This is a genomic window from Corynebacterium sp. ACRPS, assembly GCF_022346005.1.
Taxonomy (GTDB): Bacteria; Actinomycetota; Actinomycetes; order Mycobacteriales; family Mycobacteriaceae; genus Corynebacterium.
Genome location: NZ_JAKRMY010000005.1, coordinates 1 through 56169 on the forward strand (window position 1 = coordinate 1; position 56169 = coordinate 56169).

The following is a 56169-nucleotide window of genomic DNA, read 5'->3' on the forward strand; positions in this document are numbered from 1 at the left end:
ATGGAAGGAGCCCGAGTTTCCGGCTGGAAACAAGCCATTAACCAAATGGCCGTGGCCTACCCCGACAGCTTCGACAAATACCTATAAACCTAGCCCCACACACAAACAACTTGACACCCTCTTACCGCTCACCGAACGCCTTCGAAGACGCCGGGTTAGCTACACTTACTATCGCATCGTGATTAAATCCCCGTGTCCACTTTCCGGGGTTCGGGCCCCCGTCGTGCGACCGCTGCAGCAGCGACCCCTGCGCCGATAACAGCAATTCGGGTCGTCATCACGCATCCTTTCCGGGGGCAACAGTAAACAGATCACCATGGGCGTCGAAAGACTCAAGAGATTGAAGATCGGTCTCAACAGCAGCACGGTCAGAAGAGCCAAGAAAAACCATGCCAAACGCACCAGTTGTTACGCGATTCGACTTATCGATATAAGTGCCGATCTTTGGTCGCCGCGAGATTCTCTGAACGGTCGGGCGAGTTTGGACAAGATCCCAGTGGCACTGTTGAAGCACACCGTTTGACTGCGGGGTAGGCATGAGCCAGGCGACACACCCGTCAAGATTTCCGGCGAGTACTTCCTGTTCGGCAGCTTGTAAACCATCCACTAGCATCGTGGCGAGAACACTGATCTGGCTGAAACCGCGAGTCGGGAGATAGACCTCGTCGGGTACTTCGGGGCCCATACAGCGACCGTTGTATTCAATAAGTACCCACTGCCCCTTAGACCACCTCAGTTCCACGTGGGAGGCTCCGAAGTTTACTTCCAGAGCGTCAAGGAGCGATAAGGTATATTCCACGGCACCGGAATAGTGGTTGTCCTCCGGTCCTACTGTGATAGCTGAATATATGTGGGGAGCTCCAGATTCCTCCGTAAGTCCGTATCGGAAAACTTCGGTCACAATATGACGCCCTTCGGCTGTCACCGTGTTCACAAAATATTGAGGTCCGTCTACGTACTCCTGAAGAACCACGGAGGGTGATTTTTCTCCTAGCAAAGTCGTAGAATTTTGAATGGTAGTAATCGCTTGAAGAGTCTCGGGTTCTGTTTTGCAGAAATAGACATGGTCACTGCCCCGCTTCCCACAGGCTTGACAACACAATCCTTGACCAGGGACGGGTCTAGATAAAGGCTGTCTTGTGCAGAAGCGGGGGATAGGGTAACAGACCTTGGGGCACGCAGTCCATATTGGTGAGCAACATCAATCATTCCTTGCTTATGGCGACGGTGGCAGATCTTCTCTCTACCGTTATGCGGTAGTCCTAACTCAGCTGAAACCCACTCAGCTATGGATACTCCTGATTCGCTTCCCGGCACAACAAGGTCAAATTTTTCTTGGCTACATTCCCGGAGTAGGGGGCCAGGGCCCATGGATCGGAAATGCTCCCGTCTTCGTTAGCTGAGATGGCATACGGCGGGTTAGCAGTAGCAACCTCTACGTCCCTTTTTGGCGCAGGGTTGCCACCAGATCGGCGCTACTTGAAGAATCATCAACTACTAATATTTTCTTTTTCCGTGTTCCCCACATTGCTTGGCTTATGGTTATTGCCACAATGAGCATCAACAAAGTTAACTGAATTGGTTCGACTTGAGAGCCCAATGCCACCTCGGTAGCCATCACCACGGCCGGAAGGGCCGCGATGATCAGTGCCGAGATGAAAGGCGACGCTAAGGTAATTCCCCACTGCAAGAGCAGGATAGGAAAAGTAATGCACATCACCGATAGCAGGACGATTGACAGGGTAGAGCCTCGAAGCATCTCCGCTTCCACGGAAAAGAAAGCCACGAGACCGCTAATAATCCAAGCTAAGTGAAACCTCACTGCTGCAATCGTGAGAACGCTGTTCCCTTGTTCAGTAGCCCAGCGCGAGGAGTAAAGCACTCCTACCGCAGAAATTCCTGCGCCTACAGCTAGAGCGAAACCCAGATAAGACTGGGGTGAACTGCTTCCCGTTCCTAGGAAGAAAAAACATAGAGCCAGAACCACTACTGCAGTTGTGGACACCAATGAACTGCTGAGCCTTCTGGCCGACCAAGTCATTATTACTGCGACAATAAAAGGGCCGACTCCTGTTTCGATGACACTTGCTGCAGTGGGCTGCATCAAAGTAGTGGAAACATAGAATAAGCAGAAAGCGCCCGCAGTAAACAGATTGAGGCTTGCTGCAGTTGTCATTTTCATGGGGGGATGCGGTGTTTCCGTAGCTCGGTATTTTCTACGATAAAACGCTAAATAGACCACTGTGGAGATAATCGCTGCGATAAGAAACGCTGAAAACGTAGTAAAAGTAGATAGCTCTGGGTCTACTTGGGCTCCGACTATCGCAGTGCCGATTCCTTGCCATAGGACAGCTAGGGCTACGATAACCGCCCCTACACCTGGTTTATTGGACTGGATCATAAAACCTTACCCTCAAAATCCGTAAAGTTAACTTAATAGGTGCTGTTGCAAAGTTGGGCGGAGAGCAGCGAAGACTCAGTTTCTCATTCCCTGATGGCCGCTGCGTGTGGGCGTTGTTAGGCCGTCTCGAAGACCCGGTTGACGATCACCGCGTCCGGGTTCGGTTGCCCGTAGGCCAACATCGTGCCTTGCCCTTTCCGCAATGAGTGCATCGCCTCCATCCCTTTCAACGTCCGATATGCAGATGTCCGGTTCTTAAACGCGCCTTTTGGCCCGAGGATCCGCTTCAGCCGACCATGGTCGCCTTCCAGGATGTTGTTGAGGTATTTCACCTGCCGGTGTGAAGTGCCCCGAGTTTTGTTCCTAGGCATTTGCCTTGATTTCTATTATTCCCTGTTGCGGGGTCTTCTTCCAAAATTCGGTTTCCACCTCGGCTGGGGTTGGTCTGGGCTGGATTAAATAGACCATGTGGTTTGATCGTGTCTTCCGTGACAGCCCTTTGTTGGGCAGGAAGACTGATAATCATCAAGAAGTTTTCAAAACACACTCCTGAGCAGATCGTGGCCAACTTGATAAAGCCCGATCCATGAAGGCCTCGGGTAGTACCGTAGCCGAAGTCTGCCGCGACCTCGGTGTTAGCGAGGCAACCTACCGTCGCTGGGTCAAGCAGTACGGCGAGATGTCCCGCAGCGAAGCCCGCCGCTTTAAAGAACTGCAGGAAGAAAACGCCAAGCTTACCCGCCTACTCGGAGAAGCCGAGTTGGAAAAAGCGCTACTGAAGGAGCTTGCGGAGGGAAAATTCTGACCCCGGCACCCAAATATGAAGCCATCTATGACGCTGTATCCGTGGGCTATTCGGTGCGCTTTGCCTGTCGCGTGGTCGGGGTATCTAGAGCGGCGTACTACAACGCCCGCACACGCCACCAGCAGCCCAGCGTGGATAAGTACGCTGCTCTACGCAGGTGGCTCGTCACTTTCGCTGGTGAGCACCGACGCTGGGGCTATCGCCGTGCTTGGGTGAAAGCCAGGCCAGCTGATTTTACCTGTGGCCGTGATGTGGTGTATTACCTGTGGCGCCAGGAGGGTTTGCGGGTCTTGCCTCGCAAAGCTGGTAAGCAACAGTGCTTGCCTGTGCCAACGCCGCGCACCCAGCCAGCGACATGTCCGGGGCACGTGTGGGCACTGGACTTCCAGTTCGATAGTAACTTTCAGGGCAAAGCCTTTTAAGATCTGCAACGTGATCGACGAGTTTACCCGTGAGCATGTTGGTTTCGAGGTCGCTCGGTCAATCACCGCTACTGCCGTGATTGACCTGCTGGAGAACGTGAGCTGCTGTGCGTGGCAGGCCTCGGGTGTTACGTATGGATAACGGCCCGGAGTTCATCAGCCGTGAGCTGGCTAGTTGGGCTGCTAAGCAAGACACTGTCGAGGCGTTCATCCCACCGGGAATGCCATGGCATAACGGGTTTGTGGAGTCCTTCCACAACCGGCTACGCGACGAGCTGTGAGAGGACGAGATATTCGACGACCCCGACCATGCGTCGCGTTGCCTGCGACTGTGGTCGAAGCGCTATAATACCTATCATCCTCATTCGAGCCTAGGGTTTATCCCGCCGACTGAGTACGCCAACCAATGGCACCACACCCAGGAAGGCACTCAAACCGCCCGGTCTTAAAAACCAGCCCGGCCCACATCGACATGTTTTCCGCCAAGATGCGGTCTTCCACGAGACGGACCACACGGTCCTTCGCATCCTGGTCAAATTTTCTCGGCACGTTCCAGATTTTCCCATCTACTCAAACGGAACAAAACCTGGGACACTTCACACAAGCATTTAGAAACTACTGCTCATCGTTAGGTGTACGCCAGTCCATGGGCGCGGTTGGAACGAGTGCCGATAATGCCCTGGCAGAATCATTTAACGCCACCTTAAAGCGGGAAGTACTGCGTGATAGGAAACTCTTTGAAAGTCCAATCAGCTGCCGCCAGGAAGTCTTTCGGTGGTGCATGGGCTACAACACCCGAAGGCGCCACTCCTGATGCAATCTTGTAGCTCCTGATGTCTTTGAAGCCGAGACTTCAGCTACACTAATTAAAGCAGCACAGCTACCCCGACGTGTCCACATTTCGGGGTCAGGCCCTTATGTCGAATTCGCCCAATCGGGCTGGCAACAAAAAATTAAAGAACGCCCTATAGCAATCGTCTTTTGCATCGATCAGATTCCACGAGCGTTCCCGGCAATTCTATGAACGAAAACGCAAAGAAGGCAAAAGACTCAACGCCGCAGCAACCTAAAGTCAACACACCCCCAACAAGCCCACCCACGAAGTTGACAACCTATATAGGAACATCCTCTCGCTCTAGCCGTTTTCGAGCAGCCCAAGGAGCCGTTCGCGCAGCTCATTTTTGCGCTCCACCACCGCGGAGTCATCGCTACCGCTGCGCGGGCGGGGCAAGCCCACTTCAATGTCCTCGATGATGGTGGCCTCTGGCCCCGGCGACATGACCACAATGCGATCCGAGAGCAATACTGCCTCATCCACGTCGTGGGTGACCATGACCACCGTGCGGCGGTTTTCTTCCCACACATTCAACAGCAGCGACTGCAGCTGGCGGCGGGTAAGCGCATCCAACGCGCCGAAGGGTTCATCGAGCAATAAGATATCCGAGCCGATGGCGAAGGCGCGCGCCAAACCGACGCGCTGCTGCATGCCTCCGGATAACCGCGACGGGCGCCGGTCGGCCGCATGGCCCAAGCTGACCTCGTCGAGGAAGTCCTGCGCAATCTTGGTGCGCTCTGCCTTCGACAGCTCCGGGCGGGCCGATCGCAGTCCGAATTCGATATTCCCGCGCGCCGTCATCCAGGGCAGGAGCGCGTGATTTTGAAATACCACGCCGCGGTCTGGACCTGGGCCGGTCACGGCCTCGCCTCGCGCGCGCACCTCGCCGGTAGAGGGAAATGCGAGGCCCGCGATCATATTCAGCATGGTGGATTTGCCGGAGCCCGATGGCCCCAGCAGGGATACGAACTCGCCCTCCCCAATGGATACCGAGGTATCCCCAATGATCTTGGTTGGGCCGTAGCTTTTGGTAATACCAGCAAATTCGATATGGGCTTTAGTCATAGCGCACCACTTTCTGCAGGGAGGCAACGAGGTAATCCAGGGCCAATCCGATGACACCAATAAGCACGATGACCACGACGATGGCGTCAATATCGAGGCGGTTCCACATATTCCAGACAAAGAAACCGACGCCTTGGCCGCCGACGAGCATTTCCGCAGCCACGATGACTAACCAGGCGGTCGATAGCGATTGCCGCATGCCGGTGATAATCCCTGGCAGCGCAGCCGGCCCGACGATGTAGAGGAGCTGTTGCATCCGGTTCGTGCCGAGCGTGGCCGCTAGGTTCTTATACGTGGGGTGAATCCCGCGGACCGCCTCGATGGTATTGAGCAGCGTCGGCCACAAGGCGGAGAGGATGATGACGAAGACGGCGGTATTTTCGGCATCGCGAAGCAGCGCCAGGCCTAGTGGCAGCCATGCCAGCGGGGAGACGGGGCGCAGGATCTGGACAAAGGGATCCGTCGCGCGGCGGAAGGTTGCAGAAGAGCCCAGCCAAAAGCCCAGCGGAATGGCTATCACCATGGCGATGGCAAAGCCAATGAGCACGCGGCGCAAGGAGGCGACCATATGCCAAAGAATGCCCACTGAGGCCGGCCCATCCCGGTAGAAGGGATCCGAAAGAATCTCTACGGCCCTATCCCAGGTGTGCGCGGGAGTGGGGGCGATATCGGAAAGCCAGCCCGCAGCCGCGACCGCCTGCCAGAGGGCGATGAAGGCAATGAAAAGCGCAATACCCAGGCCCATTGCCTTCCACGGGCTCTCCCGCCGCTTCTTCCGGCTGGCGGTGCGGCCCGAATGGGGCGCTGCTGTGTGAGTGTCAGTGGAGTGCGCTGTACTGGTGCTAGCGCTGTCATTTTTTACTGTGGTCATAAGGCAAGAGTCCTTAACGCTGGTATCCGGCGGTGGGGTGCAGGGGATCGAAGCTATGGCCGTTGATTTTCACCGGGTCCGTGGTGAGATCGGCTTCGCGCGGTAAGACGGATTTCGTGACATCTAGCAACGCTTGGTCATCCATCCGCATCGCGCTTCCGCCCAGATCCCAGCGGGCCATTTGGGTGCCCATCCACGTAATTGCGGTGGCGGAGGTGCGGCCGCCAAACTTGATCATCTGTGGATCCACCGTGTCCTTGCCGTCCCAAGTGGTGTAGTTTCCGGCGAGCGCCCGCGAAATCAGCTCTTCCTTCTGGTTCAGGTACTTCTCCTTAGCCAGCATGGACGCCGATTCATGGACGTGGTCTGGGCTATCGACGTACTGCGCGCCTTCCTGCAGCGCCGCGACGACGCGGTCGCGCACGCCCCGGTCCACTTCCTTCGCCACGGCAACCGAGCAGCACGGGTGGTTGTCCCACATCTGGCGGGTGGGAACAAAGGCGCGGCCCGAGCCGGTAGTCAGGGCGCACTGGTTGAAGGGCTCTGGGCCAATGAAGCCGTCGATGGTGCCGACCGAAAGTTGCGCCACCATATCGGCCGGGCGCAATAGGCGCAGCTCCACATCGGAAACTGGGTCGACCCCGCCGGCCACGAGATAATCGCGCAGCAAGAGGGCATGCACGGAGTACTCAAAGGGAATTCCCAGCACCATGCCCTTCAGGTCCGCTGGCCGCGACACGGTATCCAGGTGAGAGGTGGACAAGGTCAGTGCCTGCCCGTTGGTGTTTTGCGTAAAGGCTAACTCGGTGGGCCGGGAGGCGTTGGTGGCACCGGCATCAATGGCTAGCGGCATGGGCGAGAGCATGTGCGCTACGTCTAAGGCGCCGGTGGCATAGGCGGTCCAGAGATCTGCCCACCCCGCGAATTTGCGCAGCTCAACGTTGAGGCCCTGCTTTGCGAAGGCGCCCAGGCCATCGGCGGCGACCAGCGGGGACGCGCACGCGATGGGCACGAATCCGATGGTGAGGGTTTCCCCGCCCTGCCCGGATGTCCCGGACTGGGCATTGTCCTCCTGCCGCGGCGAGGAACACGCAGAGAGGACCTGCGAGCCCACTGCTACCCCGCCCATTGCTACTGCGCTGCGCAGTATCTGCCGTCGCGACAGCTTCCGATTGTGAACCATGCGTTCTTTCTTAACTAGACCAAGTGGTTTGTTCAGAACGAACCTAGGCCGGGCGCACTACGGTGTCAATTTCTAAATTCACAGGTCAGCAAATGCGGTGCACACATTTATATTCACTCTAGACCTGGCATTCTCTACAAAATAGACCCCTTGTTCTAGATTTATATTTGCCTTCGCGTTACCATGGCGCCATCAGTTAATAAACATCTGATACAAGGAGCAATTTAATGTCTGATCTCACCCCAAACCACAACGAAGGCGACGCTCTCGAGCCCATCGACGGCGAGAAGCTCAACGACCTAGCACAGAAGAACATCGACAACCCTGAGGGTGCCAAGAAGCACGTCCGCACCCACACCGAGGCTGACGGTTTCTTCCGCAATAACACCACCGTGCGCGACCACACCATCAAGGTGGGCGAGCCTTTGCCGCTGCTTGGCGATGACTCCGCACCCAACCCCACCGAGGTCGCTCAGGCCGGTCTTGGCGCCTGCATCAACGTTGGCATCCAGGCCATCGCTCAGCACCGCGGCGTTACCCTGACCAAGCTGGAGCTCGACATCGTTGGCGACATCGACCTCTCCCCAACCTGGGGCGTTGGTGACTTGGGCGAGGACAAGCGCCCGGGCGTTTCCGACGTCAACGTTAAGGTCAATATCGACGGCGACGCCGACAAGGAGACCCTGCAGAAGATCGTGGACGACGCCATCAAGTGGTCCCCGGTTGTTAATACCTACACCCGCCCGGCCAACCTCACCCACGAGTTGGTCTAAGGTTTAGATAGATAAAAGCGCCTGGCAAGTGCCAGGCGCTTTTTCTTATGCTTTTAGGCGCAACTACAGGTGCTGCCACGATTCCCGGAGGCGCTCGAACCACCACTCGCGGCGGTCGGCCGGCGCGGCTAGGTCGGACAGGCGGTCCGGTTCTGGGGCGAGGATCTCGGCGCGCAGGTGCCCGTCGTGTAGCTGGCGTGGCGCGGTGACGTCTTCCTCAAAAAGGCTGCCCGTGGCCAGGCCCGCTGCGGCCGGGGTAACGTCGATGTCCTCGTCATCATAGATTTGCGGCAACGCCGCCACCGCCGCCAAGCCCATATTGATGCCGATGGAGGTATCCAGCGCCGAGGCCACTGTAATATCCATGTGCCGTTCGCGCAGGTGCTGTGCCACCTCGAGGACGCGGCGCACCCCGCCCAGCGGTGCAGGTTTAACCACTGCTACATCGGCCGCCTGCAGATCCGCCACGCGGTATGGATCCTCAACCTTGCGAATGGATTCATCCGCGGCCACGCGCACAAAAAGCCCGTTGCGCATGAGCTGCCTGCGCACCTCCACCAGTTCTTCCGCGCTCGCGCAGGGTTGCTCCATATAGTCCAGCGGCATGAGTGCCTGGGCGGCCTCTACCGCTTCGGCCACACTCCAGCCGCCATTGGCATCCACGCGCAGCACCGGGATAACCCCCCGGGCGCTGACGTGCTCGCGAACGGCGTGGACGCGCGCAATGTCATCGGCAAGCGTCTGGCCTTTCTCCGCCACCTTGATCTTGAACGTCCGGCAGCCGGGGTAGCGATCCACAATCGCGGGTACCTCGCTGGCGGGAACGGCGGGAATGGTGGCGTTGACCTCTACCCACTCTCGGACTGGCTCCGGAAATCCCTCGTAAGCGGCCTCCAACCCGGCGCGCAGCCACGCGGCCGATTCCGCGGGCCCGTATTCCAGGAACGGCGCAAATTCACCCCAACCGGCTGGCCCATCAATAAGCAACGCCTCTCGCGTGGTGATGCCGCGAAACTTCACGGCCAGCGGGAGGGAGACTACGTGGGCGCGGTCGAGAACGTCATCGATGTTCATAGGCTCATGGTAGCTGGCACGCCGCTCGCGCTGCGGACCACAACCCATTGACCCCAGCCCCCACCCCGGCTACGTTGGTTCCTACCTACCCCTGAAGGAGGAACCATGTTACTGGCAGAGGCATTAGCAGAGCGCGCCCAGGCGCAGGACCGGCTCAATGAGCTGCGCGAGCGTCTACTTTCCGTCGTACGCGTGCAGGAGGGCGATACCCCGGACGAGGATCCGGCCGAGCTTTTGCGCGAGTTGGAGGGCATTACCGGGCGCATCGATAAGCTCGTGCAGGCCATCAATGCCACGAACGTGGCCACGGATTTTGATGGCGAGAAGAACCTGATGCAGGCCCTTGCGCTTCGCGATGGCCTCGTGCGCACCCGCCGCATCTACCACGACCTCGCCCAAGCCGCGGGCGCGCGGCAGGACCGCTATTCCCGCGCGGAGATTAAGTTTGTGGCCACGCTGCCGGTAGCAGAGCTGCGCAAGCGGGTCGATGACCTGTCCAAGCAGTTCCGGGAGCTTGATACCCGCATCCAGCAGTTGAACTGGAATACGGAACTGATAACTCCATAGCGAAGCTTTAGTCATGCCACGCCGCGCGCGTGGCGGTAGCCTTTACGCACATGCAGCGAGTATGCCCCCGCCTTCGAGGGGAAATTCGAGGACATGTAGGCACCCTTTGGCGTTAAAGGGTTGAGGGAGTTCGAGTCTTCCCACAGTATTGATGACCGCGCCAGCATAGGGTACACGGGTACATTGCGGGATAACCCCTCGCAGTTATTGAGTATCGATTATTACCAGCATGCTGGGCAGTGCGTAGAGGTGAGGGTTGGGAATGGGGACTAAACTTTTCGCGCCCACTATGCTGGGCGCTATGAGCGAGCAGAAGAAATACAGCACCGAAAATCCGTTCCGCGAGGAATTGTGGCGCCCGGTTGAGGGCTTTGGGGATCTCACGGACGTCACCTACCACCGCCTGGCGGCGGACGGCCGGAAGAATGGCATCGTGCGCATCGCCATCGACAGGCCCGAGGTGCGCAATGCCTTCCGGCCACACACCGTAGATGAGCTGTATCGCACCTTGGATCACGCCCGCCGCACCCCGGATGTGGGCACGATCTTGCTTACTGGCAATGGGCCCTCGCAAAAGGATGGCGGCTGGGCGTTTTGTTCCGGCGGTGACCAGCGCATTCGCGGCCGGTCGGGGTATCGCTACGCCACCGAGCACGCCCACGATGATGCGACGGCGGATGAATCCAGCGTCGACGAGGCCCGCGCCAAGGTCGAAGGCGGCCGCCTGCACATCCTGGAAGTCCAACGGCTTATCCGCACCATGCCCAAGGTGGTTATCGCCGTGGTCAATGGGTGGGCCGCCGGCGGCGGGCACTCGCTGCACGTGGTCTGCGATATGACCGTGGCCTCCCGCCAGGAGGCGCGCTTTAAGCAGACGGATGCGGACGTCGGATCCTTCGATGCGGGCTATGGCTCGGCCTACCTGGCCAAGATGGTGGGCCAGAAATTCGCCCGCGAGATCTTCTTTTTGGGCCGCACCTACGATGCCCAGCGCATGTATGAGATGGGCGCGGTCAATGAGGTCGCAGACCACGGCGAGCTCGAGGACACCGCCATCCGCATGGGCCAGGAAATCAATATGAAATCCCCCACCGCCCAGCGCATGCTGAAATTCGCATTCAACCTTACCGATGATGGCCTGATGGGCCAGCAGGTCTTCGCCGGCGAGGCCACCCGCCTGGCTTATATGACCGATGAGGCCGTCGAGGGCAAGCAGTCCTTCCTGGACAAGCGCGAGCCTAACTGGGACGAATTCCCCTATTACTACTAAGGAGTGCCCCGCACCGTGCTCATCGCATTTTGTATCCTGCTTGCGATCCTCGCCGTCGGGGGCGTTCTCGGCTCGCGCGTGTGGATGCTGCGCCGCATTAAAGAAGCCGAGGCCAATAACGAGCGGCCCTTTGATCAAGAGGACACGTACCGCTGATTCCCGCATCGACTCACCCCGGCCGCAACCGGGCTTTGTCCCGCCGTAGCCTTAAGATCTACTGCCGTGACTATCCTCGCCCCCTTGCCCGTTGATCCGCATGACCCCGCGGCCATCCTGCCGGACCTCGAATCAGCCATTGCCGGTAGGTCCTGCTTTTTGCCGCTGCCGCTTGCCGATGCCACCCGCGCCACCCTCCTGCGCAATTCCCAACGCGCCGGCGAGCCCATCGCCGCGGACATCGCGCTCGTGGTCTCCACCTCAGGGTCCACCGGCACCCCAAAGGGCGCTCAACTAACGCCGGCCAACCTGGTCGCCAGCGCCGATGCCACCCACCAGGTCCTCGGTGGCCCTGGGCAATGGCTCTTGGCGATGCCCGCCCACCACATCGCCGGCATCCAAGTCCTCGTCCGTTCCCTGGTGGCCGGGGTGGATCCGCTCTGCCTCGATCTCAGCGCAGGCTTTAATATCTCCGCCTTCGCCCGCGCCGCCGCGGAGCTCTCCCGCACCGGTGATCGCACCTACACCGCGCTGACCCCGCTGCAACTGGCCAAGGCCATGGATACACCGGAAGGTATCGACGCGCTCCAGAGTTTCGATGCCATCTTGGTGGGCGGGGCCGCCATCCACCCGCGCCTGCACGCCGCGGCCACGGAGCGGGGCATCACTATCACCACCACCTACGGTTCCTCCGAAACCGCCGGCGGCTGCGTCTACGATGGCCGCCCCCTGCCCGGGACGACCGCCCGCGTCCAAGACGGCCGCATCCTACTCGGCGGGCCCACCATCGCGCAGGGCTACCGCAACGCCCCAAGCCACGAGGCGTTTCCCGGAAACGGGTGGTTTGCCACTTCCGATGCCGGCGTCATCGAAGATGGCATCCTCACCGTAACCGGACGCCTCGATAATGTCATCGACTCCGGTGGGCTCAAGCTGCACCCAGAGGTCTTGGAACGCGAGATCCTCCGCGTGCCGGGTGTTGAGGAGGCGTGTGTCGTCGGTATCCCGCACCCGCGGCTGGGCCAGGCCATCGTGGCCGCCTATACCGGTAATGCCGAGCTTGGCGATATCTTCGAAGCCCTCGAAGACGCCGAACTTCCCCGCTGGCAGCTGCCTAAGGACTTAAAGCGCCTCGCGGACTTTCCCACCACCGGCCCCGGCAAGATCGACCGCCAGGCCGTTGCCGCCCTCTTTAGCGCCTAACCTCCACCGCGGGCCCCGGCCTCGACTCCGGCCTCGGCCCCGGCTTCCTGATTGCTAAACGCTGCCAGCCCAGTGGCACAATGGTGGCTATGACTTCATCAGCCGGTAATTATTCCGCTACCGCACAGGATTGGATCAATGGCGCCCGCCCGCATACGTGGGCTAATGCCTTCGCACCCGTTATCGCCGGTACGGGCGCGGCCTTCGGCATTAATAGCGGGCATATCGGCCGCGCGGTGCTCGCGCTCATCGTGGCGTGGGCGCTTATCATCGGCGTGAACTTTGCCAATGACCATTCCGATGGTATCCGCGGTACCGATGATGACCGCACCGGCCCGCAGCGCCTGACCGGCAGCGGGCTTGCGCAGCCGCGCCACGTGAAATACGCCGCCTTTGGCTGCTTTGCCGTCGCCGGTCTGGCCGGAATCTTCCTGTCGCTGGCCGCTGGTGCCTGGTGGCTCATCCTCATCGGTGCGCTGTGCATCGCCGGCGCGTGGTTTTATACCGGCGGCAAGAACCCCTACGGCTACCGCGGCCTGGGCGAGGTCGCCGTCTTTATATTCTTCGGCCTCGTCGCCGTGCTCGGCACCGAATTTACCCAAGCCGGTCGCATTTCTTGGACGGGCCTGGCCCTCGCCATCGGCATCGGCGCCATGAGCTCCGGGGTGAACCTGGCCAATAATATCCGCGATATTCCCTCCGATGCCGAGGCCGGCAAGATCACCCTCGCGGTGCGGCTGGGCAATAAGAACGCCCGCCTGCTCTTTACCGGCCTGCTGCTGTTGCCCTTCATACTCACCATCGCGGTCGCCTTTGGCAGCTGGCTCGCGCTCGCAGGCCTGGTCTACTTCCCGTTTGCACTCCGCGCGGTGCGCACCGTCAACCGCGGCGCCACCGGACCCCAGCTCATCCCCGTGCTAGGGCTGACCGGGCGCGCCATGCTCATCTGGGCAGTCATCGAGGCCATCGCCGTCGCCCTCGTCTAGTCAAGGGCCAGGCTTGCGCGCCTAGGCCTCCGCGCGGCCTTCCAATTCGGCTTGCACCCAGCGCTTGTGCGCCTTGCGCTGCGCGGAGTATTCCGCCAGCGTCTGCGTGGCCTCGATGCGCCAGTTTTTAAACATCAGCATCGATAGCGGCAGGGCAACAAAGAGCGCCAGGAGCGCTGCCATGAGGACGGGGATGGGGAAACCAATCGCTACCGCCAGCAGCTCAATGACCGCGGTGAGCGCGATAAAAAGCACCACGCGCGCGAGCCCGTATTTCCAAAGCGCCTTGCGGGAGCGACGGCGCAGTTCGGGGTCCGGTTTCGGTGGCTCAGGGTTGTGCGTCATGGGGGTCGATTGTACGCCGTACAGGTAGAATAATCTGCATGGGTCGACTAATCCTCCTACTGCTTTTTGTCCTCGCCGCCTACCTGGTGTGGAAGGCCTTTGGGCCATCATCCTGGAAGTCCCGCCAGGTTGAAGAACAACCGCGTTCCATCAAGGGCCCCGATGATGACGAGGAGTTCCTGTGGAACCTGGAAAAGGAGCGCTTCAAGCAGCGCCGCAAACAGGAGGTCGAGGAAGAAAAACGCCGCCAGCGCCGCACTCGCGACGCCGACGGCAACAATGGTTCAAAGGGCCAAGAAGACAACCAGGATTAATCCTTTGGCACGAACCGCATCTCCAAGCCCAGCGCTTCTGCCACGGCGGTAACCTTTTCCCACCGCACGCCTGCCCCACCGTGTTCGATGGTGTGGAGGGTGGAGCGGGAGATGTGGGCGGCATCGGCAAGCTGCTGCTGGACGATGCCCAACTCACGCCGCCGCTGCGCAATCTGCGCGCCCAAGCCCAGGATGAGCTCGTTATCGCCGGCGGGCTTTCCCTGCTTATTGCGCGGGCTATGGTTGGTGGCCATTTAGTTCAGCCCCGCATAGGAGTGCAGGCCGGAGACCACCATATTGATGAAGAAGAGGTTGAATACCATCGCCGCCATGGCCAAAACGTTGATCCACGGCGCCGCCTTGCGGAAGGCCGGGGTGGCGCGCGCATGCAGGTAGGCCGCATAAAGAATCCAGGTGGCAAAGGACATGGTTTCCTTCGGATCCCAGCCCCAGAAGCGACCCCACGCGGATTCGGCCCAGATGGCACCCAAGATGATGCCTAGGCCCAGGGTGGGCAGGGTGATAACGGCCAAGCGGTACGCCAAGCGGTCAATCTTGGCCGCGGATGGCAGCGGATAAGCCAGAGCACCAAAAATGCCACGCTCCGCGTTCTTTGGCTGCCACTGGCGCAACAGGGTCAATAGCGAGATGATGCCGGAAATGATGCCGATGGACGCGCCCAAGGACACCACCGTGACGTGAATGGGCAGCCAGTGCGATTGCAGGGCCGGCACCACAGGTGCGGACTCCGCATACAGCTTGGTAGACCCGTAAAACATCAGCGCCAGCACTGGGGTAAGGATCCACGGCCAGACCGTGCGCCATTCCTTGCGCTGCATGGCGATATTGCCCACCAAGAGCACGCCGAAGGACACCATCAACACGTACTCGTAAAGGTTGCCAAACGGGAAACGCCCCGTGGCCAGCCCGCGCAGCACGATAGCCGCGGCGTGCAGGGCAATGCCCACCCACATCAGCGAGCTGGTCATGCCGCCAAGCTTATCCAGCTTGCGTTCCTTGTCCGCGACTTCTTCCTCGCTCAAGGTTGCAGCCGCAGACGACGCCTCAGCCTCGTAGTCGGTGCCGACATCCGTTGCGCCCGTGCCGGTTGCAGCGTCAGCACCGGTATCGCCGCCGCCAGCTCCGGCGGCGGGAGCAGCCGCGGCACCAGCCTCGGCTCCAGCGCCGACCAATACCTTGGACGCCTCCGAGCGGTTGACGCGGTGCGCCTCGATAAGGCTGCGTATGCGGCCGTAGTACAACAGCGACATAAGAAGCGCGACGCAGTACACCACGAATGCGGTCTGCACCGCGAGATCCGAGAAGTTCGACAGATTCTGATCGATCTGCAAGGGAGTCCACCTAGCCTTCACACGTGCGGGATGATGCTGATTACCTTACTCATGCACACAGCGGGATCCAACTATAGTTGGATTACTCATCAGTATAGAGTTTGTCTTCTTCCACCTCATCTGGATCCGGAAGCTCCAAGAGCGCGCGGTGCAGCTCATGGAATTCCTCGGACCAGCCGGCGCGGTCGGTGCGGGCGAGACCACCCATCTCAATGGTGGTGCCGCCGGCGGAATCCGGCCGCAGGCGAATATAGACGCGGCGGCGCTTAATCATCAACGAGGCCACCAGGGATACCAACATGATTAGCGCGGATGCCAGCACCCACTTCTGGAATGGGTCATAGGAGACCTGATAATTGGCAAACTCGTTGGCGCCGTTGAAGGTGATCTTGGTGCCATCGTCAAGCGTGACGTCATCGCCTTGGCTCAGGTTCACGCGGTCGATCTTCTGCAGCTGCCCGGAGTGTACGAGGCTTGAATCCAGCGAAAAGAGCGACTGCGGCGTACCGGTATCGAGGCCAGCATCGCCGCGGTAAATATCGACCGCCAGCGCCGGATCATTCAGGCCCGGGTGAGAGGACTGCAAAAGCTTGCCGTTCTCACCGCTCCACTCGGCCGTTGGGGCGAAGAGGCCCTGGATGGCCAGCTGGTTTTGGCGGCGCTCGAAAAGATCCGGGTACATGCCCGCCGGCGGGTCAAAGCGCAGCACGCCCGAAGACAGGAAGAAGGTCGTGTCAGTGGGCTGGAATTGAATGGTCTGCGTGCGCTTTTCACCATCCGGCCACTCCACGGTCACCGTCGGCGCATAGCCGTGGCCCTGCAGGTAGACGCGGTTTTGTGCCAGGCGCAGCGGGTGGTTGACCTTGAGCTCGTAGTCCTTCCATTCGGAAGGATCCTTATAAATATCGTCGCCTTCCGCATAAGAGACATTGGAGGTAAACATCTCCGCCTGGCCATTGGGCAGGTACTTCGCGGTGAAGTCGTGCGCGGTCATGCAGAAGGGGTGGAGCCCGGTGCCATCGAAAAGCGGCCCTGCCCGGAAGGAGTCAAAGTTCGAGGTGGAGGTATTACAGAACTCCGTGGACTGCTCCAGCGAGGTATTGCCGCCCTGCGAGCCGGATTCCGTAACCACGATGACCTGGCCCTCGTAGTTGACCAGGCGGCCGGCGGCCACGGTGACCAAGATCGCCACCAGGGCGACGTGGAAAATGAGGTTGGCCAGCTCGCGGCCGTAGCCGCGCTCAGCGGAAAAGGCGTGCACCCCGGCGCGGTCCTCATTCGGGGTGTATTCTGCCACGCGCCACTTTTTCAGGCGCTTGTGGATCTCCGCGCTGAGTTCTTCCTCGCTCTTATCCGAATGCCCCTCGGCGCTTAGCGGCAGGCGGTGCAGGTACTTCGGCGCGCGCGTGGGCTGTGTGCGCCACGCCTTGTAGTGATCGATCGAGCGCGGAATGATGCAGCCAATGAGCGAGACCGCCAACAGCAGGAAGATGGCTTGGAACCAGATGGAGGAAAAGACATCAAAAAGCTGCAGCTTATCGTAGATTTCCGCCACGGTGCCATTGGATTCGATGAACTCCTGCACGTTCTGCTCGTTCAGATCGCGCTGCGGCAAGAGGGAGCCGGGGATGGCGGCGAGCGCCAGCAGGAAAAGCAGGGCCAGCGCGGTGCGCATGCTGGTAAGCCAGCGCCAGGCTTTGCGGATATATTTCACGTTTCTCCTAAATGAGGGTTGCGCCGTAGTCCACGGTCCATTTCTGGATATAGGAAATAAACTCGCCCCACAGGCCGGTAATCAGGGCAACGCCCACGAGGATCATCGCCACGCCGCCAATAATCTGAATGGTGCGCGAGTGCTTGCGGGCCCACGAGATGGTGCGCATCGCCCGGGCGGATCCCAGCGCCACCAGCAGGAACGGCAGGCCAAGGCCCAGGCAATAGCCCACGATGAGCAGGGCGCCGCGGGCGGCGGTCACGCCTTCGGTACCGGCGGAAATGGACACAATCGCCGCCAGCGTGGGTCCCAGGCACGGCGTCCAGCCCAGCGCGAACACGCCGCCCAAAAGTGGCGCGCCCAGCCACGTGGTCCAGCGCTTTGGCGCCAAGCGCGTGTCTTTCTGCAGCGCCGGAATCGCGCCCAGGAAAACCACGCCCATCAAGATGGTGACGCCGCCGCCCACGCGCATCAGCGTATCGGCGTTGAGCGTGAGCGCGGAAATCGCGCCAAAGACCGAGACCGTCGCCAGCACAAAGACCACGGTAAAGCCCAAGATGAACAGCGCTGCCGCCAGCACGACGGCCCATTGCCTGCGCTTGCCGACGCCCACCCCCAGCTTCTCGTCATAGCTCACCTCACCGCCAACCACGCTGGCGAGGTACGAGATATAGCCGGGCACCAGCGGGATGACGCAGGGGCTGGCAAAGCTGACGAGACCCGCCAGAGCCGCGGCGAGGATGCCGAGGATCAACGGGCCGGAGGTGGCAGCTTCGGCAAACTGGCCGCCGATATTTGCTGCGTAATCCATTTATTCCTTTTCTAACTTATCCACAACATCCATCACGTCATCGGTAGTGATGGACCGCAAGAAAACGGTAGCCGGACGGTGTTGTTTATCCAAGACGATCGTGGTCGGCACCACGGACGTAGGCACGCCGCCGAGCGCCGCGGCCGTCTTAAACGGCGGGTCATAGATGGAGGGGTACTCCAGCCCGTTATCGTCCAAGAAGTCATTGGATACCTGCGGGTTATAGTCGCGCACGTTGATGCCTAAGACGGTACCCAGGTCGCGTTTTTGCAGCTCTGCGTGCACTGCCTGCAGGTCATCGGCCTCAGCGCGGCACGGCGCGCACCACTGGCCCCAGGAATTCAAGACCACGACTTCACCCTCGTAGTCATCCAAGGAAATGGTCTTATTCGTATCGCGGACATCGGCGCCGCTGAAACTGCGCAGCGGTTTCCTATCGGCTTCCTCGTAGTGGATTTCCCGCTCCCCGCCCGGGGAGATGAATTCGAATTCGCCGCCGGTGGCCACCGCGTTCTGCGCGTTCTCGGCGTCCTGCGTGCAGGCGGTCAAGGTCAGGGCGGTTATAGAAAGCGCGGCTGCCACAACGCGCGTTGCCGCACGGGTGCGTGTACGTGCCATTAAATCTCCTGCGCCGGCGAGGAGTAGAAGATATCGGTGACCTGGTTATCCTCAAAAAGCAGCGAGGTTACCGAGGCCAACGCGCACTCGCGGTTCCACGGCGCATGCGGCAGGCGCTGGCCCAGCACCGTGCGCTGCACCATCACGATGGGCAGCTGGTGACTCACCAGCACGGCTTCATGCCCCTCCGCCGCGGTATGCGCGCGGTCGACCGCACCGAGCATGCGCTCGGCGATGCCCTCATACGCCTCACCCCACGACGGCTCCAGCGGGTTGACCATCTTCGGCCAGTGCCGCGGGTTCCACAGCGCCGAGCGCAAACCCTTGGTGCGCAGGCCCTCGAATTGGTTACCGGACTCGATGAGCGTCTTATCGACGTCCACATTTAGCCCCGTCACCTGCGCAATCGGCCGCGCCGTTTCCTGCGCGCGCTGCAGCGGCGAGGCCGCCAAATAGGTCACATCATGATCGCGGAAGCTTTCCGCCGTCCGCGCGGCCATGGAACGCCCGCGCGAGGATAGGTGATAGCCCGGGATGCGCCCGTACAGGATCTTGCCCGGGTTGTGTACCTCGCCATGGCGCACGAGGTGAACGATGGTGCGTGTCATGTCTCTCCTTATTGAGCAGGCCTAGTTACGCAGGCCTTATTGTGCGGGACGCGCTGCGGCCGCGGCCTTCGCGGCAGGCTTGAGGGCGGCATCGATGCGCTCGAAGTCGGCATCGCCAAGAGCATCAGAGACGAACCAGGTCTCGAACGCGCTCGGTGCCACGTAGATGCCGTTTTCAAGCAGCGCGTGGAAGAACGGGGCAAAGCGGAAGTTCTCCGCGGCCTGCATATCCGCGAAGTTGCGGCCCTCGCCCTCTGCGAAGCGAATGGAGAACATGGATGCCGCGCGCTGAATGTGGTGCGCCACGCCCTCGGCCTCCAGCGCGGAAGAAATCATCGCGCCGAGCTGGTCGGCCTTTTCTTGCAGGCGGGGGTAGAGGGATTCATCGGCAAGCTGCAGCGACTTCAGGCCCGAGGCCATCGCCACCGGGTTACCGGACAAGGTGCCCGCCTGGTAGACCGGACCATCCGGCGCCAGGTAGTCCATGACCTCGGCGCGACCGCCAAAGGCCGCAGCCGGCAGGCCACCGGAAACCACCTTGCCAAAGGTCACCAGGTCCGCCGCCACGCCATCGACGCCGTACCAGCCCTTATAGGAGGTGCGGAAGCCGGTCATAACCTCGTCGAGGATGAGCAGGGCGCCATCGGCATGCGCGATTTCCTTCAGCGCCGCGTTGAAACCCTCATTCGGAGCCACGGTGCCCATATTGCCGGCAGAGGCCTCCGCAATGATGCAGGCAATCTGCCCCTCGTTCTCCGCGAAGGCCTCGCGCACCGCATCCAGATCGTTATAAGGAACGACGATGGTGTCCTTCGCCGTCGCACCCGTCACGCCCGGCGAATCCGGCAGGCCGAACGTCGCCACGCCCGAGCCTGCCGATGCCAACAGCGCATCCACGTGCCCGTGGTAGCAACCCTCAAACTTCAGCACCTTCGCGCGGCCGGTGTAACCGCGGGCCAAACGCACCGCCGACATGGTCGCCTCCGTGCCGGAGTTAACCATGCGCACCTTATCGGCCGCAGTGCGCTTGACGATTTCCTCCGCCAGCAGCGCCTCACCCTCCGTCGGCGTGCCGAAGCTCAGCCCGCCGGTGGCAGCCTGCTGCACGGCCTCGACGATTTCCGGGTGCGCATTGCCGTGGATCATCGGGCCGTAGGAGCTCACGAGGTCGACGTACTCATTGCCGTCGACATCCCACAGGCGCGATCCCTCGCCCCGCTCAATCACGCGGGCCTGGCCGCCCACGGAGCCGAAAGCGCGCACCGGCGAGTTCACCCCGCCCGGGATCACTTTGGAGGAACGCTCGAACCACTGTTGCGACTGGGAAGTATTAGGCATGTCTGTCATTCTAGCGACTCGCGCGCCATACAAAAGTTTGACTGTGCATGTCGGTGGAATTCACAGCAACCCACTAAGCTTTCCCGCGTTTCCGTGATACGTCATAGAAACGGCGTTCCCGCTGAGATGGCACACTGGGGAGGTATGAAGATCGCATTTTTAGGAACCGGACGCATGGGCACCGAGCTTGCCCGCCACCTACTATCTGAGCACGAGCTGACGGTGTGGAACCGCACCGCTGAGCGCGCGCAACCGCTCGTGGACGAGGGCGCGGCGCGCGCCGATACCCCTGCCGCGGCCATCGAGGGCGCCGAGGTCATCATCACCTCCCTCTTCGGCCCCGACCAGATCCGCGAGGTGATCATCGAGCCGCAGCTTATCCCCGAGGGCATTACCTGGATCGACACCACGACGGTCTCGCCTGACGATGCCCGCGAGTTCGCCGCCGCCGTCGACTCCTACGTCCACTCCCCCGTCGTGGGCTCGCTGGGGCCGGCGCGCGAGGGCAACCTGGGCGTTTATGTCGGCACGCCCGACGATGACCGCCGCGAGGTCGCCCTCGGCCTTGCCGAGGCCTGGGCCGGCGAAGAGAAGCTGATTGGGGTGGAAACGGCGGCGACGGCGGCCATCGGCAAGCTGCTGGCCAACCTCGCCCTCGCCGTGACCGCCGAAGGCCTGCTCGAGGCCCTGCAGCTCGGCGAATCCGAGGGGCTCGATTCCGAGGTCATCCTGCAGATGCTCGACATCACCGGCCTGTCGTGCATGTCGAATATGAAAGGCCCATTCATCACCGGCGAACGCAATACCGACCCCGGCGATTTCACCGTCGACGCCCTGGCCAAGGACGCCAAGCTCATGGAGAGCACCTCCGATAAGCCCCTGCCCGCCGTATCCGCTGCCATCGAGCGCTTCGCCGAGATGCAGGACATGGGCCACGGGAACCAGGACTTCTCATCCATCTTCGTTTTCCGCAATAAGGGCTAGTTATTCACATGTCGCGTCAACGAACCGCGGCCTTTTAGCGCTTTTCGGGCGAGTTATCCACAGGCTGCGCTCGCGCGCCGCGCTTTAGTTGCGCTATCACCTTAAGCTGCGGGGCATGACAGCACTTCAGGCATACCTCGCGGCCCTGGCGCCCGGCATCGACATCGTCGCCGGGTGCACAGGCATGTCCGCCCGCGAGCTGCGCGCGGCCGGTGCGCCGAATCGTACGGCGCGCACGCTGCTCACGCTTGCCGATGCCTTCTTCTCCCCCACCTCCTTTTCCCGGCAACAACGCCGCGCCGTGGCCGCCGCTCGCGAACGCGCCCACGCGCTGCCAACGCTCGAGGTCATCGAGCGCTACGCCACTCGCGCCAAGACCAAGCGCCAGGCATGGCAGCTGCGGGTGGAGCTCTGCCGCACCGCCGCGGATACCGATGAGATGGAAAAGCTCGCGCGCAAGAAGCTGCGCGAGATTAATCCGCCCACCCCGCCGCGCCCCGGCGTGCGCATTCGACGCCGCAAGGATGCGCCGTGGACGCTCGCGATTACCGGGCCCTCCGCCCTCATCGCTGACTTGGAGTCCAACCTGGACGAAAATGCACCCTTAGACTCCGTCGCGGGGCTTTTCTCCGGCTCCGCCGCCCCGCACCCCACGGTGACGACCAATGCGATCATCACGCTCGACGAGCTCGACCGCATCATCGATGGCGACGGCGAAGAAATCACCATCCAACTCACCAACGGCGCGCGGCTCACCGGCGCCGAATTGGTCGCGCGCACCCTTTCCGAGCGCGGCCTTATCACCCTCGTGCATCCCTTCGAGGGCGCGGTAAACCTCTACCGCACCGAGCGCATGGCCAACGAGAAACAGCGGCTCATGGCCGCCGCCGAAAATCCCGTCTGCCCGTGGCCGCGGTGCAACTATCCCGCGGATAAGTGCCAAATCCACCACCTGGAAGCCTGGCAGCGCGGCGGCGATACCAATATGGCCAACCTTGCAGCCTGCTGCCCGTACCACAACGGCGTCAACGACGACGACCCGAATGCACCGCCGCGCCGCGGTCGCCTCGCCCGCAGGCGCGGGCGGGTGGTGTGGCAACCACCCTGGGCCGACACCGTGCCCGAAGCCGTGCCCGACCCGAGCGCCGAAACCTAGTGCTCGCACCTAGCATAGGCCCCAGCACGGACTTCCGGCACTGCCCCATAGCGCTGGTTTCTAGCACCGGTTCCCAGCACTGGAACCTCGCGCCCAGGTCCCGCCACCATTCCCGGCCGAGGGACAGGCCCTCACACATGCCAATTATCTGCGCGCATGTCAGGTTTCCGCACGCGCGGAATCGGCCGCAAACGCCTGTTCAGGCAGCAGTAACCCTGCTGCCTGTTTAGGCATGCCCAAAACCGTCGCGCTCCAGCTCCGGACCGCGACACGGTTCAAGTACGGGACCGCCGGCGATTCTTAATCACCGGTAGCGCCAGCCACCGACTGCGTTAGCTACAACCGACGCCAGTTGCAGCCGGCGCTAGTTGCAGCCGAGACCAGGTTCTGATGCTAAATGCGGGTGCCAACCACGCGAGCTAGCTGCCAGCGATGCGGGCGGCAGCAGCGCGCGCATCCGCGATGACCGCAGGAACGCCCACGCCGCCGGCCCAAGCCCCCGTGACGTCGACACCTGGGGACTGGGACAAGGCATCGCGCACGGCTGCCACGGTGTCGAGGTGGGTGGCATCAAAGCGCGGCAGGCCGCCGAACCAGCGCTGGGTGAAGATTTCGGCAACGCCAGCCGCGCGGCCGTCGAAGCCGGTCAGGTGCTGCAGGTCATCGAGGGCGTAGTCCACGAGGTCGTCTTCCTCGGCGCGGACGATGGCGTCATCGCCGAACCGGCCGAACGAGGCACGCACCAGCGCCCCGCCGCGCTCTGCCAGGTGGGGCCATTTGCGCGATGACATCGTAAACGCCTTTGCGTGCACGTCATCTTGGTCGGTGGCGACGAGGATGCCGGAGTTTTGCGGCAGCGCGGTGCCGGAGGGATCGGTGTCAGACTCGAATTTGAGGCCCACGACTGCCGATGCCGCCAGCTTCACCCCCTTCAACCGCGTCGCCGCGTCCGGAGCCACCTTGGGCAGCAGCCGCGCGGCAGTCGGTGCCGGGGTAGCTACCAGCACGCGGTCGAAGGGCTCGGTATCGCCCGGCGCGCCGGTCAGGCGGAACTTATCGCCATCGCGCGTGATGCCAGAAATGAACGTGTCAACGAAAATCTTCGCATCGGATTTTTCCGCCAGGGTCTCGTAAACCTCGGCGTAGCCGCCGCGGAAGGTTTGGAAAACGGGCCCGGAACCGCTGGGGTTATCCGCACGGGCTTCCTCGAGGGAGCGCACGGCCGCAGAAAGGGTGACGGGGCCGAAGGCGGCGAGGGCATCGAGGGCATCGGCAAGCGTGGGGATGGTGGCGCGCAGGCCCAGGTCATCGGCGGTGCATGAGTACACTCCGCCCAGCAGCGCGGAAACCACGCGGTCCACTAGGTCGCCGCCGTATTGTTGACGCACCAACTCACCGACCGAAACGTCGCCGCCCACGGTCCACTCGAAGGGCTGCTCGTTATCGATGCGCCGCGCCGTCTCCTCCGAAACCAGGTGCGCAACCGGCTCGGAATGCGACGGAATGCCCATCACCCCGCCCTGCGGCAGGGCTTTGAGCTCCCCGCTGTAGACCAGCGAGCGCAAACCTGACGGGTCAACTAAACTGCCGGCAAGGCCGAGGGAGTGGAAGAACTCCACGGCATCGCGCCGCCGAGCGAGGAAGGCCTCGGCGCCCATGTCGGTGGGGCCGTCATTAAACGGCACGGAATACAGCTTGCCGCCGATGCGCCCGGCGGCCTCGAAAACCTCGACGTCGTGATCGCGCAGTTCGTAGGCGGCGGTAAGGCCGGCGAGACCGGCACCGATGATGGCAATACGCATTTAGCCCTCCTCGTGAATGATGGATACGGCGCGGGTAATGGCCTCCGCGTCGGTGGTGGGCAGCACCCCGTGCCCAAGGTTCCAGATATGGGTGTCGATATCGCCGCGCTGCTGGGCGCGCTCGACCTCGCCGCGGATGGTGCGCACGGCCTGGCGCACGGCATCGTCGCCGGCAAAAAGCAGCGCCGGGTCGAGGTTGCCCTGCAGCACGCGCGAGTTCACGCGCTGGGCGGCGTCGTCCATGGCAACGCGGTAGTCCACGCCCATGACCTCGGAGCCGGCTTCGGACATCGCCTGTAGCAGCTCGCCGGTGCCCACGCCGAAGTGGATACGCGGAATATCGACGCTGGCGAGGATTTCCTGCGAATACGGCAGCACGAACTCGCGGTAGTCGCGCTCGTTGAGGTAGCCGGCCCAGGAATCGAAAAGCTGCATGGCGTCGATGCCGGCATCGACCTGCACCCGCAGGAAGTTAATGATGGTGGGCACGAGCCGGCGCATGAGCATATGCCACGTCTCGGGCTCGGCGTGCATGAGCGCCTTGGTGCGCTCGTGGTTCTTGGACGGCCCGCCCTCGATGAGGTAGCTGGCCAGGGTAAATGGCGCACCGACGAAGCCGATAAGCGCTTGGGTTTCGGTCAGCTCGTCGAGGATGCCCGCAATGCCTTGGGCGACTTCAGGCACGTCAGCTTCCAGAATAGGCAGCTTGCCGATGTCCCCCTTCTCCCTCACCGCCTTCTCCATCACCGGCCCGCGGCCGGGCACGATGTCAACGTTGACGCCGGCGGCCTTGAGTGGGACCACGATATCGGAAAAGAGAATGGCAGCGTCCACGTCGTGGCGGCGCACCGGTTGCAGGGTGATTTCTGCCAGGAGTTCCGGCATGAAGCAAGAGTCCAGCATGCCGATGCCCTCGCGGGCGGCGCGGTACTCCGGCAGGGAGCGACCAGCTTGACGCATCAACCACACTGGCGGACGGGAGGGGGTGCGGCCGAGCGCGGCATCAATAATGGGGGCGCGGTTAAGTCGAGACATACTCTTCATTATGAATCAAAAGTTGGAGCAGGGGCTAATTTGCCGCGCCTTTGCCCTCGCGCGTCAATCGTACGATCAGCGCCCGTCAGCCCCGCCCGTGGAGGCTGCGGTGGGCAATGAACCGGTTGGACTGGGGTTGGAAGAGCAGAACCACCGCGATAAGCAGCGTCACGGCGATAAGCAGCAGGCCGAGCCCGCCGATACCAAGCGCCAAGGCTGCAATGTTGAAGAAAAGGGCAATCGCAATGACGAGGGAGATAATGCGGCGCGCCCACTTCGATCCGTTGGCGAGTTGGGCAGAAAAGAGCGCCAGAATGATCGCGCCGATGATATTAAATACCGAGACGAAAAGGCGGTTCGACCGCACATACTCGGCGATGCGCGAATCCGAAGGCTCCATCTGCTCGCCGCCTCCGCCGAAGATGCCGACCATGCCGCTGACCAGCATGATGACGGCGGCAACAACGAGTACCCAGTACGCCCACTGGAGCGGGCGCGGCCACACGGACAGGTCTTGATTCTGGGTGGTGTTCTGCACGGGGCGGTTATAATCGCGAGGCCCTGGGCGATGATTCTTGTCCGCAGAACCGCCGTTCTGGTCATCATCGCGCCGGCCGTGACCGGGGAACATGCTGGTCATCGGTTGTCCTTGTGGTCATCGCCAAGCGATTGCTGGGAGGACTTGTCCCTGCCGCCCTTCTCCTTGGCCTCCTGCTTTTCGCGTTTCTCGCGCTCCTTATCCCGTCGCGCCTGCTCGAGTTCCTTCTCCAGCTCGCGCATCTGCTCCAGCTCGCCGGTGTAGTCGAGGGTGTCGGGCTTAACGGAGAATATGAGCCCCAATACGGCGGCGACGCCGACCAAGATTTGCACCATGCCGTCGGCGGCAAAGAGCCAGTCGGGGACGTCAGCGCCCGCGGGCGTGACCATGAAGGTCAGCAGGATGCGGAAACCGAAGTAAATGGAAAAGGCAAACCAGATGCGGCGCGAGGTGCCCGCGCGTTTTGATGGCCCCGCCAGCGACTTCAGCAAAAAGAGCAGCAGCACCAACACGCCGACGGCAATGGCGGCCGACAGAGCCACCGATCCATAGGCGGCCATTTCGATAAAGGAATCCGATACTTCCTCGCCGTCTTCGCCACCCGAGGTGCTTTCGACCATCTGCTTGGCCTGCGCCATGAGCACATCGTGGTTGAGCAGGGTCAGCACCACGTTGAGGATCTGGTGGACGGTCTCGCCGGCGACGACGCCCAACCAGAGCCACAGCATGTAGACCACAGTCTCGGGGCGCTTGGCGCCGCCCTGCGAGCCCTTGCCGCGCTGGTCACGCGGGTCACCGGGCTGCGGCGGCCCAGGCTGCGGCCCCGGATCGCCCGGCTCCGGCGAAGCGGGCTGCGGCGACGGACGAGAAGAAGGCTGTGTCACAAGAATCCTTTACTTGAGCAGGCGTGCGGCTTCGGTGGCGAAGTACGTCAGGATCTGATCGGCACCGGCACGCTTGAAGGCGGTGAGCGACTCGAGCATGATGGCCTCGCCATCGACCCAGCCGTTGGCGGCACCGGCCTTGATCATCGCGTACTCGCCAGAGACTTGGTACACGGCGACGGGTACCGAGGAAGTCTCCGCGATTGCGGACAAGACATCCAAATACGGCAAGCCCGGCTTGACCATGACGAAGTCGGCGCCCTCCTCGATATCGAGCTCGGCCTCCAGGAGGGATTCGCGGAAGTTGCGGGGGTCCTGCTGGTAGGTGCGGCGGTCGCCCTCTAGGGAGGAGCCGACGGCCTCGCGGAAGGGGCCGAAAAAGGCGGAGGCGTACTTCGCGGAGTAGGCCATGATGGAGACGTCGTCGCGCCCGGCCTCATCGAGGTCAGCGCGGATGGCGCCAACCTGGCCGTCCATCATGCCAGACGGCGAAATGATTTGCGCGCCGACTTCGGCCTGGGAGCGGGCCATCTTTTGGTAGAGCTGGACGGATTCATCGTTAAGCACGCGGCCCTGGTCATCGAGGACGCCGCAGTGCCCGTGCGAGGTGAACTCGTCAAGGCAGGTATCGGCCATGATGATGAGGTCATCGCCAAATTCCTCGCGCAGGGCGGCAATCCCGCGGTTCAAAATGCCGTCGGGATTCCAGGCCACGGAGCCGGTGGCGTCCTTGTCCTTTTCCAGCGGAACGCCGAACAGGTCCACGCAGGTAACGCCGGCCTCGAGGGCTTCCTCGGTCGCGCGGCGCAGCGAGTCAAACGTGTGCTGGTACACGCCGGGCATGGAGGAAATCTCATTCGGCTCATCGAGGCCGTCTGCGATAAACATCGGCAGAATTAAGTCCGATGGGCGCAGCGTGGTTTCGGCGACGAGGTTGCGCATCTGCGGCGTGGAGCGCAGGCGGCGGGGGCGGCGGGCAGGAAATGAGCTCATTGGGTACTCCTTAGAGCGAGACTAAAAACTTACGCCTTCTCGACCTTAGTAGTCTTCTTGCGCGCGCGACGCTTCTTGCGGGGCGCGGGCAGGTTACCGGCGGCGCGGAGGGCGGCGACGTGGCTGGCGAGGGCATCGACAAGCGCGGGCACGTCCGCAACATCTGGCACGACATCGACGCGCAGGCCCAGCTCTTCTGCTGCTGCGCTTGCCGATGGCCCGATGCACGCGATGATCGTCCGCTGGTGCGGCTTGCCGGCGATGCCCACCAGGTTGCGCACGGTGGAACCGGAGGTAAAGGCCACGGCGTCGAAGCCACCAGTCTTGATCATGTCGCGGATTTCTGCCGAGGGCGGGGCGGCGCGCACGGTGCGGTAGGCCACGACGTCGTCGACGTCCCACTGGAGGGCTTGGAGGCCATCGACAAGCGTATCGGCGGCGATATCGGTGCGCGGTAGGAGCACGCGGCTCACGGCGTCGATGTCCTCGACGTAATTGGGAAAGACATCGAGCAGCCCCTCGGCGTTTTGCTTCTTCTTGTGCGGCAAAAGCTCCGGCACCATGCCCTTGGCGCGGATGGCATCGGCGGTCTTGGTGCCCACGGCGGCAAGATGCACGCCGGCAAAATCGCGCGCGTCCAGGCCGAGCTGGGAAATCTTATCCCACACGGCGGTCACGGCGTTGACGGAGGTAAAGACGATCCACTTGTAGCGGCCCTCGACGATGCCCTTGATGGCGCGGTCCATCTGCGCCGGGTTGCGCGGCGGCTCGATGGAAATCGTCGGCACGTTCTGCGGGATGGCGCCGTAGCCGGCCAGGCGCGCGGACATGGGCCCGGCCTGTTCCTTGGTGCGCGGCACCAGCACGCGCCAGCCGTAGAGCGGGCGGTTTTCCCACCACGAGTACTTGGTGCGGTCATCGATGCTGCGGCCGAGCGTGACCACCAACGGGCCGGACAAATCCGCGTCCAGCTTGGCGATGGTCCCCAGCGTCGTCTCGTACGTGCGCTGCAGGCGCGTGGTGCCGTGGACGGTCACGAAAGCCTCGGTTTCTGCCGGCATGCCGCGCTGCTGCAGCTCGGTGGAAATCTCCGCCAAATCTTCCTTGGTGGCCTGCAAGACGATGGGCTGGGTGGCATTGGCGAGCGCGTCCCAGTCGGCGCCATCGGTGACATCGGCTTCGGTGTACGTCGATCCGAGCGCCAGCCCGGCAAAGGACGGCACAGTTGAGGGCAGGGACATGCCCGGCACGACCTGGAATTCCAGGCCGGCGGAGGCCACGGCGTTGATCTCGGTCTTGATGGATTCGCGGTTGAGCGGGTTGCCGGTCACGAGGCGGATGACGTCCTCGCCATCGGCCTCCGCAAGGCACTCGCGCAGCTGGCTTACGATGTCCTCGCCCGGTGTATAGAGCACCGCGGCGGTCGGTGCCGGCGGGCGGGGCGGCTTGCGGCGCGCGCCCTTGGCCTTGGCATCTGCGCACATCTGCGCGTATTCCTCTTCCGCGGCGTCCAGCAGCTCTTGCGGGACGGGCAGCGCGGTGGCGACGGCATCGCGCACGCCCTGCATGACCTGCGGATCGGCCACGGCGATAGCGTTATTGGCCAGAACTTCGCGGGCGCGGACGGTCAGCAGGTCTGGGTTTCCCGGACCAGCGCCCACGAAGACGATCTTGCCCAACTGGGTGTCTGACACAGCATTGCTCATAAAGTTCTTTTCTAGATCTGGGCCCGCGGCACCGCACACGGACATGATCGCCTGCAGTGTTTCTCCCCGCGCCGTCGGTGGGTATCAAGGTCATAACGGCCAAAATCCCAGGCGCGACGTCCTGGGATGCCCTTAAAGGGGGCCGGGTATCATTGCAAAAAATGATCTATGGTATCTACACCTTAAATTATTAGCGCTTAAAGTAGAAATTACTGACCTAGCAGGTCGGCCGCGCCTTGGGCGAAAAGCTCATCAGAGACCCGCGTGCCCAACTCCGCCGCTTCCGCTGCGTCCGTCGCAGCGCCGGAGGCGGTGGCGGTCAATTGGCGGGAACCATCCAGCGCAAAGACGCCGCCGCGCACCGTGAGTTGATCGCCGTTCCAGCGGGACGTAGCGGCCACGGGCGCGGTGCAGCCCGCCTCGAGGCGGGCGAGAACGGCGCGCTCGGCAAGGGCGGCGGAGGTGGCTTGATCATCAACAATGGCGTCCAGTGCCGCGGCCGCCTCGGTGCCGGCGGCGGCCTCGATGGCCAGTGCACCCTGGGCTGGGGCGGGCATGAATAATTCTGGATCGAAGATATCGCTCGCCCGATCCTCGTAGCCGCCGCGCAGCAAGCCGGCATAGGCCAGCACCACGGCATCAAGCTCGCCGTCGGTCACCTTGGACATGCGGGTATCGATATTGCCGCGCAGCGGGCGGATCTCCAGGTCCGGGCGCAGGGCGGTCAGCTGGGAGATGCGGCGCGGCGCCGAGGTTCCCACCCGCGCACCCTCTGGCAGCTGCATCAGGGTCATCCCATCGCGGGCGACCAGCACCTCGCGGCTGTCCTGGCGCTGCGGGATGACCAAGCGGAAGCGATCATCCTCGGCCGTGGGCAGGTCCTTGAAAGAGTGCACGGCGATATCGCATTCGCCGCGGTACAGCGCCTCGCGCAGCGCCTGGGTGAATACGCCCACGCCGATGCGCTCGACCGGGGCCATATTCGTATCGCCGGCGGTGGTGACGATGTGGAGTTCGGAATCGAATCCGGCATCGATAAGCCAATCGCGGACGTGTCCTGCCTGGGTGGTGGCGAGCTTGGAGCCACGGGTACCAATCTGGAACATTTACGCCTCCTTATTCAGCGTGGGCAATTCATTGACGGCCACGGCAACGCCGGAGCCTTCCAGCTGCAGGCCAAAGAGTTCCTGCAGGGCATTTTCGCTGCTAAAACTGCTATCCGATGCCGCCAGCTTCTTCGCCCGCACCGTCGGTTCATGCAGCAGCTTGTCGGCGACGCGCTTGAGGGCGCCTTGGACATCGGCAAGCTGCTTGCCCTCTAGCTCTGGGTGCTTTTGCTGCAGGCGAGCCGCCTCGCACTCCACGAGGTCCGCCGCGCGGCGGTGCAGGGCGCTGACAGCCGGTGCCACATCGCGCACGCGCTGGGCGGAGGTATAGGCGGCGAGCTCCTCATCCACGATGGCGCGGGCCTGCTCGTGCGGGTCCGTGCCAGCCGCGACATCGGTGGCGGCCGCAGACAGGGACTTGCTGAGGCGCTCGATATTCACCAAGTCCACGTCATCAATTTTCGTTGCCTCGTCATCGATATCGCGTGGAAGGGAGAGGTCAATGAGCATCAGCGGGTGCGCAGGTGGTATGTCGGCCGCGGTAATGGTAAAGCCCTCGGCGCCGGTGGCGGAGATGGCAAGGTCGACATCGGCAAGCGCGGTGGCGCGGTCCTGAAAGTCCACCACTCGGGTGCGCACGCCGGCCTCCTCAGCGTGGCCGGCGAGGCGCTCGGCGCGCTCGCGGGTGCGGTTGGCAATCACCAGCTCGCCGATGCCCAGCCGGCCGGCGTGGGTGGCCGCAAGCGAGGCCATCGCCCCGGCGCCGAGTACGAGCGCGGACTTGCCCTGCAGATCCTCCGTATTCAGGCGCTGCAGCGCCTGGTCAAAGGCGAAAGTCACCATCGAGACGCCGGCCTTATCGATCTCCGTTTCCGAGTGCACGCGCTTGCCGGCACGCAGCGCGGACTGCGCCAAGGCGTGGATGCGCGGGCCAACCGTGCCCTGCTCGGAGGCGGACTGGTAGGCAGAACGCACCTGACCGATGATCTGTTGCTCGCCCACCACCATCGAATCCAGGCCGGAGGTAACGGACATGAGGTGTTCCGCGGCGGCATCGGCATAGCGCACGTAAAGGTAATTGCGCAGCTCTTCCTCATCGACGTGGGAGACTTCCTGCAGCACCCGGATGACGTCCTGCACGCCGGTGTGGAAGGAATTGGTCACCGTATAGACCTCGAGGCGGTTACACGTGGAAATGATCATCGCCTCAGTAAGGGACTCGGTGTCAACCAACCGCCCGCAAGCGGAATGCTGCACCACATCGTCCATACTCAATTTTTCCAGCAACGCCACGGGTGCCGATTGGTGGGACATTCCCACAACGAGCACGCTCATGCTCCACACTCCTCAACCTTTTGATTGACCGCAATGGTTCCAAAGACTACCCCGCGTGGGCGCGGAACCCGAATCGTCAGCGCAGCTCCGCAGCCAACTCTTCGTTATCGACTTCCCAGCAGGCGAATTCTTCTCCGTCTATCACTACAACGGGAACGCGGTCACCGAATTCCATCTCAAGCTCGCGGCTATCTTCCACGTTGCGCACTTCCAGCTGGGCACCGGCCTCCTGGATAACGGGGGTAATCTGCTCTTTTACCCGTTTACAGGAACCGCAGGTGGGGCGCACCATGAGCTCGACTAGATGCTGGGACATAGGGGCGGGATTCTCCTCATAAGGACGCAGACGGGGGAAACGTTTACTATGGACATGTTAGTCCACCCCGCGTTTGCGAAAGCTGTTTATTCCACTCGTGTCCGCTTTACCTCCCCCCGGATTCCCCGAATCTCCCCGCGACTTTTTGGCCAATTGGACGGCCTCGCGCGGCAATCTGCGCAACTTCTTAGAAAACCAGGCGCTGGCCCCCTTGGGCGAGGAAGAACAGCGCGCCGCAGGTGAGGCGGCCGCTGCCGCCGCTTTAGAGGAATTCGGGCTCGAGCTCGAGGACTTCGCCTCCGGCATAGCCTCCGTCTCCGGTTCCTATGACGCCGCAGGCTCCCAACGCATCACGGCCCAGGATCCGGACGTCCCCGTCGATGTCGGCGCCGCCGCTTTTTTCGACGTGGACAATACCCTCGTTCAGGGTTCCTCCTTGGTGGAATTCGGCTTTGGGCTCGCCCGCCGGCGCTATATCCGCATTTCTGAGATACTCCCGGTTGCCTGGAAGCAGCTTAAATTCCGCCTTTCTGGCACGGAGAATGCAAAAGACGTTGCCGAGGGCCGCGCGCAGGCCTTGGAGTTTGTCAAAGGCCGCAGCGTGGACGAGCTCATTGACCTGTGCGAGGAAATCGTCGAAGCCTCACTCGCCCGCCGCGCGTACCCCGGCACCACGCAGCTCGCTGAAATGCACCTGGCTGCCGGCCAGCAAGTGTGGCTGGTGACCGCTACCCCAGTCCAGCTCGCCCAGGTCTTGGCGCGCCGCTTTGGCTTTACCGGTGCCCTCGGCACCGTCGCGGAGGTAGAAGACGGCAAGTTCACCGGCCGCTTGGTGGGCGATATCCTCCACGGCCCAGGTAAGAAGCACGCCGTAGCCGCCCTCGCTACCATCGAGGGCCTCGATTTGGACCGGTGCACCGCCTACTCCGACTCCGCCAATGACATGCCCATGCTCACCATGGTGGGCACCCCCGTGGCCATCAACCCAGACCGCAAGCTGCGCAATATCGCAGAAGAGCGCGGTTGGATCGTCCGCGATTACCGTTCCATCCGCCGCGCCATCCGCACCTACGGCCTTCCAGCGCTTGTCACTGCGGCCTTTTCCTATGGCGGCTGGCGCTATTTCCGGAAGTAGCAGCGTACGCGGCGAAGCACTCTCAGCGTAGAAGCAGCTTCGGCACTAAAACCAGAAATCCTCCGCCGCCGCGCTAAGGCACGGTGCGGAGGATTCGTGGGCTGTTGGGTTTACTTACCCAACTTACGACGCTGCACGCGGGTGCGGCGCAGCATCTTGCGGTGCTTCTTCTTGGACATGCGCTTGCGGCGCTTCTTGATGACAGAACCCATAACAGGCGTCCTCACTTTCTTTTAGTACGTACTGTGAACCTGCCGGCGCCTGAAACGACAAAGGTGCACTCTTTGCCACCTTGGCCGCACATATGCGGGCCATCACGGCGTGCCGACACGAATGCATCCCATCTTACCTAGTCCCCAGCGCGTCTCCAAAAGTGGCCCCGGCGGCGACCCGCGGAAACGGCGCGCAGCATATCGCTGCGCGCCGCAAAAGGGTGAAGCGCGCTGCACAAGGGTGATGTGCGGTAATCGGACGACACACGGGAAACGAGACAGCGCCCACCACCGCTGACCAAGAGTGGCCAACAGAAGTGGGCGCTGCCTTAAAGGCGCGAGCACCTACGCTCCGTAAACGGATGCCTCGAGGTACTCGTTAACGGCAGACTCGTGAACGCGGAAAGAGCGTCCGACGCGCACGGCCGGCATTTCGCCTGCGTGAACCAAACGGTAGACAGTCATCTTGGAGACGCGCATGATTTCGGCGACCTCCGCGATCGTCAGAAAGGTTCCTTTTTCTTCATTTGCCATAATTATCTAACCCTTCAGCTCGTTACGCGCTGTAGGCTTCCCCTCCCACAGGACTTCACGCACGTGCTCGTTCCAGCCTATCGTGAAACATGTGACTAATGCGACCCAAGTGCCAAATTTTTTCACAGCAGTTGTTCAGTTCACCGCCAAAAGCGCTGCGTAACAACCACCCCATGGCTCCCGTACGGCCCCTGAGTGGTGAGAGGTACCTACACCCCCACCACGGGGAACGGGGCCGCATTAGGTGGGCTCTTAGCCCAGCTCCTTAGCCTTATCGGAGCAGGCTTGGGCGGCGCGGTAGAACGCACCGCGCAGGCCGGACTCTTCCAGCTCGCGCACGGCCGCGGCGGTGGTGCCGCCTGGCGAGGTCACGCCCGCACGCAGCTGCGTTGCCGAGCGGCCGGAGTTGGCCAACATATCGCCGGAGCCGGCAGCTGCCTGGGCGGCGAGCTTTTCGGCGATATCGCGGGGAAGGCCGAGCTGCACGCCGGCATCGACAAGCGCCTCTGCCACAAGGAAGAAGTAGGCCGGCGAGGAACCAGCCAGGGCTGTCGCGGCGTCGATGTTCTTCTCCGGAATGACCGCGACCTCACCCACGGCCTCGAGCAGCTCCGTCACGCCCTGCATCTGGGCCTCAGTGACGTGCTCGCCGGCGGCGCAGGTGCACATGCCGCGGCGCACCAGCATCGGCGTATTGGGCATAACGCGCACAACCGGCACGCCGTCGCCCGCAGCAGCCTGCAGGGCCTCCAGCGTCAGCCCTGCGGCCATAGAGACCACCACGGCGTCCTTAGCTGGGTTAATCTCGCCCAGCAGGTCCAGGATGGCATAAGGCTTGACGGAGGCGAAGATATAATCCGCGCCGTCCACCGCCTCAGCGTTATCCGTCGTGACGTTGACGCCGTAGTTGCTCTTGAGCTCTTCACCGCGAGAGGCCGTGCGGTTGGTCACCGTGATATCGGAAGCATTGAAGCCCGATTCCACAAGACCCGAGGTCAAAGCCTCACCGATTTGTCCTCCACCTAAAATTGCAATCTTTGTCATAGTCTCCACAATGCCAAAAATAACGCCACCCGGCTACCTCCACGAAGGAGGCAGCCGGGTGGTTCTCAGCAATTCGCTGGTTTAGAGCATGACCAAAAGCAGTGGTCCGAACGTCAATATGAGGCCGGTAATGCCTGCAAGGAACATGGAGAACCCATCGCGGGCCGTGCGCAGCGCATGCGTAACGCCAGCCATAATTGCGGTCACGCCGAGTGCCAAGATAGATACGACGACGCGCGGGAAGTTATCCCAGAGCACTTCAAAGCCCTTGAAGATGACGATGGCCAAGACGATGCCCACGACCACCATGATGAGGATGGACATGGGGTTGAGCTTCTCGTGCTCTTCGGTGACTTCCTCGTCCCGCACCTGAGACAGCTCGCCGGTATCGTCAGACTTCTTCGCAGCCGCCGCAGGCTTCTGCTCAGGCGCGGCAGCCTTGCCCTTGGTTCCAGCGTCCTTGGTGTCTGCTGCGGTCTTCGCGCCGGCCTTGGCGCCCGCTGCGATGGCTGCAGCAGCGCCTGCCCCGGCAGCGCCAGCAGCGCTAGCTTTTTCCTTGGCTTCCTTGGCGCCGGATTCAGCGGTATCAGCGGCGTCCTTGCGCTTGTCTTGCGAGGCCTGCGACTTCCCGATGCGCTGCATTACCGCCGTGTCATCCGCGGATGGCTGATGGGACTTCTTCTCGCCGTCCTTTGCGCTCGCCTTGTCCTCCGGCACCGACTGCGCAGGCTTCTTTGCCTCCTGCGCGTTTGCCTTCTGCGCCGGGGCAGGCTTGGCCGTCGGCTGGGAGGCAGACCCCGCCGCAGGCTTGGGAGAAGCGGTCGGCTCACTCGGCTTTCCGTTCTTCTTCGGCGAAGGGGACGCGGTGGGGGTACCAGCGGAAGGCTTCTCTGCGGCCGGCTTAGGAGCGGCGGATGGGGACTGAGATTGCTTGCTTTGCGCAGGCTTGCCGATGCCCGCCTGTCCCGCAGCTGGCTTGCCTGCAACAGACTTGGCATCGCCGGACTTGGTCTCGGCGGACTTGGCGCCAGCAGGCTTAGCCCCGGCAGGCTTGGAACCAGCTGGTTTGGAGCTGGTCGGCTTCGTCGTGGCGTTTTTCTCAGCGGACTGTTCGTCCTTGGACTTCGGCGCGCGGATGACAGGGGCGTCATCGTCGATGGATACGTTGGTGTGCTTCGCCTCAGGCGGGGTGGACTTTACCTTCTTCAGGCTGCCGGTGAGCTCGGCAACGGTTACGCCGCCCTCATCGAGGCTCCGCCGACGACGGCGAGAGGTCTTCTCGTCTTTATCCGTGCGGTCCTTCTTATTGCGAGCCAGCAGCTCGGCCACGGTCAACTGTTTTTCGTCAGCCATGATCTCTTCCTATTCCAATCCCTTGTCGGTCCGGCGCAAAATAACACCTTCGCGCAGCGCCCATGGGCAGATTTCCAACTTCTCGATTCCCAGAGCTCGCATGCTTGCCTCGGCAACCAAAGCGCCGGCGACGATTTGGTGCGATCGGTTCGAACTTACACCCTCGAGGTCCGCTCTGTCTGCTGCAGTCATGCGCGTGATGAATGAAATCAACTGGCGCAGGCCCGGCGCGGTCAATGTGCGCTTGACGTATGGCCCTGCAGACGAGGGTGCCGCGCCGGTAAGGCGCGAGAGGGTACGGAAGGTTTTCGAGGTACCCACGGCCAGGCCGGCAGGACCCATCGCCTTCATCTGTGTGACGGCATCCTCGAGCTCCGCATCGATGAAATCGCGCAGCGCACTGACCTTCTTTTTCTCCGGCGGATCGGTATCGAACCAGTTGTGGGTCAGCCGCCCTGCGCCCAGATCGAGCGAGAAAGCAAGGTCAGGGTGTTCATCGGTACCGGTGGATAGCTCTAGGGAGCCACCGCCGATGTCCAAGTTGGTGATGCGCCCGGCGGACCAGCCGTACCAGCGGCGGGCAGCGAGGAAGGTAAGCTGTGCTTCCTCCACGCCCGAGAGGATCTGTAGGCGCACGCCGGTCTGCTTTTCCACCTCATCGAGTACCTCTTCAGAGTTAGGGGCAGAGCGGACCGCGGAGGTCGCGAAGGCGATGAATTCGGAGCACCCGAGTTTGTCACCCAGCTCACTTGCCTCACCCACGGCGGAAACGAGCTTTTTCAGGCCCTTTTCGTGGATGTTTCCCTTCTTATCCAGCTGTTCTACCAGCCGGAGTGGGGTCTTCCAATCGCTCATCGGAGTAGGCCGTCCCCCCATTGCGGCATCGACCGCAACGAGGTGGACGGTATTACTTCCGACGTCTAATACACCTAATCGCACACCCATAGCGTAGTAGGTCTACCGTGGTTAGGTGTGAATCGCCCAAAATCTGACACCGTTTACCTAGGTTTTCCCGCGAGCTCGCCAGCGGCGGCATCCATTAAAGCCGGGCACGAAGAGGCCCCAGATTTTCCGCGGGAGTGGTTCGAATTTACCAACCCAAACGACCCTTACCACGTCTTTTCCATCGATCTCACGTGGGTGGAATCGCACTACAGCTGCCAATTTGGCACGTCGGCGTGCCGGGGCATCGATAAGAGCCAGCCCGATGTGGGCTGCTGCGTGCACGGTGCATATATGGCCGATGAACAAGACCGCGACCAGCTTTACGATGCCGTCTCTCGCATGCCCGCGCGCTACTGGCAGCTGCGCCCAGCGGGGGTAGATGAGTTCCTGGCGCAAGAAAACACCGATGAGCTAGAGCCCTGGTTGGAATGGGACGAGCTCGATGGCGAGGACGGCGAACCGGAACCGGCGCTGAAAACGCCCATCGTGGATGGCGCCTGCATCTTTGCCAACCGCGCCGGCTGGGAAACGAGCACGGGCTGCGCACTGCACCAATGGGCCGTAGATAGCGGCGAGGAGCTCACCGTGGTCAAGCCGGAGGTGTGCTGGCAGCTGCCGCTGCGGCGCTACGAGGATTATGAAGAACGTCCCGATGGGCAGGAAATTTTGCGCACCACCATCGGCGAATATGACCGCCGTGGCTGGGGCAATGGCGGCGAAGACTTTGATTGGTACTGCTCTACCGATGGCGCCTGCCACGCCAATCCGTTGCCGATGTGGCAATCGCACGAGGACGAGCTCGTCGCGCTCATGGGGCGCGAAAGCTACGATATTTTGGCTCAACAATGCTGTGCCCGCGCAGAAGCCGCTGAGCACGGCGTAAAGCTTACCCAGCACCCAGCCAGCATCAAGGCCGGCTGGTACTAAAGCGCTGACCGGCGTTAGAGCTCGAATTTATAGCCCAGTCCGCGCACCGTTACCAGGTGCTTCGGGCGGGAGGGGTGCTCCTCAATCTTGGTGCGCAGGCGCTTGATGTGCACGTCGAGCGTCTTGGTATCGCCCACGTAATCCGCACCCCAGATGCGGTCAATGAGCTGGCCGCGGGTCAGCACGCGCCCGGCGTTGCGCAGGAGGTATTCCAGCAGGTCAAACTCCTTGAGCGGCATGGCCACCGGCTCGTCCGCCACGGTGACGATGTGACGCTCCACATCCATCTTCACGCGGCCGCCGGATAAGATCTGCTGGTCTTCTACCTCGGCGCCCTCCGCGGCGTCCGCGTGGGAGGACTGATCGTTGCCGCGGCGCAGCACGGCGCGGATGCGGGCGATAAGCTCGCGGGAGGAATACGGTTTGGTGACGTAATCGTCCGCGCCCAGCTCGAGTCCCACGACCTTATCGATTTCCGCATCGCGCGCGGTGACCATAATGACCGGCACGGAGGAGGTGGCGCGCAACTGCTTGCACACGTCGGTGCCGGACATGCCGGGCAGCATGAGGTCAAGCAGCACGATGTCGATGTCATTGTCGGCGAATTTCTCCAGCGCGGATGGGCCATCGAGGGCGATAATCGGCTCGAAGCCTTCCTTGCGGAGTAAGAATGCCAGCGGATCGGCCAGCGACTCTTCATCTTCCACGATGAGAATGGTGGTCATTGTGCTTTATCCTTTCGACGTGCTGCTACGCGTGCTACCGCACGCTGAAGCCCAGGAGCCGCCGCATCGACGGAATCCTTGTCTTCATTATCCTGCAAGTCAGCCTCGTGCGCTGGCTTCTCTTCCTTATATATGGGTAACTCGATGGTAAAAGTAGAGCCCGTGCCAGGCCGCGACCACAGCTTGATATTGCCCCCGTGGTTGGCCACCACGTGTTTGACAATTGCTAATCCTAGGCCAGTGCCTCCAGTCTGCCGCGACCGGGCTTGGTCAACGCGGAAAAAGCGCTCGAAGACGCGCTTTTGATCCTCCGGCGGGATGCCGATGCCACGATCTGTCACCCGGATCAGCACGACGTCCTCTCCCACTACTTTCTGCGAGACGGAGACCGGCAATTCCTCCGGCGAATAATTAATCGCGTTGGAAATGAGGTTGGATAACGCGGTTACGAGGAGGGAACGGTCGCCCATGACCTGCACGCCTTCGGACGGCCCTTGGGTCAACCTAATGGAACGCGCGTCTGCGGCGAGCTGGTTGCGCGAAATCGCCTCGTCAATGAGATCGTCTATAAAAAGCGGTTCCATCTCCGGCAGCGCTTCGGCGCCCTGCAGCTTGGACAGGGAAATCAGCTCGCTGACCATATCCGCCATGCGGTTGGCCTCTTTTTGCACCTTGGTACCGAAGTACTTCACGTGCTCCGGGTCCTCGGGGTCTTGCAGTAGGGCCTCTGCCAGCAACGCGATGCCACCCACCGGGGTTTTCAGCTCGTGGGAGACATTAGCCACGAAGTCACGGCGCGCGGATTCCATGCGCACGTTTTCGCTCTCATCGGTGCCGTAGATGATGATGAAGCGGCCATCGTTCAGCGTCAGCGGCTTGATAACGGCCCTCACCTGCGTGACGCGGTGCCCGGTGCGACGCTTGGGGATGGCCAAGTCCACGGTGCGGGTTTCCTTATCCTCAAAGACCTGCTCCGCTGTCTTCCAGATTTCCGGATTGACGGCGCGATCGTGGACCACGGACATCTCGTGCGCCGCGGGATTGGACAGAATGATTTCCTGGTTCCTATCGAGCACCATCAGCGCCGTGGGAGAGCCCTGAACCGCAAGATGTAGGCCTTGGCTCACGGTGGTGACCTGATTTGCCTGGGCATCGCTGGCGCGCTGGCGGCGTGCCATGCGCTCGCGCACCCGCGAAATTAACGGCAGCGCCACCGCGCAGACGAGCACGCCCGCGAGAAAGACAAAAATTAATTCCACGTCATTAAGCCTAATCATTAGAAAGTCCCCAGGGAGTACCTCCCCGGGGACTTATATGCAGCAGTGGGTTACTTGCCACCCTGCGCGGCAACGGCAGCGGCCCCGGCCTCGGCGGCCTCTGGATCCAGGTAGGTGCCGCCTTCGTTGACCACGGAGCCATCCTCCGCAATCTCGTAAACCAGCGGGATGCCGGTCGGGATATTCAGGCCTGCGATGTCATCATCGGAAATGCCATCGAGGTGCTTGACCAACGCGCGCAGGGAGTTGCCGTGCGCTGCGATCATGACGGATTCGCCCTTCTTGGCACGTGGCAGGATCTCTTCCTCGAAGTAAGGCACGAAGCGCTCGACAACGTCCTTCAGGCACTCCGTCTGCGGGACCTTGTCCAGGTCCGCGTAGCGGGGGTCGTTGGCCTGGGAGTACTCGGCGTCATCGGCAAGCTCGGGCGGGCGCGTGTCATAGGAACGGCGCCATGCCATGAACTGGTCCTCGCCGTATTCTTCCTTGGTCTCAGCCTTGTTCAGGCCCTGCAGCGCACCGTAGTGGCGCTCGTTGAGGCGCCAGTCACGGATGACCGGGATCCAGTGGCGGTCAGCCGCGTCCAGCGCGATATTGGCGGTGCGGATGGCGCGGCGCAGCAACGAGGTGTACAGCACGTTAGGCAGGATGCCCTCTTGCGCGAGCAGCTCGCCGCCGCGCTTGGCCTCTGCCTCGCCCTTTTCTGTCAGATCAACATCGACCCAACCGGTAAATTGGTTGGATTCATTCCAGGTGGATTGGCCGTGGCGAAGAAGAATCAGTTTTCCGTTAGTCATGCCTCCAGCATGCCACGAAACCGCCCGGCGCGTCAGTGAAGCTAGTCTCCCATCGCCCGGCGTTGGTGGCAGTCGGGCACGGGAATCTGCTGGGCTTCGGCATAAATCTCCGTCAGCTCGCGGGCCGTGTTGGTCCAGCTAAAGCGCGCGGCGTGCGCGACGGCGGCCTCGCCCATGGCGATGCGTCGGGGGTCATCATCAAGCAGCTGGGTCAAGTAATCCGCCCACTCCTTCGGCTCGTGGGATGGCACCAGCAGCCCGGTCTCGCCATCGACGACGGCGATGGGCAGCCCGCCCACGGCCGCGGCGACGACCGGCGTACCAGAGGCCTGGGCCTCGAGCGCCACCAAGCCAAAGGACTCGTTGTAGCTGGGCACCGCCACGATATCCGCGGCGCGGTACACCCCCACCAGCTCCTCGGGCGGGCGGGGGCCTAAAAAGCGCACGCGCTTTTGGACGCCCAACTCCCGCGCCAATTCCCTATACGCCTCCGGCGAGGCATTGGCCCCGGATGGCCCGCCGCAGATCAGCACCCGAAAATCGCGGGTGGGCTCGCGGTGGCACAACTCGGCGGCGGTGCGGATAAGGACTTCGGGCCCCTTGAATTTCTGTAGCCGCCCCACAAAGGCTACGACCTTGGTATGCAACGGGATGCCCAGCTCGCGGCGGGAACGCTCAGTGTTGCGGTCGGTGCCTGGGGTGAAAAGGCCCACGTCGGCGCCTGGGGAGACTACGCGGATGATGTCGCGGTCAGCATCGTAATGCTCGGCTAGGTCGCGGGCTTCCTGATCGGTATTGACCACGAGGAGGTCTGCGTTATCCACCAATTGCTGCTCGCAGATGCGCCGCGCCTCCGATTCCACGGTGTCCTCTGCGGTGCGGTAGGCGTTTTTCACCGCGGCCAAGGTATGGGCGGTGTGGACTAAGGGGATTCCCCAGAGATCGCGCAGCAACCACCCCACCTGGCCAGAAAGCCAGTAGTGGGAGTGAATAAGGTCATATTTTTTGCCCTGCCACTTGGCAAATTGCACCACGCCGCCGGAAAAGGCCGCGAGCTGCGTGGGTAAATCTTCTTTTTCTAGCCCCTCAAAGGGGCCTGCCACAATGTTGATCACCCGCAGGTTGGGGGCCACTTCCACGATTTCTTTGTGGCTCGGGCGGGTAGCGCGGGTATAGACATCGACCTCGACGCCAAGCTGGGCTAATTGGCAGGCAATATTTAAAACGTAGACATTCATTCCGCCGGCATCCCCGGAGCCAGGCTGCTCAATGGGGGAGGTATGCATAGAAATCATGGCGATGCGCATGGTGACCCATCTTAGCGGCGCTATACTAGCCCCTGCCAATAACCTACGCTACCGAAAGGTCACGCATTGTCCGCTTATGAATCAAAGGCATGGCTCCAGTATTACCCGGAGTGGACGCCGCATAGCCTCGACTATGGCAACACCACCCTGTTAGACCTGTATGACAACAACCTCAAGGTCAATGGCGATAAGTCAGCCACGTATTTCTTTGGACGCAGCCAAAACTATTCCGAGCTGGACCGCCAAGTGCGCGCCGCCGCAGCCGGCTTGAAGGCCTTCGGCGTGCGCCCCGGTGACCGCGTAGCCATCGTTGCCCCTAATAGCCCGCAGTACATTGCGGCCTTTTATGCCATCTTGAAGCTCGGCGCCCAGGTTGTGCTGCACAACCCGCTTTATACCGCCCACGAGCTCGAGGGCCTCTTCCAGGATCACGGCGCGCGCATCGCCATCGCTTGGGACAAGGCCGCCCCCACCCTGGAGAAGCTGCGGGCTACCACCAACCTGGAAACGGTCGTGTCCATCAACATGATCAACGCCATGCCCACCCTGCAGCGCGCCGCACTGCGCCTGCCGCTTCCCCCGCTCAAGGCCAAGCGCGAGCAGCTTTCCGCCCCAGCGCCGAATACCGTGCCGTGGGAGGCGCTGATTGGCGATGCCATCGGTGGCAACGGCAGCGATATTAAGACGCCGGAGGACATTGATAAGGACACCGTCGCGCTGGTGATGTACACCTCCGGTACGACCGGTGCGCCCAAGGGCGCGATGCTCTCGCACGGCAACCTCGTATCCAACCTGCTGCAGGGCAAGGCGTGGGTCCCGGGCCTGGGTGATAAGCCAGAGCGCATGCTCGCCGCCCTACCCTTCTTCCACGCGTATGGCCTGACCATGAACGTCACCTTGGCACAGCTTATCGGCGGCGAATTGGTCATCCTCCCCGTGCCGCAGATCCCGCTCATCATGCAGCTGATGAAGAAGCACACCCCGACCTGGGTCCCGGGCGTTCCTACCTTGTACGAGCGCATCGTCAAAGCCGCCGAGGAGCAAGAAGTACCCATCAAGGGCGTGCGCGCGGCCTTCTCTGGCGCATCCACCCTGCCTTCTGAAACCGTCAATAAGTGGGAAAACGCCACCGGCGGCTTACTCGTGGAAGGCTACGGGCTTACCGAGTGCTCCCCCATTATCGTGGGCAACCCCATGAGCACCGACCGCCGCCCCGGCTACGTGGGCATTCCCTTCCCGGATACCGAGGTGCGCATCGCCAACCCCGATAACCTGGATGAGACCCAGCCAGACGGCGTCGAGGGCGAGGTGCTGGCCCGCGGCCCGCAGATTTTCAAGGGCTACCTCAACAACCAAGAAGCCACCGATGCCGCCTTCCACGGTGACTGGTTCCGCACCGGTGACATGGGCATCATGGAAGAAGACGGCTTCATCCGCCTGGTCAGCCGCATCAAGGAAATCATCATCACCGGCGGCTTCAACGTCTACCCGGGCGAGGTCGAAGAAATCCTGCGCGAGCACCCCAGCGTCGACGACGCCGCTGTCGTGGGCCGCCCGCGCGAGGACGGCTCCGAAGACGTCGTGGCCTGCCTCGATCTTGCCGATGGCGCCGCGCTCGACCCCGAAGGCCTCAAGGAGTACTGCCGCGAGCGCCTGACCCGCTACAAGGTCCCGCGCACCTTCTACCACTTCGAAGAACTGGCCAAGGACCAAATGGGCAAGATCCGCCGCCGTGAGGTACAAGAAGACCTCATCAACCGCCTCGAAGCGGAGAAGAACTCCTAAAACACCTAGAGTTCCCACCACCATGCTGCGCACCATCGATACCCCCATCGGCCCGCTGCTGCTCACCGCGGATGCAGACGGGCTGTCCCGCGTTGACTTCGTCGCGATCCAGTTGGGTCGCGACGGAACCAGCAAGGGACACCGCGAAACCAATAAGGTTCGCGGCGAGGTGAGCGGCGGAGTACACGGGGGCATCGACAAGCGCGGTGCAGACATCCTAGATGCGGCGCAAGAGCAGCTCGCGGAGTATTTCGCTGGGCGCCGCCGTGAGTTTGACCTGCCGCTCAACCCGGTGCCGACGACCGAATTCCGCGCGCAAATTCACGCGCAACTCGACTCCATTGGCTACGGCGAGGTCTCAAGCTATGGCGAGCTCGCCGCCGCCGTGGGGCGCCCCGCCGCTACCCGGGCGGTCGGCACCGCCTGCGGTGCCAATCCCCTGCCAATTATTCGGCCCTGCCACCGCGTGCTGCGCAGCGATGGAACGCTCGGCGGCTATGCCGGTGGCCTGGATATCAAGCGTTTTTTGCTGACACTCGAAGAAAACTAGAGGATTTCCTCACGTTCTGGGTATACTCGCCCTTTGTAATATTTTTCTTTAGCAAACGAAAGGGCAGCGCGTGTCCGCATACGAATCCCGGGCCTGGATTAAGCACTACAGCGACTGGACCCCCGCCACGCTTGATTACGGCGATAAAACCATCGTTGACTACTACGTCAATAACCTGCGCATCAATGCGAATAAGTCCGCGACCTACTTCTTCGGCAATACGCAGAACTACGCGGAGCTAGACGCCCAGGTGCGCGCAGCCGCCGCGGGCCTTAAGGCCTTTGGCATCCGGCCTGGCGATAGGGTCGCCATCGTCTTGCCCAACTGCCCCCAACACGTGGTGGCGTTTTATGCCATCCAGCTGCTGGGGGCCACCGCGGTGGAGCACAATCCCCTCTACACCGCCCACGAACTCGAGGGACTTTTCCAATACCACGGCGCGCGCGTGGCCATCGCCTGGGATAAAACCGCTGCCACCTTGGAAAAGCTTCGCGCCACTACCCCGCTAGAGACCATCGTGTCCGTCAACATGATCGACGCGATGCCACCGCTCAAGCGCCTCGCGCTCCGGATTCCCCTGCCGCCGCTGGCCGCCAAGCGCGAGCAGCTAACCGGCGCGGCCCCGAATACCGTGGCCTGGTCCACGCTTATCGGTTCTGCCATCGGCGGCGACGGCAAGGACCTCGAGATTGCCAAGGTCACGCAGGACGATATCGCGCTTATCCTCTACACCTCCGGCACCACAGGCAAGCCCAAGGGCGCGCTGCTTTCGCACGGCAACCTCATCTCCAACTGCGTGCAGGGCGAGGCCTGGCTGACGAATATGGACGCCACCGAGCAGCGCTTCCTCGCTGCCTTGCCGCTCTTCCACGCCTACGGCATGACCACGCTGTGCGTACTCAGCATCTACTTCGGCGCTGAGCTCATCTTGGTTCCATCCCCGCAGATGCCGCTCATCATGGACATCGTTAAGAAGCACACCCCCACCTGGCTACCGGGCGTGCCCACGTTATACGAGAAGATCATGGACGCCGCCGAGGAAAAAGGCGTGGATCTTACCGGCATCAGCAACGCCTTCTCCGGCGCCGCTACCCTGCCGGTTGACGTGATGGAGCGCTGGGAATCCATGACCGGCGGCCGCCTCGTGGAGGGCTTCGGCATGACCGAGACCTCCCCCGTGCTTATTGGTAACCCCATGAACGGCAACCGCCGCCCGGGCTATGTGGGCCTGCCCTTTCCCGATACCGAGGTGCGCATTGGCAACCCGGATAACCTCGATGAAACCCAGCCAGATGGCGAGCCGGGCGAGATGCTGGCTCGCGGGCCGCAGATTTTCCAGGGCTATTTCAATAACGAAAAGGCCACCGAGGAGTCCTTCCACAACGGCTGGTTCCGCACCGGCGATATGGCCACCATGGATGAGGACGGCTGGGTCAAGCTGGTTAGCCGCATCAAGGAAATCATCATCACCGGCGGCTTTAACGTCTACCCGGCCGAAGTCGAAGAGGTGGTGCGCAAGCACCCAGATGTCAAGGAGGTCGCCGTGGTGGGCCGCCCGCGCAAGGATGGCTCCGAGGACGTCGTCGCCTGTCTCATCCTGCGCGATGGCGCCGTCTTGGACCCAGAAGGCCTCAAATCCTTCTGCCGCGAGCGCCTGACCCGCTACAAGGTTCCGCGCACCTTCTACCACTTTGAGGAGCTGGCTTCGGACCAGCTGGGCAAGGTCCGCCGCCGCATGGTGCAGCAGGATCTCCTCGATCTCCTCAAACAGAAGGCTTAGTATTAACCATCATGTCAGACCTCGAGTACGACGCCACGCTGACGGATTTCCTCGCCACCGCCGTAGCCAACTTCCCCCACCGTCCCGCCACCTTTTTCGCGGGCGAGACCCTGAGCTACGCGGAGCTGGATACCCGCATCGCCGCTGCCGCCGGCGCCCTGCGGGAGATGGGAATCCGCCCCGGCGACCGGGTAGCGCTGGTCTTGCCCAACTCCCCGCAGCACCTCATTGCCTTTTTCGCGGTGCTGCGCCTAGGCGCGGTCGTAGTCGAACACAACCCTCAGTACACCGCCCACGAGTTGGCCCCGCTCTTTGCCCACCACGGCGCCCGCATCGCCCTGGTCTGGGATGAGGTCGCTGCCGTGGTCGATGGCCTGGCCAGCACGGTGATCCCCGTGTCCTTGGAGGAGCCCTTTCCCCTCTCCGGTGCCCCGGTTCCGCACCGCCAGGCCGCGCTTGCCGATGCCGCCCTCATCCTCTACACCTCCGGCACCACCGGCCAGCCCAAGGGCGTGGTGCTCACGCACGGCAACCTCGCCGCGAACTGTATCCAATTGGAAGCCCAGGCCGATCTGCGCCCGGGCCACGAGCGTTTCCTCGCCACGCTGCCGATGTTCCACTCTTATGGATTGACCATGAGCGTCTTGCTCGCGGTGCGCTGTGCCGCCGAGATCATCCTGCTGCCCGCCCCGCGCCCAGCGGCCGTGGTCAGCGCCTTGGCACAGCGCCGGCCGACCTGGATGCCGGGCGTTCCCACCATTTATGAGCGCGCCATGGGCGAGCTGGCGGCAGAATCTGCCTCCGGGGCGGCCGCCGAACAGGCCGCCGAGCAGGCCACAGACCTGGGCGGGGTGCGCTACGCCATTTCCGGCGCGGCATCGCTGCCCGCGCGCATCATCGAGCCCTGGCAAGACCGCACCGGCGGCATGCTCGTCGAGGGCTACGGGCTTACCGAGGCCTCCCCCGTGCTGACCATTAACCCGCTTGGTGAGGGTCGGCGCGTGGGGACCATCGGCAAGCCGCTTGCCGATACCGACTTGCGCATCGGGGATCCCGCTGACCTTGACCGCAGCCAACCCGATGGCACGCCCGGTGAGATCCTTGCCCGCGGGCCCCAGGTTTTTGCGGGCTACCTCAATAATCCCGCCGCCACGCAGGAGGCATTCCACGGCGATTGGCTGCGCACCGGCGATATGGGGGTGCGCGAAGCCGATGGCCATTTCCGGCTGGTGGGCAGGATTAAAGAGGTCATCATCACCGGTGGCTTTAACGTCTTTCCCAGCGAGGTGGAACATGCATTGTTGAGCCACCCCGCGATAAGCCAAGCCGCGGTGGCCGGCGTCCCGCGCGCCGATGGTTCCGAGGATGTCGCCGCCTGCCTGGTGCTCCACCCCGGCGCCACCTTCGACGCGGAAGCGCTGCGCGAGCACTGCCGCGGCCTCTTGGCGCGCTATAAGGTCCCGCGCCATTTCGTGGTGCAAGAAGAATTGCCCACCGATCAGCTGGGCAAGCTGCGCCGGCGCCAGGTGCAGGAAATCTTGGTAGCGGAAGTGTCCTCCCGCTAATCCTCGGCAGCGGTGGTGTCCCGGCGCGGGCTACGTCCCGGTGGGAGCTACTCCCCGATGAGGGGCTACTGCCCGCCGCGGGCGGCATCGGCAAAGATGCGCCCCGAGCGCTCTTCTAGTTTCTTCTTCGCCCGAACCTGCTGCTGCGCCGCGAATTCGGAGCGCGGCGGGGCTTGAATATAGCGCTCTGCGTGCAATCCAAGTTGCAGCTCCTTGGCACGCAGGACCTCCGCATCGATCTTGATGCCCAAGATCAGCATCGTATTGGACAGCCAAACGGTCATGAATACCGCCATGACCGTACCGAATGCCCCGTAAATGCTCACCCCGGCCAGGTACTTGATGTAGAGGGAAAATGCGCCCCACACCACCAGATTCGTCACTAGCGCTACCACCGAGCCCAAGGTGATCCAGCGAAAACGGCTGGGCCGAACGTTCGGCGCAAAGTGGTACCACACGGCAATAAGCGCCAGCGCCACCACGACAGTTATGGGAAAGCGCAGCCAATTCCACACCGGCATAAAAATGCCGCCGAAAAAGTCCACGGTTCCGTGCAACCCTAGGCGGAGTGCCACGGGTTCGATGACGCTGTCCACGACGGTATCGCGCAATAAATTGGCGCACAGCACCACCACCGCGCCGATGACGAGGACCACGGTAATGGCCCACATCAACGCCCATGTGCGGATGGTGCCGCGTCCCTCCACCCGGCCGTAGACAGTATTGGCGGTGCGTGAGAAGGCACGCACATACGCCGAGGCGGCGAAGAGTGAAATCAGGACGGAGACCACCAGCGCAAACGTGCCCTCCCGCGTGGAACCGATAATGGAGCTGACGATATTTCCGGCCTCTTCCGCCATGGAACGGGGCACGTACGTTTCGATGAACTGCGTGGTCAACGCCTCCACTTCGCCCCGGCGCGAAGAAAAGACCAGCGTGGCAATAGAATATGCCGCTAGGACAGTGGGCGCGAAGGCCATGAGGGTGAAGTAGGTCATCGCGGCGGCGCGGTCCATTAAGGCATCGTGGAAGAAATCAGCCCACACGCGTCGCATTACCAGACCCCAGCTGTCCTTGCGCAGGCGGTTGCCGCGCGCCCACGGATCGACATCGGCGGCGGGGCTTTCCACGGTGACCAGGGTGGTAACGGTGCTTGGCACGATCTTTTGCTGTTGGGCAGTCTGCTTCCGGGCTTGCTTGCTGCCGGTTGCGGGGGCATCGTCCAAGGCACTCATAGTTACGCAGCGTATGCGGCCTAAGAATCTATTCTGTGAAGTGACACTCGCAGCGATTAGGCTGGGGAGTATGACTGAACAGAACCAAGAAAAGATTAACGTCAAGTCCTTCGAGCTCGACCACCGCCTCGTCAGCGCGCCTTATATCCGCGTGGCTGACCGCACCGATTTGGGCGGCGGCGTGGAGATTATCAAGTACGACCTGCGCTTCTGCCAGCCCAATAAGGAACACCTGGACACGGAGGCGCTGCACTCCGTGGAGCACATGATGGCCAACTTTATGCGCAACTACACCGATAAGCTCATCGGCTTTGCTCCTATGGGCTGCCGCACCGGCTTCTACGCCATCACCAACGGCATGGAGCAGGATGAATTGCTGCGCGCCGTTGAGGGTGCGCTGAACGATATTCTTACCGCCACCGAGGTTCCCGCCGCCAACGAAGAGCAGTGCGGCTGGGGTGCGCACCACAGCTTGAAGGGCGCACAGGATGCGGCCCGCAAGTTCTTAGACGCCAAGCCGGAGTGGCTCGAGGTCATGGCTGCCTAAGATGCGCCGACCGCAGCGCCGGGGCGGCTTTGCGCTGCCTGCTCGCGCTGCCAGTGCTGCCTGCAAGCGACACTTACGTCCAAAACAACCGCGTTTCGCCAAAAATGAGGGCGAGTTTTAGAAGAACGCGGTTGTTTTGGACGTTTTTATGTGCGCGCAGGCCTAAAACCCGGCGCGAACTTAGTGGCCGATGCCCCGTCGCGCCGAAAGGCGCGGCCTAATCCTCGTCCATGGATAGGCCCAGCCACACGGGCTCGGGCACGAGCTCGACGCCGAAAGCCTCGCGGACGCCATCGCGGATAGTGCGGGCTAGCGCGACGATATCAGCGGCGCTCGCGGTGCCGCGGTTGGTCAACGCCAGGGTGTGCTTGGTGGAAAGCGTTGCCGGGCCGGAGCCGGGGTAGCCCTTTGTGAAGCCGGCGTTATCGATAAGCCAGGCGGCCGAGAGCTTCTCGTGCGGGGACGATTCGCCCTGTGCGGTGGCGACGGGGTGGCGGGGCATGCGGTCGGCGGGGGCATCGCCAAGCGTGGCGCGCACCTTGTCCTGGATGGCGTCGGCGACGCTGGATTCGACCACGGGGTTGGTGAAGAAGGAGCCTGCGGACCAGGTGTCGTGGTCGGCGGCATCGAGTACCATGCCCTTGCCGCGGCGCAGGGCGAGGACCTCCTCGCGGACCTGGGCGACGGGGCGGCGCTCGCCGGGGGCATCGGTAAGCTGCCCAAAGCGCAGGGGGCGAGAGAGCCCATCCGTGGTCAATTGCAATTCGACCTCGAGCACCACCGCGCGGCCCGTGAATTTCAGGTTGGAATAGCGGTAGGCCAGATCGAGATCGGAGACGGGAACCCACTCATCGGCATCGGTGCGCAGGTTATACAGGCGCACGCGGGTCAAGACCTCAGAAATCTCGGCGCCATAGGCACCCACGTTTTGCACGGGCACCGCGCCCACCGTGCCGGGAATGCCGGACAGGCACTCGATTCCGCCCAGGGACTGGGCGACGGATTCCGCCACGACCTCGTCCCATACCGCGCCGGCTTGGGCGCGCACGAGGCCGGACTCGGTATCCATGTCCACCGCGGCAAAGTCCAGGACAACGGCGACCACGTCTACCTCGCCATCAGAAACCAGCAGGTTAGAGCCGCCGCCAACCACGATGAAAGGAACTTTTTCTTTCTCGAGGTACCGCAGGGCCGCAACTGCCGCTTCAGGCCGCGAACAACGCAACGTGACCTGTGGCTTTCCCCCCACGCGCAAGGTGGTGAGATCGGCAAAGCTCGCCGTGGGATCCACGTCTACGCCGTCGATTGCTGTGAGTTGTTGCGTCAAAAATTTATCAAGCACGTATACCAAGGTAGTCTGTTAAGCATGTCAACTCGTAGTGAAAACACCGTAACCATCAATCAGCCTATCGACATGGTTCACAAGGCGCTGCTTACCCAGGGATACTGGGAGTACATCGTGGAAAATCTTTCCCCGGAGGCAGGCCAGGTTCACGATTTCTCCGATAACGTAGCAACGCTCTACGAGGTCCTGCCGACCACCCTCTTGCCAGAGGCTGTGCGCGCCATGGTCTCGCAGGACCTCAAGGTCAAGCGCGTGGTCACCGTGGGCGAGCTCAACGGCCAGGCCGCTGACGTCAACTACACCGCAGACGTCAAGGGCACCCCGGTGGACTTCAAGGGCGAGATTTCCCTGGCCGGCGAGGGCGAGATGACCAAGCTGACCTACACCAACGAGATCTCCGTCAAGATCCCGATGATGGGCGCAGCCATCGAGCCGAAGGTGGGCGAATCCCTGGCAGAGCTCTTTGATAACGAGGGCAAGCTGACCGAACAGTGGATTTCTGAAAACTTCTAAGGCACTCCCAACCTTAGAATCCACCGATTCCCATGGCCGACCACGCTCATAACCTGCGCGCCAGCGCAGCAGCGGGTCGGCCTTTTGGCGTTATTACCCGCGGCACCACCAACTACAACCGGCTGCGGCGCTGCGATAGGTGGATGGTGGCGCACCCGGAAATCTCGGCGCTGTTGCGCCACGTGCGCACCCCGCTCGCCCTCGACGTGGGCTATGGCGCCTCCCATACCACCACCGTGGAATGGGCGCGGTGGCTGCGCCGCATCAATCCCCGCGTGGATGTGCGCGGGCTAGAAATCCACCCGGACCGGGTGCTGCCGCCGCGCGATGGCGTGCGCTTTGAGCTGGGCGGATTTGAGCTGGCGGGCTACCGGCCGCAGGTGGTGCGCGCCTTTAATGTCCTGCGCCAATACGATGTGGACCAGGTTGCGGAGGCCTGGCAGACGGTGTGCTCGCGCTTGGCCCCCGGTGGGTTCTTCGTGGAGGGCACCTGCGATGAGCTGGGCCGACGCGCGGCGTGGATCCTGCTCGATCAGCATGGTCCGAAGACGCTGACGCTCGCGTGGGATCCCTTCGACGTGGCCCGCCCCTCCGATGTGGCCGAGCGCCTGCCCAAGGTGCTCATCCACCGCAACGTGCCCGGCGAGCCCATTCACGAGCTCCTGCAGGCTGCCGACAGGGCCTGGAATCGCGCCGCCGGGTGGGCCCCGCACGGCCCGCGGGTGCGATGGCGCATGGCGCAGGCCCTGCTTGCCGATGCCCCCTTCAACCTCCAGCCTCCCCGCCGCCGGCTGCGCGATAATACGCTCACTGTGAGCTGGGAGAGCATCGCGCCCCGCTAATATCCAGCACACATTGCCACCGGCCGCCTCATGCGCCACACTGGTAGTCATGGCTGCAAAGAAATCGGGCGGATCGCTCGCTTGGAAAATTGTCGTAGGCGTCCTCGTAGCGCTGCTTGTTTTAATCCTCATCGCCGAGTTTGGCCTGCGCTGGTTCATTGGTAATCAGATGACCGAGGAGTTTAAAAATAGCGCCAAAGAAGAAGGCATCGAGGTCACGGAGGATCCCTCGGTAAGCTTCGGCGGCAGCCCCTTACTCTTTGGGCTTATGCGCGGCTCGATTTCCCAGATGGATATGACCACGCCATCGACCCTGCAGATCGAAGGCTCCCAAATCAAGGGGCAACCCGCCTCTGAAATCCACGTGGAAGATATGACGACGGATGCTGATAACCCCGTGGCCGGTTTCCTCCGCGCCACCACCACCGTTCCGGATGACTACCTGCTGGCTAGCTTCCAAAAAGGAATCTCAGACCAATCTGGCAGCGAAACCATTGGGAATATGGTGGTCACTGAAATCACCGCAAATGACCAGAGCGACGAGCTAGAGGTGAAATTCGGCGGTGGCTTGGCCAGCCTTTCGCTCAAGCCCAGCGCCCAAGACGGCAAGCTGGAGATTAATGCCACCGAGGCCTCCATCTTTGGCCTCTCGCTGCCTGAGCAAGCCACCAGCGCCATTTCTGATGCCCTGCAAGACGGCATGTCTGAACAGCTCGTTGCCAATGAGATGCAGGTCGAATCCGTGGACGTGGGCGATGGCAAGCTCACGCTGACCATCACCGGCACCGATGTCCCGATGAACGATATGGACCACTTTTCCGGCGAAAGCGGCGAGCAGAAGAAGGCCGCCTAACAGCGTCGTCCTAGGGCGGGGTCGGCCGCAGAAGCGGCCGACCTAGGGAGTGTCGACCTAGGGAGTGTCGACCTAGGGAGTGTCGACCTAGGGAGCGACTTAGGCGGTGGGAAATTCTACGACGGGCAGCGAGCTGGACAGCTCGCTGCCTTTTTCTATGACGATCTTGTGAAAACCGGCCTGGGCGGCGGCGGTTTCTGCGAGGGACCGCGCCGGTTCCGCCTCCGGCAGGATGAGGCCCACGCGGGCCGGGTCCGGGCAAGCCTCGCGGATGGCGACGAGCTCGGAGAGGATAGGGGTGGCATCGGCAAGCGTGGCATCAACGCTGACCCACACCTCGTCCGCGCCGGACTGGATGGCCAGGCGGGCCTCAGAGGCCTTGATGAGCGTGTGGTGCCGGCCGGTGGGATAGCCCGCCACGGCGATAATTCCCGCCGGCTCGGCGGCCGCCGCCACCGTAACGTGGTGCGGCGAGACCAGCACATGCTGCCCAGCGGCCTGCTCCCTGACCTCGGCGGCGGAAGCGTGCAGGAGATTTTTCATGCTTAGTAGCTGTAGTCGCCGTTGATGATGGCCTTGAGCTGCGGGCGCACATCAAACCAATAAATGCCGGTGATGACCGTGCCAATCCACGCCAAAAATTGCAGGCCGGTAGCCATCGCAACCGCCGATCCCGCAAGCAGGCCTACCCATACCCATTTACCCTTGCGGTCGCCGGCCCGAAACGCGTCCTCGCGCGTAGATGCGGCGAGGACAGCCCCGATGATGGCAGCAATGGTCAGGGCCTGGAAAAAGTAGATGGGAAACTTATAGGCAATATCAATTAAAACGTACATGCAGATTAATTCGTGGGTTCGTCGGTATCGATAACTTCGCCATCGATAATATTATCGTCCTTGTCCGCAGCAGCGGAATTACCATTCTTGGGCGCGTTCTTCTTCTCGTTCACGCGCTCCTGGGCATAGCCATACGCGTCCTTCACGCCCTCACGGGTTTCCTGGTACGCATCCGCGAACTTGCCCTTGGCCTCAGAGAAAGCCTCCGACTCGCGGGTTTCTTCCGCGGCCTTCTTAATGGACGCGCCCCACTGCTTGGCGGTAGTGGTGGCCTTATCCAGCATGCCCTCCTTATCGCCTTGGGAGACCTGCGCACCTGCGCCCTGCGCACCCTGGTTCTCGCGCTCTTCCTGCAGGCGGCCGCCGAAATCCTTGGCGGTATTCAACGCAGACGCGCCGGCTTCCTTCAGGGAATCAAAAAGCTTCTTCTTCTCAGTCATGAAATCCTCCGTGTGATGGTTTAGTCCGGTGCATTAGGCGCCGAAAATGAGATGATTAACAGCATATATGGCCAAGCCTGCCAGGGAGCCGACGATAGTGCCGTTAAGGCGAATAAATTGCAGATCCTTGCCCACCATCAGCTCGATATTCTGCGAAGCTTCCTGCGCATCCCAGCGCTTGATGGTCTCCGGGATGATCGCGATAATCTCCGGGGCGAACTTCTCCACCGCGTAGCGCGCGGCCTTGTCCACGAGGTCATTGGCTTGGGCTAGGAACTCGGAATCCTCGAGCAAACGGTGCGCCAATTCCTTCACCTTGGCCGTCATCTTTTGCCGCAGGAAGGATTCCGGGTCATTGAACTGATCAATTAGCGTAGTGGAAATCGTGCGCCACATCGCTGCCGGCGCCTGCTGCACCTGATCAGAGGCGAGCATCTCCTGTTTGATGCCCTCGATGCGCTCGCGCATATCCGCATCCCATTGCAGGTCCGCAGCCAGCTTGGACAGGTTGCGGCGAATGGCCAGGCGGGCCTCGTGGTTGCCATCGCGGCGGACTTCCTCGGCGAAATTAACGAGTTCACTATAGACCTTGTCCCCCACCATCTCGCGGGCAAAGCGCGGCGCCCACCCAGGCATGCGCTCATCGATGGCCGTAACCACGGTCGATTCCATCCCAAGGATCTTGCCGTGTGCCCAGTCAATGAGGTCATCCTCCAGTGGGCGCGCCTTACCGTCCGCGATATAGCTCTCCAGCAACCGCCCCAACGGCGGCCCCCACTCCGGCTCCGCTAGGCGGTCCATGACCTGGGTGCGGATGAATTGCTCTGCCTCAGCCGGGTCGAGGTCCTCCACGACGCTGGCGGCACGCTTACCAATCCATTCGGAAACTTCCTCCGCCTTGCCAGGTTCTGCCCCCTGGCGCGCGAGCCACAGCGGCAGCTCGGCATCTCGCACCTTGGCGCTCAGCGCATCCGCGGTAAGAAAATTTTCCTCCACGAAGTCACTCAAGGCATCGCCCACGCGGTCCTTATTATTCGGAATCAGCGCGGTGTGCGG

The 56169-nt window shown here is 62.1% G+C and carries 59 protein-coding genes and 4 pseudogenes (1 of these 63 only partly in view); 23 read left to right on the top strand and 40 right to left on the bottom strand.

Features of this window, described 5'->3' with window-relative positions:
• Window positions 1–277: 277 nt before the first annotated feature.
• The 3 genes and pseudogenes from MHX65_RS03790 to MHX65_RS03800 form a co-directional block, all read right to left on the bottom strand.
• The gene (locus MHX65_RS03790) at window positions 278–1102 is read right to left on the bottom strand and encodes an ATP-grasp domain-containing protein (protein WP_239268778.1); all 825 of its coding nucleotides are present in this window, start codon (window positions 1100–1102) and stop codon (window positions 278–280) included.
• 333 nt (window positions 1103–1435) lie between these two features.
• On the bottom strand, window positions 1436–2401 hold the full coding sequence (locus MHX65_RS03795) for a hypothetical protein (RefSeq protein WP_239268780.1): 966 nt from the start codon (window positions 2399–2401) through the stop codon (window positions 1436–1438).
• 116 nt (window positions 2402–2517) lie between these two features.
• Window positions 2518–2742: pseudogene (locus tag MHX65_RS03800) on the bottom strand (DDE-type integrase/transposase/recombinase); the annotation flags it as partial.
• Window positions 2743–2987: 245 nt separating this feature from the next.
• On the opposite strand from MHX65_RS03800, the gene MHX65_RS03805 reads away from it, so the two are divergent.
• Together MHX65_RS03805 and MHX65_RS03810 are read left to right on the top strand one after the other, a co-directional pair.
• A complete protein-coding gene (locus MHX65_RS03805) occupies window positions 2988–3206 on the top strand; it encodes a transposase (protein WP_239268782.1) in 219 nt (72 codons plus the stop codon).
• Window positions 3207–3762: 556 nt separating this feature from the next.
• Window positions 3763–4077, top strand: a pseudogene (locus tag MHX65_RS03810) (integrase core domain-containing protein).
• Here the strand turns inward: MHX65_RS03810 and MHX65_RS03815 are convergent.
• On the bottom strand, window positions 4007–4177 hold the full coding sequence (locus MHX65_RS03815) for a hypothetical protein (protein WP_200449860.1): 171 nt from the start codon (window positions 4175–4177) through the stop codon (window positions 4007–4009). The pseudogene MHX65_RS03810 and the gene MHX65_RS03815 sit on opposite strands and share 71 nt — an antisense overlap.
• 76 nt (window positions 4178–4253) lie before the next feature.
• Here MHX65_RS03815 and MHX65_RS03820 point away from each other — a divergent pair.
• Together MHX65_RS03820 and MHX65_RS03825 are read left to right on the top strand one after the other, a co-directional pair.
• A pseudogene (locus tag MHX65_RS03820) lies at window positions 4254–4442 on the top strand (integrase core domain-containing protein); the annotation flags it as partial.
• 91 nt (window positions 4443–4533) lie between these two features.
• Window positions 4534–4689 (top strand): annotated as a pseudogene (locus MHX65_RS03825) (IS110 family transposase); the annotation flags it as partial.
• 74 nt (window positions 4690–4763) lie between these two features.
• Here the strand turns inward: MHX65_RS03825 and MHX65_RS03830 are convergent.
• From MHX65_RS03830 to MHX65_RS03840, 3 genes are read right to left on the bottom strand one after another with little or no spacing between them, the layout of a single operon-like run.
• Complete coding sequence (locus MHX65_RS03830; protein ID WP_239268784.1) at window positions 4764–5528, bottom strand: ABC transporter ATP-binding protein; 765 nt, start codon at window positions 5526–5528, stop codon at window positions 4764–4766.
• Window positions 5521–6399 (bottom strand): ABC transporter permease, encoded by an 879-nt coding sequence (locus MHX65_RS03835; protein ID WP_239268786.1) that lies wholly within the window; start codon window positions 6397–6399, stop codon window positions 5521–5523. The genes MHX65_RS03830 and MHX65_RS03835 overlap by 8 nt, the downstream gene beginning before the upstream one ends.
• Before the next feature lie 13 nt (window positions 6400–6412).
• Window positions 6413–7582, bottom strand: coding sequence for an ABC transporter substrate-binding protein (locus MHX65_RS03840; protein ID WP_239268788.1), 1170 nt, complete (start codon window positions 7580–7582; stop codon window positions 6413–6415).
• A 227-nt stretch (window positions 7583–7809) separates the two neighbouring features.
• Between MHX65_RS03840 and MHX65_RS03845 the strand changes: the two genes are divergently transcribed.
• Complete coding sequence (locus MHX65_RS03845; RefSeq protein ID WP_239268790.1) at window positions 7810–8355, top strand: OsmC family protein; 546 nt, start codon at window positions 7810–7812, stop codon at window positions 8353–8355.
• A gap of 63 nt (window positions 8356–8418) precedes the next feature.
• Here MHX65_RS03845 and MHX65_RS03850 read toward each other — a convergent pair whose 3' ends face one another.
• On the bottom strand, window positions 8419–9429 hold the full coding sequence (locus MHX65_RS03850; protein WP_239268792.1) for an o-succinylbenzoate synthase: 1011 nt from the start codon (window positions 9427–9429) through the stop codon (window positions 8419–8421).
• Window positions 9430–9534: 105 nt separating this feature from the next.
• Here MHX65_RS03850 and MHX65_RS03855 point away from each other — a divergent pair, with 105 nt between their 5' ends.
• From MHX65_RS03855 to MHX65_RS03875, 5 genes are all read left to right on the top strand, one after another.
• Entirely contained in the window at window positions 9535–9996 is a 462-nt protein-coding gene (locus tag MHX65_RS03855; RefSeq protein WP_239268794.1) for a DIP1984 family protein, read from the top strand.
• Between the two features lie 301 nt (window positions 9997–10297).
• On the top strand, window positions 10298–11266 hold the full coding sequence (locus MHX65_RS03860) for a 1,4-dihydroxy-2-naphthoyl-CoA synthase (protein ID WP_239268796.1): 969 nt from the start codon (window positions 10298–10300) through the stop codon (window positions 11264–11266).
• 15 nt (window positions 11267–11281) lie between these two features.
• Window positions 11282–11422 (top strand): hypothetical protein, encoded by a 141-nt coding sequence (locus MHX65_RS03865; RefSeq protein WP_023025121.1) that lies wholly within the window; start codon window positions 11282–11284, stop codon window positions 11420–11422.
• A gap of 66 nt (window positions 11423–11488) precedes the next feature.
• Entirely contained in the window at window positions 11489–12625 is a 1137-nt protein-coding gene (gene menE, locus MHX65_RS03870) for an o-succinylbenzoate--CoA ligase (protein ID WP_239268798.1), read from the top strand.
• A gap of 80 nt (window positions 12626–12705) precedes the next feature.
• Window positions 12706–13611 carry a 1,4-dihydroxy-2-naphthoate polyprenyltransferase gene (locus MHX65_RS03875; RefSeq protein ID WP_239268800.1) on the top strand — a complete coding sequence of 302 codons (906 nt, stop codon included), beginning with the start codon at window positions 12706–12708 and terminating at the stop codon, window positions 13609–13611.
• Between the two features lie 21 nt (window positions 13612–13632).
• Here MHX65_RS03875 and MHX65_RS03880 read toward each other — a convergent pair whose 3' ends face one another.
• A complete protein-coding gene (locus MHX65_RS03880; RefSeq protein ID WP_239268802.1) occupies window positions 13633–13956 on the bottom strand; it encodes a DUF4229 domain-containing protein in 324 nt (107 codons plus the stop codon).
• Between the two features lie 38 nt (window positions 13957–13994).
• On the opposite strand from MHX65_RS03880, the gene MHX65_RS03885 reads away from it, so the two are divergent.
• Window positions 13995–14270 (top strand): hypothetical protein, encoded by a 276-nt coding sequence (locus MHX65_RS03885; protein ID WP_239268804.1) that lies wholly within the window; start codon window positions 13995–13997, stop codon window positions 14268–14270.
• Here MHX65_RS03885 and MHX65_RS03890 read toward each other — a convergent pair.
• The 7 genes from MHX65_RS03890 to hemL form a co-directional block, all read right to left on the bottom strand.
• Window positions 14267–14524 (bottom strand): helix-turn-helix domain-containing protein, encoded by a 258-nt coding sequence (locus MHX65_RS03890; protein ID WP_239268805.1) that lies wholly within the window; start codon window positions 14522–14524, stop codon window positions 14267–14269. The two genes, MHX65_RS03885 and MHX65_RS03890, sit on opposite strands and share 4 nt — an antisense overlap.
• Entirely contained in the window at window positions 14525–15622 is a 1098-nt protein-coding gene (gene ccsB / locus MHX65_RS03895; protein ID WP_239268806.1) for a c-type cytochrome biogenesis protein CcsB, read from the bottom strand.
• Window positions 15623–15704: 82 nt separating this feature from the next.
• Window positions 15705–17336, bottom strand: a complete 1632-nt coding sequence (locus MHX65_RS03900; RefSeq protein ID WP_239268808.1) for a cytochrome c biogenesis protein ResB — start codon at window positions 17334–17336, stop codon at window positions 15705–15707.
• Between the two features lie 7 nt (window positions 17337–17343).
• Complete coding sequence (locus tag MHX65_RS03905) at window positions 17344–18147, bottom strand: cytochrome c biogenesis CcdA family protein (protein ID WP_239268810.1); 804 nt, start codon at window positions 18145–18147, stop codon at window positions 17344–17346.
• Window positions 18148–18765, bottom strand: coding sequence for a TlpA disulfide reductase family protein (locus tag MHX65_RS03910; protein WP_239268812.1), 618 nt, complete (start codon window positions 18763–18765; stop codon window positions 18148–18150).
• Window positions 18765–19373: a histidine phosphatase family protein gene (locus MHX65_RS03915; RefSeq protein WP_239268816.1), complete on the bottom strand. Its 609-nt coding sequence runs from the start codon at window positions 19371–19373 to the stop codon at window positions 18765–18767. The genes MHX65_RS03910 and MHX65_RS03915 overlap by 1 nt, the downstream gene beginning before the upstream one ends.
• A gap of 36 nt (window positions 19374–19409) precedes the next feature.
• Complete coding sequence (hemL, locus tag MHX65_RS03920; protein WP_239268818.1) at window positions 19410–20720, bottom strand: glutamate-1-semialdehyde 2,1-aminomutase; 1311 nt, start codon at window positions 20718–20720, stop codon at window positions 19410–19412.
• A 135-nt stretch (window positions 20721–20855) separates the two neighbouring features.
• On the opposite strand from hemL, the gene MHX65_RS03925 reads away from it, so the two are divergent.
• Complete coding sequence (locus tag MHX65_RS03925) at window positions 20856–21695, top strand: NAD(P)-dependent oxidoreductase (RefSeq protein WP_239268820.1); 840 nt, start codon at window positions 20856–20858, stop codon at window positions 21693–21695.
• 115 nt (window positions 21696–21810) lie between these two features.
• Window positions 21811–22851 (top strand): HNH endonuclease signature motif containing protein, encoded by a 1041-nt coding sequence (locus MHX65_RS03930; RefSeq protein WP_239268822.1) that lies wholly within the window; start codon window positions 21811–21813, stop codon window positions 22849–22851.
• A 419-nt stretch (window positions 22852–23270) separates the two neighbouring features.
• Here MHX65_RS03930 and MHX65_RS03935 read toward each other — a convergent pair whose 3' ends face one another.
• From MHX65_RS03935 to MHX65_RS03975, 9 genes are all read right to left on the bottom strand, one after another.
• Window positions 23271–24653, bottom strand: a complete 1383-nt coding sequence (locus tag MHX65_RS03935; protein ID WP_239268824.1) for a protoporphyrinogen oxidase — start codon at window positions 24651–24653, stop codon at window positions 23271–23273.
• Complete coding sequence (gene hemE / locus MHX65_RS03940) at window positions 24654–25688, bottom strand: uroporphyrinogen decarboxylase (protein WP_239268826.1); 1035 nt, start codon at window positions 25686–25688, stop codon at window positions 24654–24656. It lies immediately after the preceding gene.
• 85 nt (window positions 25689–25773) lie between these two features.
• Window positions 25774–26328, bottom strand: coding sequence for a tellurium resistance protein TerC (locus MHX65_RS03945; protein WP_239268828.1), 555 nt, complete (start codon window positions 26326–26328; stop codon window positions 25774–25776).
• On the bottom strand, window positions 26325–27110 hold the full coding sequence (locus MHX65_RS03950) for a hypothetical protein (RefSeq protein ID WP_239268830.1): 786 nt from the start codon (window positions 27108–27110) through the stop codon (window positions 26325–26327). The genes MHX65_RS03945 and MHX65_RS03950 overlap by 4 nt, the downstream gene beginning before the upstream one ends.
• A gap of 9 nt (window positions 27111–27119) precedes the next feature.
• Window positions 27120–28103, bottom strand: coding sequence for a porphobilinogen synthase (hemB, locus tag MHX65_RS03955; protein WP_239268832.1), 984 nt, complete (start codon window positions 28101–28103; stop codon window positions 27120–27122).
• A gap of 29 nt (window positions 28104–28132) precedes the next feature.
• Entirely contained in the window at window positions 28133–29809 is a 1677-nt protein-coding gene (locus MHX65_RS03960; RefSeq protein WP_239268834.1) for a uroporphyrinogen-III synthase, read from the bottom strand.
• Between the two features lie 209 nt (window positions 29810–30018).
• Window positions 30019–30915 (bottom strand): hydroxymethylbilane synthase, encoded by an 897-nt coding sequence (gene hemC, locus MHX65_RS03965; protein ID WP_239268836.1) that lies wholly within the window; start codon window positions 30913–30915, stop codon window positions 30019–30021.
• Complete coding sequence (locus MHX65_RS03970) at window positions 30916–32250, bottom strand: glutamyl-tRNA reductase (protein ID WP_239268838.1); 1335 nt, start codon at window positions 32248–32250, stop codon at window positions 30916–30918.
• Between the two features lie 76 nt (window positions 32251–32326).
• Window positions 32327–32566 (bottom strand): glutaredoxin family protein, encoded by a 240-nt coding sequence (locus MHX65_RS03975; protein WP_239268840.1) that lies wholly within the window; start codon window positions 32564–32566, stop codon window positions 32327–32329.
• A 97-nt stretch (window positions 32567–32663) separates the two neighbouring features.
• Between MHX65_RS03975 and MHX65_RS03980 the strand changes: the two genes are divergently transcribed.
• Window positions 32664–33701: an HAD family hydrolase gene (locus MHX65_RS03980; protein ID WP_239268842.1), complete on the top strand. Its 1038-nt coding sequence runs from the start codon at window positions 32664–32666 to the stop codon at window positions 33699–33701.
• Between the two features lie 110 nt (window positions 33702–33811).
• On the opposite strand, the gene MHX65_RS03985 is transcribed toward MHX65_RS03980, so the two are convergent.
• From MHX65_RS03985 to MHX65_RS04005, 5 genes are all read right to left on the bottom strand, one after another.
• A complete protein-coding gene (locus MHX65_RS03985; RefSeq protein WP_003855542.1) occupies window positions 33812–33913 on the bottom strand; it encodes a 30S ribosomal protein bS22 in 102 nt (33 codons plus the stop codon).
• 345 nt (window positions 33914–34258) lie between these two features.
• Window positions 34259–34447: a helix-turn-helix domain-containing protein gene (locus tag MHX65_RS03990; RefSeq protein ID WP_005276651.1), complete on the bottom strand. Its 189-nt coding sequence runs from the start codon at window positions 34445–34447 to the stop codon at window positions 34259–34261.
• Between the two features lie 252 nt (window positions 34448–34699).
• On the bottom strand, window positions 34700–35491 hold the full coding sequence (proC, locus tag MHX65_RS03995) for a pyrroline-5-carboxylate reductase (RefSeq protein ID WP_239268844.1): 792 nt from the start codon (window positions 35489–35491) through the stop codon (window positions 34700–34702).
• Between the two features lie 81 nt (window positions 35492–35572).
• Window positions 35573–36844 carry a tripartite tricarboxylate transporter TctB family protein gene (locus MHX65_RS04000; protein ID WP_239268846.1) on the bottom strand — a complete coding sequence of 424 codons (1272 nt, stop codon included), beginning with the start codon at window positions 36842–36844 and terminating at the stop codon, window positions 35573–35575.
• A 9-nt stretch (window positions 36845–36853) separates the two neighbouring features.
• Complete coding sequence (locus MHX65_RS04005; protein WP_198010509.1) at window positions 36854–37783, bottom strand: Ppx/GppA phosphatase family protein; 930 nt, start codon at window positions 37781–37783, stop codon at window positions 36854–36856.
• Window positions 37784–37816: 33 nt separating this feature from the next.
• Here MHX65_RS04005 and MHX65_RS04010 point away from each other — a divergent pair, with 33 nt between their 5' ends.
• A complete protein-coding gene (locus MHX65_RS04010) occupies window positions 37817–38716 on the top strand; it encodes a hypothetical protein (protein ID WP_239268848.1) in 900 nt (299 codons plus the stop codon).
• Window positions 38717–38730: 14 nt separating this feature from the next.
• Here the strand turns inward: MHX65_RS04010 and MHX65_RS04015 are convergent, their stop codons facing one another.
• The 4 genes from MHX65_RS04015 to mshA form a co-directional block, all read right to left on the bottom strand.
• A complete protein-coding gene (locus tag MHX65_RS04015; protein WP_239268850.1) occupies window positions 38731–39441 on the bottom strand; it encodes a response regulator transcription factor in 711 nt (236 codons plus the stop codon).
• Window positions 39438–40700: a sensor histidine kinase gene (locus tag MHX65_RS04020; RefSeq protein ID WP_370657784.1), complete on the bottom strand. Its 1263-nt coding sequence runs from the start codon at window positions 40698–40700 to the stop codon at window positions 39438–39440. Before MHX65_RS04020 ends, MHX65_RS04015 begins: the two co-directional genes overlap by 4 nt.
• Before the next feature lie 68 nt (window positions 40701–40768).
• Entirely contained in the window at window positions 40769–41515 is a 747-nt protein-coding gene (locus MHX65_RS04025) for a phosphoglyceromutase (protein WP_005276632.1), read from the bottom strand.
• A gap of 41 nt (window positions 41516–41556) precedes the next feature.
• Entirely contained in the window at window positions 41557–42822 is a 1266-nt protein-coding gene (mshA, locus tag MHX65_RS04030; protein ID WP_239268854.1) for a D-inositol-3-phosphate glycosyltransferase, read from the bottom strand.
• A gap of 66 nt (window positions 42823–42888) precedes the next feature.
• On the opposite strand from mshA, the gene MHX65_RS04035 reads away from it, so the two are divergent.
• From MHX65_RS04035 to MHX65_RS04050, 4 genes are all read left to right on the top strand, one after another.
• Window positions 42889–44607: a long-chain-fatty-acid--CoA ligase gene (locus MHX65_RS04035; protein ID WP_239268856.1), complete on the top strand. Its 1719-nt coding sequence runs from the start codon at window positions 42889–42891 to the stop codon at window positions 44605–44607.
• Window positions 44608–44629: 22 nt separating this feature from the next.
• Window positions 44630–45157, top strand: a complete 528-nt coding sequence (locus tag MHX65_RS04040; protein WP_239268858.1) for a methylated-DNA--[protein]-cysteine S-methyltransferase — start codon at window positions 44630–44632, stop codon at window positions 45155–45157.
• 70 nt (window positions 45158–45227) lie between these two features.
• Complete coding sequence (locus MHX65_RS04045; RefSeq protein WP_239268860.1) at window positions 45228–46937, top strand: long-chain-fatty-acid--CoA ligase; 1710 nt, start codon at window positions 45228–45230, stop codon at window positions 46935–46937.
• 11 nt (window positions 46938–46948) lie between these two features.
• Window positions 46949–48502, top strand: coding sequence for an AMP-binding protein (locus MHX65_RS04050; RefSeq protein WP_239268862.1), 1554 nt, complete (start codon window positions 46949–46951; stop codon window positions 48500–48502).
• Between the two features lie 65 nt (window positions 48503–48567).
• Here MHX65_RS04050 and MHX65_RS04055 read toward each other — a convergent pair whose 3' ends face one another.
• Window positions 48568–49737 (bottom strand): YihY/virulence factor BrkB family protein, encoded by a 1170-nt coding sequence (locus MHX65_RS04055; protein ID WP_239268864.1) that lies wholly within the window; start codon window positions 49735–49737, stop codon window positions 48568–48570.
• A 70-nt stretch (window positions 49738–49807) separates the two neighbouring features.
• Between MHX65_RS04055 and MHX65_RS04060 the strand changes: the two genes are divergently transcribed.
• Entirely contained in the window at window positions 49808–50284 is a 477-nt protein-coding gene (locus tag MHX65_RS04060; protein WP_023025084.1) for an S-ribosylhomocysteine lyase, read from the top strand.
• Window positions 50285–50501: 217 nt separating this feature from the next.
• Here the strand turns inward: MHX65_RS04060 and MHX65_RS04065 are convergent, their stop codons facing one another.
• On the bottom strand, window positions 50502–51626 hold the full coding sequence (locus MHX65_RS04065; RefSeq protein ID WP_239268866.1) for a UDP-N-acetylmuramate dehydrogenase: 1125 nt from the start codon (window positions 51624–51626) through the stop codon (window positions 50502–50504).
• Window positions 51627–51650: 24 nt separating this feature from the next.
• Here MHX65_RS04065 and MHX65_RS04070 point away from each other — a divergent pair, with 24 nt between their 5' ends.
• The 3 genes from MHX65_RS04070 to MHX65_RS04080 are packed head-to-tail and all read left to right on the top strand — an operon-like array spanning window position 51651 to window position 53837.
• The gene (locus MHX65_RS04070) at window positions 51651–52142 is read left to right on the top strand and encodes a DUF2505 domain-containing protein (protein WP_237799399.1); all 492 of its coding nucleotides are present in this window, start codon (window positions 51651–51653) and stop codon (window positions 52140–52142) included.
• A 32-nt stretch (window positions 52143–52174) separates the two neighbouring features.
• Window positions 52175–52984 carry a class I SAM-dependent methyltransferase gene (locus MHX65_RS04075; protein WP_239268868.1) on the top strand — a complete coding sequence of 270 codons (810 nt, stop codon included), beginning with the start codon at window positions 52175–52177 and terminating at the stop codon, window positions 52982–52984.
• Between the two features lie 49 nt (window positions 52985–53033).
• Window positions 53034–53837: an LmeA family phospholipid-binding protein gene (locus tag MHX65_RS04080; RefSeq protein ID WP_023030029.1), complete on the top strand. Its 804-nt coding sequence runs from the start codon at window positions 53034–53036 to the stop codon at window positions 53835–53837.
• A gap of 99 nt (window positions 53838–53936) precedes the next feature.
• On the opposite strand, the gene MHX65_RS04085 is transcribed toward MHX65_RS04080, so the two are convergent.
• The 4 genes in view from MHX65_RS04085 to MHX65_RS04100 are tightly spaced (at most 33 nt apart) and all read right to left on the bottom strand, a layout consistent with a single transcriptional unit that may run on beyond the window.
• The gene (locus tag MHX65_RS04085; RefSeq protein ID WP_239268870.1) at window positions 53937–54380 is read right to left on the bottom strand and encodes a deoxyribose-phosphate aldolase; all 444 of its coding nucleotides are present in this window, start codon (window positions 54378–54380) and stop codon (window positions 53937–53939) included.
• Between the two features lie 2 nt (window positions 54381–54382).
• Window positions 54383–54673, bottom strand: a complete 291-nt coding sequence (locus MHX65_RS04090; RefSeq protein ID WP_023030027.1) for a DUF2516 family protein — start codon at window positions 54671–54673, stop codon at window positions 54383–54385.
• Between the two features lie 5 nt (window positions 54674–54678).
• Window positions 54679–55113, bottom strand: a complete 435-nt coding sequence (locus MHX65_RS04095; protein ID WP_239268872.1) for a CGLAU_01105 family protein — start codon at window positions 55111–55113, stop codon at window positions 54679–54681.
• Between the two features lie 33 nt (window positions 55114–55146).
• A protein-coding gene (locus MHX65_RS04100; protein WP_239268874.1) for a DUF445 domain-containing protein crosses the window boundary here: on the bottom strand, window positions 55147–56169 show its 3' portion. 309 nt of this gene lie beyond the right edge of the window; only the last 1023 of its 1332 coding nucleotides appear in the window; the start codon falls outside the window, past its right edge; its stop codon occupies window positions 55147–55149.

Coding starts and splice junctions, on each gene's coding strand:
- mshA (WP_239268854.1), bottom strand. CDS start 42,822: ATGCGCATCGCCATGATTTCTATGCATACCTCCCCCATTGAGCAGCCT.
- MHX65_RS03845 (WP_239268790.1), top strand. CDS start 7,810: ATGTCTGATCTCACCCCAAACCACAACGAAGGCGACGCTCTCGAGCCC.
- MHX65_RS03990 (WP_005276651.1), bottom strand. CDS start 34,447: ATGGCAAATGAAGAAAAAGGAACCTTTCTGACGATCGCGGAGGTCGCC.
- MHX65_RS03910 (WP_239268812.1), bottom strand. CDS start 18,765: ATGGCACGTACACGCACCCGTGCGGCAACGCGCGTTGTGGCAGCCGCG.
- MHX65_RS04015 (WP_239268850.1), bottom strand. CDS start 39,441: ATGACCACCATTCTCATCGTGGAAGATGAAGAGTCGCTGGCCGATCCG.
- hemE (WP_239268826.1), bottom strand. CDS start 25,688: ATGTCTCGACTTAACCGCGCCCCCATTATTGATGCCGCGCTCGGCCGC.
- MHX65_RS04090 (WP_023030027.1), bottom strand. CDS start 54,673: ATGTACGTTTTAATTGATATTGCCTATAAGTTTCCCATCTACTTTTTC.
- MHX65_RS03840 (WP_239268788.1), bottom strand. CDS start 7,582: ATGGTTCACAATCGGAAGCTGTCGCGACGGCAGATACTGCGCAGCGCA.
- MHX65_RS03855 (WP_239268794.1), top strand. CDS start 9,535: ATGTTACTGGCAGAGGCATTAGCAGAGCGCGCCCAGGCGCAGGACCGG.
- MHX65_RS03835 (WP_239268786.1), bottom strand. CDS start 6,399: ATGACCACAGTAAAAAATGACAGCGCTAGCACCAGTACAGCGCACTCC.
- MHX65_RS03885 (WP_239268804.1), top strand. CDS start 13,995: ATGGGTCGACTAATCCTCCTACTGCTTTTTGTCCTCGCCGCCTACCTG.
- MHX65_RS03905 (WP_239268810.1), bottom strand. CDS start 18,147: ATGGATTACGCAGCAAATATCGGCGGCCAGTTTGCCGAAGCTGCCACC.
- MHX65_RS03935 (WP_239268824.1), bottom strand. CDS start 24,653: ATGCGTATTGCCATCATCGGTGCCGGTCTCGCCGGCCTTACCGCCGCC.
- hemC (WP_239268836.1), bottom strand. CDS start 30,915: ATGTTCCAGATTGGTACCCGTGGCTCCAAGCTCGCCACCACCCAGGCA.
- MHX65_RS04040 (WP_239268858.1), top strand. CDS start 44,630: ATGCTGCGCACCATCGATACCCCCATCGGCCCGCTGCTGCTCACCGCG.
- MHX65_RS04075 (WP_239268868.1), top strand. CDS start 52,175: ATGGCCGACCACGCTCATAACCTGCGCGCCAGCGCAGCAGCGGGTCGG.
- proC (WP_239268844.1), bottom strand. CDS start 35,491: ATGACAAAGATTGCAATTTTAGGTGGAGGACAAATCGGTGAGGCTTTG.
- MHX65_RS03830 (WP_239268784.1), bottom strand. CDS start 5,528: ATGACTAAAGCCCATATCGAATTTGCTGGTATTACCAAAAGCTACGGC.
- MHX65_RS03945 (WP_239268828.1), bottom strand. CDS start 26,328: ATGACCAGCATGTTCCCCGGTCACGGCCGGCGCGATGATGACCAGAAC.
- MHX65_RS04070 (WP_237799399.1), top strand. CDS start 51,651: ATGTCAACTCGTAGTGAAAACACCGTAACCATCAATCAGCCTATCGAC.
- MHX65_RS03890 (WP_239268805.1), bottom strand. CDS start 14,524: ATGGCCACCAACCATAGCCCGCGCAATAAGCAGGGAAAGCCCGCCGGC.
- MHX65_RS03930 (WP_239268822.1), top strand. CDS start 21,811: ATGACAGCACTTCAGGCATACCTCGCGGCCCTGGCGCCCGGCATCGAC.
- MHX65_RS04060 (WP_023025084.1), top strand. CDS start 49,808: ATGACTGAACAGAACCAAGAAAAGATTAACGTCAAGTCCTTCGAGCTC.
- MHX65_RS04095 (WP_239268872.1), bottom strand. CDS start 55,113: ATGACTGAGAAGAAGAAGCTTTTTGATTCCCTGAAGGAAGCCGGCGCG.
- MHX65_RS04050 (WP_239268862.1), top strand. CDS start 46,949: ATGTCAGACCTCGAGTACGACGCCACGCTGACGGATTTCCTCGCCACC.
- MHX65_RS03795 (WP_239268780.1), bottom strand. CDS start 2,401: ATGATCCAGTCCAATAAACCAGGTGTAGGGGCGGTTATCGTAGCCCTA.
- MHX65_RS04055 (WP_239268864.1), bottom strand. CDS start 49,737: ATGAGTGCCTTGGACGATGCCCCCGCAACCGGCAGCAAGCAAGCCCGG.
- hemB (WP_239268832.1), bottom strand. CDS start 28,103: ATGAGCTCATTTCCTGCCCGCCGCCCCCGCCGCCTGCGCTCCACGCCG.
- MHX65_RS03960 (WP_239268834.1), bottom strand. CDS start 29,809: ATGAGCAATGCTGTGTCAGACACCCAGTTGGGCAAGATCGTCTTCGTG.
- MHX65_RS03975 (WP_239268840.1), bottom strand. CDS start 32,566: ATGTCCCAGCATCTAGTCGAGCTCATGGTGCGCCCCACCTGCGGTTCC.
- hemL (WP_239268818.1), bottom strand. CDS start 20,720: ATGACAGACATGCCTAATACTTCCCAGTCGCAACAGTGGTTCGAGCGT.
- MHX65_RS03860 (WP_239268796.1), top strand. CDS start 10,298: ATGAGCGAGCAGAAGAAATACAGCACCGAAAATCCGTTCCGCGAGGAA.
- MHX65_RS04080 (WP_023030029.1), top strand. CDS start 53,034: ATGGCTGCAAAGAAATCGGGCGGATCGCTCGCTTGGAAAATTGTCGTA.
- MHX65_RS03875 (WP_239268800.1), top strand. CDS start 12,706: ATGGTGGCTATGACTTCATCAGCCGGTAATTATTCCGCTACCGCACAG.
- MHX65_RS04085 (WP_239268870.1), bottom strand. CDS start 54,380: ATGAAAAATCTCCTGCACGCTTCCGCCGCCGAGGTCAGGGAGCAGGCC.
- MHX65_RS03985 (WP_003855542.1), bottom strand. CDS start 33,913: ATGGGTTCTGTCATCAAGAAGCGCCGCAAGCGCATGTCCAAGAAGAAG.
- MHX65_RS03915 (WP_239268816.1), bottom strand. CDS start 19,373: ATGACACGCACCATCGTTCACCTCGTGCGCCATGGCGAGGTACACAAC.
- MHX65_RS03850 (WP_239268792.1), bottom strand. CDS start 9,429: ATGAACATCGATGACGTTCTCGACCGCGCCCACGTAGTCTCCCTCCCG.
- MHX65_RS04000 (WP_239268846.1), bottom strand. CDS start 36,844: ATGGCTGACGAAAAACAGTTGACCGTGGCCGAGCTGCTGGCTCGCAAT.
- MHX65_RS03925 (WP_239268820.1), top strand. CDS start 20,856: ATGAAGATCGCATTTTTAGGAACCGGACGCATGGGCACCGAGCTTGCC.
- MHX65_RS03970 (WP_239268838.1), bottom strand. CDS start 32,250: ATGAGCGTGCTCGTTGTGGGAATGTCCCACCAATCGGCACCCGTGGCG.
- MHX65_RS04025 (WP_005276632.1), bottom strand. CDS start 41,515: ATGACTAACGGAAAACTGATTCTTCTTCGCCACGGCCAATCCACCTGG.
- MHX65_RS03880 (WP_239268802.1), bottom strand. CDS start 13,956: ATGACGCACAACCCTGAGCCACCGAAACCGGACCCCGAACTGCGCCGT.
- MHX65_RS03805 (WP_239268782.1), top strand. CDS start 2,988: ATGAAGGCCTCGGGTAGTACCGTAGCCGAAGTCTGCCGCGACCTCGGT.